Source organism: Anabaena sp. PCC 7108, from assembly GCF_000332135.1.
In the GTDB taxonomy this organism is placed as follows: domain Bacteria; phylum Cyanobacteriota; class Cyanobacteriia; order Cyanobacteriales; family Nostocaceae; genus Anabaena.
Genome location: NZ_KB235896.1, coordinates 4310713 through 4367385 on the forward strand (window position 1 = coordinate 4310713; position 56673 = coordinate 4367385).

59 protein-coding genes, 1 tRNA gene and 1 pseudogene (2 of these 61 cut by a window edge) are annotated in these 56673 nt (G+C 39.1%); 23 read left to right on the forward strand and 38 right to left on the reverse strand.

The window, feature by feature from the left end:
- A protein-coding gene (locus ANA7108_RS0120195) for a biopolymer transporter ExbD (protein WP_016952637.1) crosses the window boundary here: on the forward strand, positions 1-163 show its 3' portion. Its footprint begins 242 nt before the window's first position; 163 of the gene's 405 nt are visible here — the last part of the coding sequence; its start codon lies off the left edge, out of view; it ends in the stop codon at positions 161-163.
- Positions 164-366: 203 nt separating this feature from the next.
- On the opposite strand, the gene ccsB is transcribed toward ANA7108_RS0120195, so the two are convergent.
- The 5 genes from ccsB to ANA7108_RS0120220 all read right to left on the reverse strand — a co-directional run bounded on the left by ccsB (position 367) and on the right by ANA7108_RS0120220 (position 5382).
- A complete protein-coding gene (ccsB, locus tag ANA7108_RS0120200; RefSeq protein ID WP_026104331.1) occupies positions 367-1410 on the reverse strand; it encodes a c-type cytochrome biogenesis protein CcsB in 1044 nt (347 codons plus the stop codon).
- 425 nt (positions 1411-1835) lie between these two features.
- The gene (locus tag ANA7108_RS0120205) at positions 1836-3551 is read right to left on the reverse strand and encodes a DUF3352 domain-containing protein (RefSeq protein ID WP_016952639.1); all 1716 of its coding nucleotides are present in this window, start codon (positions 3549-3551) and stop codon (positions 1836-1838) included.
- Positions 3552-3585: 34 nt separating this feature from the next.
- The gene (locus ANA7108_RS0120210) at positions 3586-4326 is read right to left on the reverse strand and encodes a dienelactone hydrolase family protein (RefSeq protein ID WP_016952640.1); all 741 of its coding nucleotides are present in this window, start codon (positions 4324-4326) and stop codon (positions 3586-3588) included.
- A 150-nt stretch (positions 4327-4476) separates the two neighbouring features.
- Entirely contained in the window at positions 4477-5088 is a 612-nt protein-coding gene (locus tag ANA7108_RS0120215) for a chorismate lyase (RefSeq protein WP_016952641.1), read from the reverse strand.
- Positions 5089-5301: 213 nt separating this feature from the next.
- Positions 5302-5382: transfer RNA gene (locus tag ANA7108_RS0120220), tRNA-Leu, on the reverse strand.
- Positions 5383-5618: 236 nt separating this feature from the next.
- On the opposite strand from ANA7108_RS0120220, the gene ANA7108_RS31225 reads away from it, so the two are divergent.
- Both ANA7108_RS31225 and accC read left to right on the forward strand, forming a co-directional pair.
- Entirely contained in the window at positions 5619-5744 is a 126-nt protein-coding gene (locus ANA7108_RS31225; protein ID WP_255345005.1) for a hypothetical protein, read from the forward strand.
- Positions 5741-7087, forward strand: a complete 1347-nt coding sequence (accC, locus tag ANA7108_RS0120230; protein ID WP_016952643.1) for an acetyl-CoA carboxylase biotin carboxylase subunit — start codon at positions 5741-5743, stop codon at positions 7085-7087. The genes ANA7108_RS31225 and accC overlap by 4 nt, the downstream gene beginning before the upstream one ends.
- A 60-nt stretch (positions 7088-7147) precedes the next feature.
- Here accC and ANA7108_RS0120235 read toward each other — a convergent pair whose 3' ends face one another.
- On the reverse strand, positions 7148-7441 hold the full coding sequence (locus ANA7108_RS0120235; protein ID WP_016952644.1) for a YggT family protein: 294 nt from the start codon (positions 7439-7441) through the stop codon (positions 7148-7150).
- A gap of 244 nt (positions 7442-7685) precedes the next feature.
- On the opposite strand from ANA7108_RS0120235, the gene psbX reads away from it, so the two are divergent.
- The 4 genes from psbX to ANA7108_RS0120255 all read left to right on the forward strand — a co-directional run bounded on the left by psbX (position 7686) and on the right by ANA7108_RS0120255 (position 10088).
- Positions 7686-7805, forward strand: a complete 120-nt coding sequence (gene psbX, locus ANA7108_RS0120240) for a photosystem II reaction center X protein (protein WP_016952645.1) — start codon at positions 7686-7688, stop codon at positions 7803-7805.
- 214 nt (positions 7806-8019) lie between these two features.
- Positions 8020-8928, forward strand: coding sequence for a Ycf66 family protein (locus ANA7108_RS0120245; RefSeq protein WP_016952646.1), 909 nt, complete (start codon positions 8020-8022; stop codon positions 8926-8928).
- Between the two features lie 47 nt (positions 8929-8975).
- Positions 8976-9530 carry a TolB family protein gene (locus tag ANA7108_RS0120250; protein WP_016952647.1) on the forward strand — a complete coding sequence of 185 codons (555 nt, stop codon included), beginning with the start codon at positions 8976-8978 and terminating at the stop codon, positions 9528-9530.
- A gap of 30 nt (positions 9531-9560) precedes the next feature.
- The gene (locus ANA7108_RS0120255; RefSeq protein ID WP_016952648.1) at positions 9561-10088 is read left to right on the forward strand and encodes a TolB family protein; all 528 of its coding nucleotides are present in this window, start codon (positions 9561-9563) and stop codon (positions 10086-10088) included.
- 58 nt (positions 10089-10146) lie between these two features.
- Here ANA7108_RS0120255 and ANA7108_RS0120260 read toward each other — a convergent pair whose 3' ends face one another.
- Complete coding sequence (locus tag ANA7108_RS0120260) at positions 10147-11145, reverse strand: succinate dehydrogenase/fumarate reductase iron-sulfur subunit (protein ID WP_026104332.1); 999 nt, start codon at positions 11143-11145, stop codon at positions 10147-10149.
- A gap of 854 nt (positions 11146-11999) precedes the next feature.
- On the opposite strand from ANA7108_RS0120260, the gene ANA7108_RS31230 reads away from it, so the two are divergent.
- From ANA7108_RS31230 to ANA7108_RS0120275, 3 genes are all read left to right on the forward strand, one after another.
- Complete coding sequence (locus tag ANA7108_RS31230; protein WP_255345007.1) at positions 12000-12131, forward strand: hypothetical protein; 132 nt, start codon at positions 12000-12002, stop codon at positions 12129-12131.
- A gap of 439 nt (positions 12132-12570) precedes the next feature.
- Positions 12571-13008, forward strand: a complete 438-nt coding sequence (locus ANA7108_RS0120270; RefSeq protein WP_016952650.1) for an AbrB family transcriptional regulator — start codon at positions 12571-12573, stop codon at positions 13006-13008.
- Positions 13009-13415: 407 nt separating this feature from the next.
- Positions 13416-14276 (forward strand): CPBP family intramembrane glutamic endopeptidase, encoded by an 861-nt coding sequence (locus tag ANA7108_RS0120275; protein WP_016952651.1) that lies wholly within the window; start codon positions 13416-13418, stop codon positions 14274-14276.
- Positions 14277-14395: 119 nt separating this feature from the next.
- On the opposite strand, the gene ANA7108_RS0120280 is transcribed toward ANA7108_RS0120275, so the two are convergent.
- Positions 14396-15517, reverse strand: a complete 1122-nt coding sequence (locus tag ANA7108_RS0120280; RefSeq protein ID WP_016952652.1) for a geranylgeranyl reductase family protein — start codon at positions 15515-15517, stop codon at positions 14396-14398.
- A 253-nt stretch (positions 15518-15770) separates the two neighbouring features.
- On the opposite strand from ANA7108_RS0120280, the gene ANA7108_RS0120285 reads away from it, so the two are divergent.
- The gene (locus tag ANA7108_RS0120285; RefSeq protein WP_026104333.1) at positions 15771-16223 is read left to right on the forward strand and encodes a DUF29 domain-containing protein; all 453 of its coding nucleotides are present in this window, start codon (positions 15771-15773) and stop codon (positions 16221-16223) included.
- A 71-nt stretch (positions 16224-16294) separates the two neighbouring features.
- Here the strand turns inward: ANA7108_RS0120285 and frr are convergent, their stop codons facing one another.
- The 3 genes from frr to ANA7108_RS0120300 form a co-directional block, all read right to left on the reverse strand.
- Entirely contained in the window at positions 16295-16843 is a 549-nt protein-coding gene (gene frr / locus ANA7108_RS0120290; RefSeq protein WP_016952654.1) for a ribosome recycling factor, read from the reverse strand.
- Positions 16830-17558: a UMP kinase gene (gene pyrH, locus ANA7108_RS0120295; protein ID WP_016952655.1), complete on the reverse strand. Its 729-nt coding sequence runs from the start codon at positions 17556-17558 to the stop codon at positions 16830-16832. The genes frr and pyrH overlap by 14 nt, the downstream gene beginning before the upstream one ends.
- Before the next feature lie 81 nt (positions 17559-17639).
- Positions 17640-18221, reverse strand: coding sequence for a thioredoxin family protein (locus tag ANA7108_RS0120300; protein ID WP_026104334.1), 582 nt, complete (start codon positions 18219-18221; stop codon positions 17640-17642).
- 236 nt (positions 18222-18457) lie between these two features.
- Between ANA7108_RS0120300 and ANA7108_RS0120305 the strand changes: the two genes are divergently transcribed.
- Positions 18458-19351, forward strand: a complete 894-nt coding sequence (locus ANA7108_RS0120305; protein ID WP_016952657.1) for an alpha/beta fold hydrolase — start codon at positions 18458-18460, stop codon at positions 19349-19351.
- Between the two features lie 330 nt (positions 19352-19681).
- On the opposite strand, the gene ANA7108_RS0120310 is transcribed toward ANA7108_RS0120305, so the two are convergent.
- The 7 genes from ANA7108_RS0120310 to ANA7108_RS0120340 form a co-directional block, all read right to left on the reverse strand.
- Complete coding sequence (locus ANA7108_RS0120310) at positions 19682-19882, reverse strand: hypothetical protein (RefSeq protein ID WP_016952658.1); 201 nt, start codon at positions 19880-19882, stop codon at positions 19682-19684.
- Between the two features lie 250 nt (positions 19883-20132).
- Entirely contained in the window at positions 20133-20345 is a 213-nt protein-coding gene (locus ANA7108_RS29820) for a hypothetical protein (protein ID WP_144052407.1), read from the reverse strand.
- A 461-nt stretch (positions 20346-20806) separates the two neighbouring features.
- Positions 20807-21118 carry a hypothetical protein gene (locus ANA7108_RS0120320; protein ID WP_016952660.1) on the reverse strand — a complete coding sequence of 104 codons (312 nt, stop codon included), beginning with the start codon at positions 21116-21118 and terminating at the stop codon, positions 20807-20809.
- A 71-nt stretch (positions 21119-21189) separates the two neighbouring features.
- A complete protein-coding gene (locus tag ANA7108_RS0120325) occupies positions 21190-23352 on the reverse strand; it encodes a peptidase domain-containing ABC transporter (protein WP_016952661.1) in 2163 nt (720 codons plus the stop codon).
- A 68-nt stretch (positions 23353-23420) separates the two neighbouring features.
- Complete coding sequence (locus tag ANA7108_RS0120330) at positions 23421-24929, reverse strand: HlyD family efflux transporter periplasmic adaptor subunit (RefSeq protein WP_016952662.1); 1509 nt, start codon at positions 24927-24929, stop codon at positions 23421-23423.
- 704 nt (positions 24930-25633) lie between these two features.
- On the reverse strand, positions 25634-25975 hold the full coding sequence (locus tag ANA7108_RS0120335) for a CTB family bacteriocin (protein ID WP_016952663.1): 342 nt from the start codon (positions 25973-25975) through the stop codon (positions 25634-25636).
- Positions 25976-26318: 343 nt separating this feature from the next.
- The gene (locus tag ANA7108_RS0120340) at positions 26319-27011 is read right to left on the reverse strand and encodes a diacylglycerol/polyprenol kinase family protein (RefSeq protein WP_016952664.1); all 693 of its coding nucleotides are present in this window, start codon (positions 27009-27011) and stop codon (positions 26319-26321) included.
- Positions 27012-27058: 47 nt separating this feature from the next.
- On the opposite strand from ANA7108_RS0120340, the gene yidD reads away from it, so the two are divergent.
- The 8 genes and pseudogenes from yidD (at position 27059) to ANA7108_RS0120385 (ending at position 32706) form a co-directional block, all read left to right on the forward strand.
- Positions 27059-27304: a membrane protein insertion efficiency factor YidD gene (yidD, locus tag ANA7108_RS0120345; protein ID WP_016952665.1), complete on the forward strand. Its 246-nt coding sequence runs from the start codon at positions 27059-27061 to the stop codon at positions 27302-27304.
- A gap of 332 nt (positions 27305-27636) precedes the next feature.
- Positions 27637-30057 carry a BPSL0067 family protein gene (locus ANA7108_RS0120355; RefSeq protein ID WP_016952667.1) on the forward strand — a complete coding sequence of 807 codons (2421 nt, stop codon included), beginning with the start codon at positions 27637-27639 and terminating at the stop codon, positions 30055-30057.
- A gap of 185 nt (positions 30058-30242) precedes the next feature.
- The gene (locus ANA7108_RS27745) at positions 30243-30452 is read left to right on the forward strand and encodes a PIN domain-containing protein (RefSeq protein WP_052311098.1); all 210 of its coding nucleotides are present in this window, start codon (positions 30243-30245) and stop codon (positions 30450-30452) included.
- The gene (locus ANA7108_RS0120365) at positions 30442-30678 is read left to right on the forward strand and encodes a hypothetical protein (RefSeq protein ID WP_016952668.1); all 237 of its coding nucleotides are present in this window, start codon (positions 30442-30444) and stop codon (positions 30676-30678) included. The genes ANA7108_RS27745 and ANA7108_RS0120365 overlap by 11 nt, the downstream gene beginning before the upstream one ends.
- Positions 30679-30793: 115 nt before the next feature.
- Positions 30794-30928 (forward strand): annotated as a pseudogene (locus tag ANA7108_RS31070) (BrnA antitoxin family protein); the annotation flags it as partial.
- A 188-nt stretch (positions 30929-31116) separates the two neighbouring features.
- The gene (locus ANA7108_RS0120375) at positions 31117-31371 is read left to right on the forward strand and encodes a hypothetical protein (RefSeq protein WP_016952671.1); all 255 of its coding nucleotides are present in this window, start codon (positions 31117-31119) and stop codon (positions 31369-31371) included.
- Complete coding sequence (locus ANA7108_RS0120380) at positions 31365-31727, forward strand: type II toxin-antitoxin system PemK/MazF family toxin (protein ID WP_016952672.1); 363 nt, start codon at positions 31365-31367, stop codon at positions 31725-31727. Before ANA7108_RS0120375 ends, ANA7108_RS0120380 begins: the two co-directional genes overlap by 7 nt.
- A 301-nt stretch (positions 31728-32028) precedes the next feature.
- A complete protein-coding gene (locus ANA7108_RS0120385) occupies positions 32029-32706 on the forward strand; it encodes a M15 family metallopeptidase (RefSeq protein WP_016952673.1) in 678 nt (225 codons plus the stop codon).
- A 52-nt stretch (positions 32707-32758) separates the two neighbouring features.
- Here ANA7108_RS0120385 and ANA7108_RS0120390 read toward each other — a convergent pair whose 3' ends face one another.
- The 3 genes from ANA7108_RS0120390 to ANA7108_RS0120400 all read right to left on the reverse strand — a co-directional run bounded on the left by ANA7108_RS0120390 (position 32759) and on the right by ANA7108_RS0120400 (position 35297).
- Positions 32759-33232, reverse strand: coding sequence for a TspO/MBR family protein (locus ANA7108_RS0120390; RefSeq protein ID WP_016952674.1), 474 nt, complete (start codon positions 33230-33232; stop codon positions 32759-32761).
- A 177-nt stretch (positions 33233-33409) separates the two neighbouring features.
- The gene (gene era / locus ANA7108_RS0120395) at positions 33410-34384 is read right to left on the reverse strand and encodes a GTPase Era (RefSeq protein ID WP_016952675.1); all 975 of its coding nucleotides are present in this window, start codon (positions 34382-34384) and stop codon (positions 33410-33412) included.
- Positions 34385-34658: 274 nt separating this feature from the next.
- The gene (locus ANA7108_RS0120400) at positions 34659-35297 is read right to left on the reverse strand and encodes a histidine phosphatase family protein (RefSeq protein ID WP_026104335.1); all 639 of its coding nucleotides are present in this window, start codon (positions 35295-35297) and stop codon (positions 34659-34661) included.
- Positions 35298-35739: 442 nt separating this feature from the next.
- On the opposite strand from ANA7108_RS0120400, the gene ANA7108_RS0120410 reads away from it, so the two are divergent.
- Positions 35740-37134, forward strand: a complete 1395-nt coding sequence (locus ANA7108_RS0120410) for a carotenoid oxygenase family protein (protein WP_016952678.1) — start codon at positions 35740-35742, stop codon at positions 37132-37134.
- Between the two features lie 209 nt (positions 37135-37343).
- The gene (locus tag ANA7108_RS0120415; protein WP_016952679.1) at positions 37344-38399 is read left to right on the forward strand and encodes a J domain-containing protein; all 1056 of its coding nucleotides are present in this window, start codon (positions 37344-37346) and stop codon (positions 38397-38399) included.
- 27 nt (positions 38400-38426) lie between these two features.
- Here the strand turns inward: ANA7108_RS0120415 and ANA7108_RS0120420 are convergent, their stop codons facing one another.
- The 8 genes from ANA7108_RS0120420 to ANA7108_RS0120455 form a co-directional block, all read right to left on the reverse strand.
- Complete coding sequence (locus tag ANA7108_RS0120420) at positions 38427-39263, reverse strand: alpha/beta hydrolase (RefSeq protein WP_016952680.1); 837 nt, start codon at positions 39261-39263, stop codon at positions 38427-38429.
- Between the two features lie 298 nt (positions 39264-39561).
- Positions 39562-40155 carry a nucleoside triphosphate pyrophosphatase gene (locus ANA7108_RS0120425; RefSeq protein ID WP_016952681.1) on the reverse strand — a complete coding sequence of 198 codons (594 nt, stop codon included), beginning with the start codon at positions 40153-40155 and terminating at the stop codon, positions 39562-39564.
- Between the two features lie 74 nt (positions 40156-40229).
- Positions 40230-40775, reverse strand: a complete 546-nt coding sequence (gene psbP / locus ANA7108_RS0120430; protein WP_016952682.1) for a photosystem II reaction center PsbP — start codon at positions 40773-40775, stop codon at positions 40230-40232.
- 266 nt (positions 40776-41041) lie between these two features.
- The gene (locus tag ANA7108_RS0120435; protein ID WP_016952683.1) at positions 41042-41851 is read right to left on the reverse strand and encodes an Rpn family recombination-promoting nuclease/putative transposase; all 810 of its coding nucleotides are present in this window, start codon (positions 41849-41851) and stop codon (positions 41042-41044) included.
- A gap of 20 nt (positions 41852-41871) precedes the next feature.
- Positions 41872-42243, reverse strand: coding sequence for a type II toxin-antitoxin system PemK/MazF family toxin (locus ANA7108_RS0120440; protein ID WP_237741532.1), 372 nt, complete (start codon positions 42241-42243; stop codon positions 41872-41874).
- On the reverse strand, positions 42201-42422 hold the full coding sequence (locus ANA7108_RS0120445) for a ribbon-helix-helix domain-containing protein (protein ID WP_016952685.1): 222 nt from the start codon (positions 42420-42422) through the stop codon (positions 42201-42203). The genes ANA7108_RS0120440 and ANA7108_RS0120445 overlap by 43 nt, the downstream gene beginning before the upstream one ends.
- An 82-nt stretch (positions 42423-42504) precedes the next feature.
- Complete coding sequence (locus tag ANA7108_RS0120450; RefSeq protein WP_016952686.1) at positions 42505-42777, reverse strand: hypothetical protein; 273 nt, start codon at positions 42775-42777, stop codon at positions 42505-42507.
- A gap of 60 nt (positions 42778-42837) precedes the next feature.
- Positions 42838-45186 (reverse strand): dynamin family protein, encoded by a 2349-nt coding sequence (locus tag ANA7108_RS0120455; protein ID WP_016952687.1) that lies wholly within the window; start codon positions 45184-45186, stop codon positions 42838-42840.
- A 307-nt stretch (positions 45187-45493) separates the two neighbouring features.
- On the opposite strand from ANA7108_RS0120455, the gene ANA7108_RS0120460 reads away from it, so the two are divergent.
- Positions 45494-45943 (forward strand): DUF29 domain-containing protein, encoded by a 450-nt coding sequence (locus ANA7108_RS0120460; protein WP_016952688.1) that lies wholly within the window; start codon positions 45494-45496, stop codon positions 45941-45943.
- Between the two features lie 4 nt (positions 45944-45947).
- On the opposite strand, the gene ANA7108_RS0120465 is transcribed toward ANA7108_RS0120460, so the two are convergent.
- The 9 genes from ANA7108_RS0120465 to hpsE form a co-directional block, all read right to left on the reverse strand.
- Positions 45948-47339 carry a PP2C family protein-serine/threonine phosphatase gene (locus ANA7108_RS0120465; protein ID WP_026104337.1) on the reverse strand — a complete coding sequence of 464 codons (1392 nt, stop codon included), beginning with the start codon at positions 47337-47339 and terminating at the stop codon, positions 45948-45950.
- 1078 nt (positions 47340-48417) lie between these two features.
- On the reverse strand, positions 48418-50016 hold the full coding sequence (gene ftsY, locus ANA7108_RS0120470; protein WP_016952690.1) for a signal recognition particle-docking protein FtsY: 1599 nt from the start codon (positions 50014-50016) through the stop codon (positions 48418-48420).
- Positions 50017-50163: 147 nt separating this feature from the next.
- The gene (gene nusB / locus ANA7108_RS0120475; RefSeq protein WP_016952691.1) at positions 50164-50805 is read right to left on the reverse strand and encodes a transcription antitermination factor NusB; all 642 of its coding nucleotides are present in this window, start codon (positions 50803-50805) and stop codon (positions 50164-50166) included.
- A gap of 203 nt (positions 50806-51008) precedes the next feature.
- Entirely contained in the window at positions 51009-51770 is a 762-nt protein-coding gene (locus ANA7108_RS0120480; RefSeq protein WP_016952692.1) for a DUF502 domain-containing protein, read from the reverse strand.
- 282 nt (positions 51771-52052) lie between these two features.
- Positions 52053-52907 (reverse strand): glycosyltransferase family 2 protein, encoded by an 855-nt coding sequence (locus ANA7108_RS0120485; RefSeq protein WP_016952693.1) that lies wholly within the window; start codon positions 52905-52907, stop codon positions 52053-52055.
- 328 nt (positions 52908-53235) lie between these two features.
- On the reverse strand, positions 53236-54072 hold the full coding sequence (locus ANA7108_RS0120490) for an HpsJ family protein (RefSeq protein ID WP_016952694.1): 837 nt from the start codon (positions 54070-54072) through the stop codon (positions 53236-53238).
- 309 nt (positions 54073-54381) lie between these two features.
- Entirely contained in the window at positions 54382-55047 is a 666-nt protein-coding gene (locus ANA7108_RS0120495) for a TIGR04282 family arsenosugar biosynthesis glycosyltransferase (RefSeq protein WP_016952695.1), read from the reverse strand.
- 339 nt (positions 55048-55386) lie between these two features.
- The gene (locus tag ANA7108_RS0120500) at positions 55387-55953 is read right to left on the reverse strand and encodes a Tfp pilus assembly protein FimT/FimU (RefSeq protein ID WP_016952696.1); all 567 of its coding nucleotides are present in this window, start codon (positions 55951-55953) and stop codon (positions 55387-55389) included.
- Positions 55954-56192: 239 nt separating this feature from the next.
- Positions 56193-56673, reverse strand: partial view of a hormogonium polysaccharide biosynthesis glycosyltransferase HpsE gene (hpsE, locus tag ANA7108_RS0120505; protein ID WP_016952697.1) — the 3' end only. The gene runs 482 nt beyond the window's last position; only the last 481 of its 963 coding nucleotides appear in the window; its start codon lies beyond the right edge, outside the window — the gene reads right to left on this strand; its stop codon occupies positions 56193-56195.

The window sequence follows — 56673 nt, forward strand, 5'->3', positions numbered from 1 at the left end:
TGCTTTATCTGAGCAAATACGTGATTTGATGGGTTCAGATCCAGAATCGCTCGTAATCATTAATGCGGATGCTAAAGTTGAGCATGGTAATGTTATAGCAGTGATGGATAAAGTACGTCAGGTGAAAGGTGCAAGGTTAGCGATCGCTACTCAAGAGCCTTAGTTCTATATTTTTTTAAGGCGTTGCATACTTGCAGAATAATTTGAGAATCTGCATCAATATAGAATCACCGCGTCTGAGCGTCCCCATGTCCCCGCGTCCCCGCGTCAGCCTCAATCATCCCCTTATTCAGCAACGCCTTTTTTAATTTTGTCTGATCCGAATTATTTTCCCTCTCTACCGAGAGGGAGTGAGAGGATGAGGTTCTAGAAAAACCAACCGTAAGAATGTAAACCCTTACCTAAAAGATTGACACCGAGATAGCAAATCCAAACGACAACAAAGCCAGTAGCGGCTAAAATTGCTGGTTTGCGTCCTTGCCAACCGCGAGTGATTCGAGAATGTAGATAAGCTGCAAAAACCAACCAAGTGATTAACGCCCAAGTTTCTTTTGGGTCCCAACTCCAATAAGAACCCCAGGCTTCATTTGCCCACACACCACCAGCAATAATACCGATTGTCAGTAGGGGAAATCCCAAACCGATAATGCGATAACTGATATTGTCGAGAGTTTCCGCTAAAGTGAGGCGTTGAGGTGAAAGAATTTCAGCAGTTGGAATCGGAGTAGTTTGGACTACATCTAAAACAGCAGTACCATTACCATTGTTGTTGCTTTCATAACGAGAAAAGCCATTATTTTCAGATGGAGGTGTTGGCGGTTGAGTAACTAACTCACCAGCTTTGAGCAGTTTGTAACCGTTGCTGCGATAACCACCATTACCAACAGAACTACCTTGTAATTGGATATTTTGTCCGCGAGTTACGATTAAAAATGCGATCGCTAACAACGCACCCACCATCAAAGCCGAATAACTCAACATCATCACGCTGACGTGCATCATCAGCCAATTCGACTTTAATGCAGGAACTAAAGGTTCTGATACCTGCATAGTTGATGGTAGGGTTAAAGTAGCAAAAGCAGCAATTCCCATAGCTACAGGTGCAGTGACAACCCCAACTAACCGACTACGGCTGTTATTCTCTGCAATTAAATGAACAGCGGTAATTCCCCAAGTTAAGAAAAATAGAGACTCGTAGAGATTACTAAGAGGAAAATAACCAGCTTCTATCCATCTTGCTCCTAATAGGGTAGCAATACACAAATTAGCGATCGCCATTCCAGCTGTCCCCAAAGCCGCAGTCACCGATAAACTCGGAAAAGCCGCCCCCACCCAATACACCAACATGGTGCAGAATAAGATGGCAAAGGACGCATTATCTAGCCAGTTCTGGAGTACAACCAGATTCATAAACTTTTCTCTCCAGTGAATGCTTGAATCAATTATCAGTTCTCAGTTCTCAGTTCTCAGAGAGAGTGAAAGAATCAACCTAACTCAAACTTTGATCACCTACAGCAGAATGGAGTAGGGGTTTAGCAGTCCTAAACCCGTATTAGAAGTAAAATCCCCTTGCTACCTGATTTTTGGTGGAAATTTTATACTTCCTATAACCCGCAATCTGCTGTATCACTGATTTAATTCCGACTATTCTGATCCTATCTATTTTTGGTCATTGCTAATTAGGTGATATCAAGTCCCGCTAATTGCTGTTCCAAAAAACTCTCCTCATCCACCTTTCTCCGTCTCTCTGTGTCACCGCGTCACCGCGTCACCGCGTCCCCACATCCCCGTGTCCCGGCGTCCCCACATCCCCGCGTCACCGCGTCCCTGCATCCCTATTTACCCACTTTCTTAAGTTCTAAAAAAATGTCATAGCGCTGACTACGACGATCATTAACCGCAGTCGTCACCCCAATATTCCGTGTTGCAGCGAGAAATTTTCGTTGATTGGGAAACAAAGAATTGAGAGTAAAACTTTTAACAGTCCTATCCACATCCAGAAAAAATTGACCCTTGGGTGGATTAAGTTCTGTAGGGACTGTCTGTTGAAACGAGAGATTACTGGCTAAAGAGTTATTAGGTTTGGGAAGAATTTTATCGGTAATAGGAGCGCCGAAGACAAAGAAAGCGACATCATCATCTAACCAGCCATGAGTAGCCGTTAAAGTTCCAAAAGGTGAAATCCAGTTAACAACAGGCTTACCCGCCACCTTAGCCCCTTGAATCTTAAATTGGTATTGATTTTGCATCGCCTCATCTAGCTGTTTTAGGGAATTTTCCGCAGCTTGGCGTAGGCTTTGCCCATTGTAGGCATTGCTTGCCTGTACCATAAACACTAAACCTGACCGAAAATTATCTGGTGAACCATCTTTTGGGGTGTTAGGAATCACCGCCACTGAAAATTCTCCTTTCATCCAAGTCAGCAAATCTCGCTCTAAATCCAGACTTGTCAAAGATTTTACACCCTGTCTCAGTTGTTCTGGCAAGACGGGTGATAACGGATTTCTTTGAGAAGTAGAAACATAGTCTCCCCACAGCCGCTGTAAGTTACTCCCAGACAGCATCATTAAAGTTTCACTGGGGAGACGATTTTGCATTTTCCCAGCTTTATTCTCTACCACCAACACCCGCTGACTATTAGGATTTAACCAAGAAATACCCTTTAAGCCTATTCCTTTGTCCTCTAAAATGACACTTCCCGCTAAACCTTGGTTATTTTGAAGTTGAGCTAAAACCTGAGCAGGTAAAGGCTGATTCGTATCCGTAGCAGCTATCCTTGCGGCAGTAGGAATATTGACGTAAAACTGAGCAAAAGGTTCATAGCTAGAAGCTTTTGGAAAATTTTCCACAAAACCGCTACTTGTAGCTAAAGATACTTTATTTTTGTAGGCATCAATTGTTCTTTCTGCGGCTTGAGGATTATCTGTGATGACAAGAAACCGCTTATCTATTACCGCTGCTGAGAAATTTTCTCCAGCTTTTCCCTCAGTTTGTTTAATGGAGATTCCTTCATAAATTCGCTCAATCCATTTACCTTGTTTGAGCGGTTTAGGTTTTGCCAAAATCTGATTAGCAATTTCTGGATTTTTGATTGGTAGCACCATTAGCACTGATTGCTCAGAAGCAGCTTCGGTATTAGTCGCTACTGGTTTAGGTACTGGCTTGGACACAGGGGGAGCCAAAATTGCAATAGTGACTTCATCACCTACCCAAGGTTGAATATCTTTTTGAAAATTGTAACCATTATTGACCAAAAACCGTTGTTGTAGCTGTACTAAATTCTTATCCAGTTCCGCTTGGGTTTCTGATGTCCCAAACTCCCGCAACTTCTGCCATTGTTTAGTGTCCGTCGTCAAGGAAACTGCTAATAAGGCATCTTGAGGAATAATATTGGCACCCGCAGGCAAATCTCTAGACAATGGTTGTCCTCTGGTTAAAAACCAATATGCTAGACTCCCGGCACTAATCAATAACCAAGCCACTGAGAGTGTCAGCACCAAAGATGGTTTCTTTTTTTTCATCATTAAACTAGACACAATAGGTGGTGCCATTGCAACTTACTACCTAACCCAACTTGCTAGTTATCTAGTTTAGTTCCTTTTTTTGCAAATGATTGCGGAAGAACTGCTTCAGCTCATGCCATGAATCTTCTGCTGCCAAACGGTTATAGGAAGAACGCTCATGGCAGAAAAAACCATGATCTGCATCAGGATAAAGCTTTAACGTATATTCCTTACCAAGCTCCTTAAAGCGAGACTCAATTTGTTGAATACGTTCCAATGGGATAAATGGATCAACACCACCGTGAAATAAATATATAGGCACCGTAATGTCTGTCATTGCCGCAACCCACTCGTCCAAGACCATGCCGTAGAAGGGAGCCACTGCCGCAATTTCGTCTGAAAACTTGCAAGCAGTGAAAAAACTCAACCCCCCGCCTAAACAGAATCCAGTCACCCCAACATGATCTGGAAACACATCAACTCTTGATTTCAGATAACCCAATGCTGCTCGCATATCGTTCTCCATCCCTGCACCGAAATCGAGACGGTACATCATTGCCATTGCTGTTTCGACTTCGTCGTAACTAAACTTGTTATTCGGCAATTCTCGATAATATAAATCAGGTGTCAGAACGACATATCCTTCCCTTGCAATTCGAGCTGCTACATCTTGAATATGTGATGTTAAGCCAAACGCCTCCATTAGCACAAGAATGGCTGGCTTGCGTTGAGGATTAGCATGGGTATGCAAGATTCCAGGCATTTTTCCGTTAGGCGTAGGAATTAGCACCTCTTCAACTTGAAGTTTCTCATTTGCTTTCATCACTAACCTCAACCTTGGTTATTTGCTCTTGAACTCTGATACTGCATTAAATTGAGATTGAGAATTGTCTAGTTTGAATGTTCGCTAGAATAGCACAGCTGAGTCTTTCCTCTAAACCTCACTCAAGCTCAAGGGTTTTTAGCCTTTTTTCTAATCACCTTGTTGTTGACCCAAATATTTAGTTAAATAAGGGGAAAAAACCTCATAAATCAAGGTTAGAGGCTGTCCATGATGCCAAAACAAATAATGGCGACCCCAAAAAGGTCCCACTTGATCAAAGCCTGACTCCAGCGCAGCTGAGTAACCACAGTAAATTCCTCGAATATCTCGATATAACTCGGTGCGAATCTGAGCTAAACTCGCCCAAATCGGTAAGGAACGGTTTTGCAGATACTCATCTACATGACTCGCTTCCCACCAGGAAGTAGCATATCCTAATCGCTGTCCAGAGGCAGTACGTAGCCACACTTGTCGGCGCAGTCGGGGACTGGGAACAACTTGAATTAAATCGGGAGCATTATCTGGGTTTGTGCCAATTAAAGACATATCGATAACATCCACTTCTATCCGCTCACAAGTGAGTAATTGTAAGTGTCTGGTAGGGGAGCCATCGCCCAAAAGTAGCAATTGCCATGCTGGTGCTAACTGAGTGTGAGACAAACCTTTTTGAATATCTTCCTCTTTACCTTGCCAAATTGGATTTAGGCAATGCCAAGCGGTTGGCAGTGTTGAGTTATTTGTTTGTGTAACAGTATTAGTCAATTTTATTTACAAAACTTCACCTATATCTATGAAAGCACAAAAAACCCAGATTCCTATGGGGACACTGGGTTAGATCGGCTGAGAAAAATATTATCAGCACTTTTGATATACCTCCTCGTCCTAAAGGAGCGAGGATTCCTTGACACTTCGCTGGGTTGCGCCACAAGTGGTCTTACCATCCCTCCATGTCCGTGTCAATTAAAATCCGAAAAATGCGGATGGCGAGACTCGAACTCGCAAGGCAAAGCCACACGCACCTCAAGCGTGCGCGTATACCAATTCCGCCACATCCGCACGGGTTGCCTAGAATTAGAATATAGCATAAAAAAGAGAATATTGTAAATATTTCCCAAATTTTTTGCAAAAATTTTCTGAATGCGGGTGTTGGGCTGACAGAAATATAGTAACTAAACAGGAGATATTAAAGTTGATGGTGATCTGCTAAAAAGCCAAGTGCGGGAAACTGGCAAAGACTAACAGCCCCAATATTGTTAGTCTAGTTAAGATTCGTGGAGGCAAGCAACCCCATCTTGAACTCTGGTGAGAATGAAGCTTGGGAATCTCCTGTCAGAATTTGCAGTAATGCGACAGCTTTATTTCAACGGGATGGGAGAGAATGTCAATCTACTGGTACTAATATCGAAGCTAGAAAATGAAGTTTGACAAAATTTTAATTGCTAATCGCGGAGAAATAGCTCTTCGCATTCTCCGTGCTTGTGAAGAAATGGGAATTGCGACGGTTGCCATTCACTCCACTGTTGACCGGAACGCTCTCCACGTCCAACTTGCCGATGAGGCAGTTTGCATTGGCGAACCAGCCAGCAGTAAAAGTTATTTGAATATTCCCAATATTATTGCCGCCGCCTTGACGCGCAATGCCACAGCCATTCATCCTGGTTATGGCTTTTTAGCTGAAAATGCTCGGTTTGCAGAAATTTGTGCTGACCATCATATTGCCTTTATTGGCCCTAGCCCTGAATCCATCCGGTTGATGGGAGATAAGGCCACAGCCAAAGAAACCATGCAAAGAGCAGGAGTACCAACTGTACCAGGTAGTGATGGTTTGGTTGAATCTGAGCAAGAAGGTAAGAAAATTGCTGAAGATATTGGCTACCCTGTGATGATCAAAGCTACCGCAGGTGGTGGTGGACGCGGTATGCGCCTTGTTCGTTCAGAAGACGAATTTGTCAAACTTTTTTTAGCAGCCCAAGGAGAAGCAGGAGCCGCTTTTGGTAATGCTGGCGTTTATATAGAAAAATTTATCGAACGTCCCCGGCACATTGAATTTCAAATCTTGGCAGATAACTTTGGTAATGTCATCCATTTAGGGGAGAGAGATTGTTCAATTCAGCGTCGCAATCAAAAGTTACTGGAAGAAGCTCCTAGTCCGGCTCTTGACTCAGCCCTTCGGGAAAAAATGGGAGATGCAGCCGTGAAAGCAGCCCAATTCATTAACTACTCTGGGGCTGGAACTATTGAGTTTCTTCTGGATAAATCCGGTAAGTTCTATTTTATGGAAATGAACACCCGAATACAGGTTGAGCATCCTGTCACAGAGATGATTACTGGTATTGATTTAGTTGTTGAACAAATCCGCATTGCCCAAGGTGAAAGACTGCAATTGACTCAAGACCAAGTAATTCTCAGGGGTCATTCTATTGAATGCCGGATTAACGCTGAAGATCCTGATCATGATTTTCGTCCCTCTCCTGGAAAGATTAGCGGCTATCTACCACCGGGAGGACCTGGCGTGCGGATTGATTCTCATGTGTACACAGATTACCAAATTCCCCCTTATTATGACTCCCTGATTGGGAAGCTAATTGTTTGGGGTCCAGACCGTCCTACTGCCATTAACCGGATGAAACGCGCTTTGCGGGAATGTGCCATTACTGGACTACCCACGACCATTGGGTTTCATCAAAAAATCATGGAAACCCCACAGTTTTTGGCAGGTAATATTTACACCGATTTTGTCCAGGAAATGAAATTGCAGTAATTGCCAAGATGGGGCGGAGATTGGAATGCATCCCCGCGTCTCCCCCTCTCCTTCAATCACTTAATTCACACGAGACATCATGGTCAGTAATCCTTGCTGACCTAGTAAAATTTCTCGAATGAGGCTCAAAATAGCAACCCAAATAATGGGGGTAATATCCACTCCGCCAATAGGTTGTACTAGCTTTCGCAATGGCACTAAAAAGGGTTCCGTTGGCCAAGCTATGAGATTAAAAGGCAAACGATTGAGATTCACTTGTGGATACCAAGTGAGAACGATACGGAAAATAAACAAAAATGTCATCACTCCCAAAACGGGTCCGAGAGTCCAAGAAGTCAGGTTAACACCAGTCATCACTTTCAGCTACTATCTGTGAAGAAATCAAAAACTTGGGGTCTGCCAAAAAAAGTTTAAGCTTTGTAAAGCATTCTCTCTCATTTTAACCAAATGCTGTCGTTTCATCGAAGATTGCTATCCTATTTTGTCAAGCGATGAAGCTGATAATTGGTAATTGATAACTGATAACTGATAATTGCTTCTCAAGAAAGTGATACAAGATTAAAATTAGGATGAACAGTGTAAAAAAAGGTTGAGAACTATGACACCCTCTTTAGCAAATTTTCTTTGGAGTCTGGTTTGGGGTACTGCAATTGTGGTTATCCCTGCAACAGTTGGGCTGATTTTCATTAGCCAAAAAGATAAAATCGAACGTTTTTAATGCTTGGTGACTAGGGACTGGGGACTGGGGACTCGGAAATTAATATTTTGGATCTGCTCCCCAGCACCTATGCCCTAATGGTGCTAAAAAGCTTCAGAGCTTCTTTGCCAGATGCTTTGAAGCTTAATTTGAAGCTTAAATATATGGTCAATAGTTTAGAGTAGTGATTTTAATTGTGACTCGCTAACATAGATTTGATATTGGGAAAACAGAAATGATAAATTTTGGGCTGAATTCAGCTGGTGTTTTGGCTCAGGTTAATTTTGGGACGAACTCAGCCAGTATTCTAGGAATTTTCCTGGCTGTGGCTGGAGCAGCACTGTATTTTCTTCGCACTGTGCGTCCAGAACTTTCACGAGATCAAGATATCTTTTTTGCAGCAGTAGGCTTGCTGTGTGGTTTTATTCTCATCTTCCAAGGATGGCGGCTAGACCCAATTCTACAATTTGGTCAGTTGCTTTTAGTTGGTACTACTGTATTTTTTGCAGTTGAAAGTATTCGTCTACGGAGTATAGCAACCCAACAAGCTAAACGGAATACGCCAATTGTGGACGATGAGCGCGAGGTCAGCCGAAAATATTCTTACTCTGAGCGGCGGAATTATCAAGCTGAGATGGATGCAGATTTGGAACCACTGCCTTATGAGGAGGAAGAACGTCCTCAACGTGCTAGGATTCGCGGTAGCAGAGATGAAGAATCAGGGCGTGATGATTATTATGAGGAGCAACCTCCCCGCCGTTCAGAACGCCGCAATAATCGGGAAAAACCAGAAACAGGAGAGACGAACCGTCGTCCTAGTTCTAGGCGTTCAGTGAGTCGCCCTACTGAAAGTTATGAAGAAGAAAATTGGGGTTCTGTTTCTAGGGGAGTTGATGATTGGGAAAGTCCACCAGAGGACGTAAAAAAAACACCCCGTCGTCCTAATAACCGACCCCAGCGCCCAGAAAGTCGTGAGGATGATGTTGCTCCCAGACCAAGAAAACGTCGTCCACCTTCTGATTCTACTCCCCGCAGACAGAGGGATGATGATGAGGCTATTCCCACTGATTATGTTCCATACAACCCAATCGAAAAGCCAAGTGAGCGCCCAGATAATTCCAACGATTTTGATGACGATATTTAAAATGTTTGGGGAGGTGGTTATCTCGGAGGAGAGGGAAAAAGTTTGGTGTGAAAACATTTATATCTAGATTTTGGCTCCAACCACCAATTCATTGGAGCCTAGTTTTTGGTTTGACAAGTTTACTTATATCTTGTGGTGCTAATGAGATTTCTTTGGGGCCTACTTCTCTGAATAGTCGCTATAAGGAGGAGCAACCTGCATTCAGTGGAAATGGTCGGTTTTTAGCTTTTGTATCTAATCGAAATGGTAGTCAGCAGTTGTTAGTGTACGACTTAGAAACTCAAGCTTTTATTCCTACACCAGGTTTAAATAGACGGGAAACAATTGCTGAAAGTCCTAGCCTGAGCTATACAGGCCGTTATATCTGTTACATCACTAGCGACCAAGGTAGACCAGTTGTGGCATTTTACGATCGCTCTATACAACAGTCACAAATCCTCACTCCCACCTATCGGGGTTGGATCAGAAATCCTTACATCAGTCCTGATGGGCGTTATGTTGTGTTTGAATCTGCTAGTCGTGGACAGTGGGATATTGAGGTTTTAGATCGAGGTCCGACTGTGGAGTTAGATATTCCCAATGGTGCAACTGTGAATAATTAAAAATTAAAAATGAAGAATAATTAATAACCAATGACCAATGATAAATTACTTATTTTTTTATTTTTATGCTCTAGTTTGTTGACTGGGTGTTTTGGCTACCCGCGCTTGATGAGTTATCCATTTGATGCCGGTGGTCGGAGTCTCAATAGTCTGGCTTCAGAAGTAAATCCCCAAATTTCTGGGAGATATATTGTGTTTACGACTGACCGCAGGGGTAGTCAAGATGTTTATATGTTTGATACGGTGACTCGGAATTTGGTGGATTTACCGGATTTGAATTCCTTTGATAGCATTGCGTCTCATCCTTCAGTGACTCAAGATGGTCGTTATATTGTGTTTGTGGGGAGTCGTCAGGGACGATCTGCGATTTTTCTCTATGACAGGGAAACTCGTCAATCACGAAATTTAACTACTAATCTGCAAGCAGAAGTTCGCAATCCTAGAATTAGTGCTGATGGGAGTAGGATTGCTTTTGAGTTTAGTAATAATGGGCAATGGGATATTTTACTGTATGACCGTTCTGGACGACAGTTGAATATCCCACAAGAACCGAGGTGAATACAATTAAAAATTAAAAATTAAGAATTAAAAATTAATTGTACTCACAACTCAGGATTCATGATTCGGTTTTTTGAATGGATTCGATGAGCGATCGCACTTGTTGTGTGCCTTCTGATGGTTCAAAGGAGAGGGGGAATTTACCTCGGACGAGCATTCGCAAGCCTAAAGGTGCAAGGCTGAGTAATCCTTTTAAATCGCGGAAGTAGTTACCAACTACTTGGATACCAAATTGACGTTCATCAATCCAACCACCTGCTTTCACTAAATCGATTAAGACTTTGCGGTGACGAATTGAACGGCTATCGCTGGCTTGTTTGCGGTCAAGAATTTCTTGTTTAACTTTGGTGATTTGTTCTAATGGTGCAACTTCCATGGGACAAACTGAATCGCAGTAAAAACAGCGAGTACAACCCCAAACTCCTTTAGTACCTTCGTTGTAGTTTTCTAACCGATTTTCAGTATCACTATCGCGGGAATCTGCCACCATGCGATATGCTTTGGCCAGAGCATGGGGTCCAACAAAGTCTGGATTTACTTCGCGGGCGTTGCATTCAGAGTAGCAAGCACCGCACATAATACAATTGCCGGTTTGATCGAGGAGCGATCGCTCTTGTGGTGTTTGCAAAAACTCTTTTTCTGGTACTTGTCGCGCTGCTGTACTCACATAAGGAGCAACAGCTTCTAAGTTATCCCAAAAACTGCTCATATCCACTACCAAATCCTTAATCACGGGCATATTACCCAAAGGAGCAATGGTGATTTGGTAAACGGTATTATCTGGGGTTTTCGATGATGAAATTTGTGCTAATCTAGCTAGTTCACTACCAATATTTTCCTTACAAGCTAAAGCCGAACGTCCATTGATTCGCATCGCACAGCTGCCACAAATAGTATTGCGGCAATTTTTACGAAATGCTAAAGTTCCATCTTGTTCCCACTTAATCTGATTAAGGCAATCTAGGATTGTATTACCTGGTTCTACCTGCAAAGGATAAGTTTGCATAACAGGGACGGAATTTTGTTGTTGCCGAATAATCTTAAAAATAACTTCCATTCTTACCCACCCAATTATTAAAATTGCCTCACCTGGCTCCGAAATCATGAGTACAACCAGGTTGTTGTGAAAAATCAGCAGCTAAGAGGCTGACATTTAAGGATCTGATGATTTCAATTCCAGGATAACCATGAAAATTTTTAGTTGTAGAAGTGCCGTCAGGGGCATTTATCTTCAAAAAGCATCTGGTTGGATTTCATTTACTTGTTGGACATACAAGGTAGCGGTGTTTAACCGTACAGATGGAAGTTTACTCAAGGCTGAAGGCTAAATAACTGGGCTTTTCTACCCTCATAGGTATGAAGCATAAATTTTGAAAAATCTTTTTTGATTTTCGCCTACAAGCGACGATGATTTACTTATAACTACTTTAACCTTGATCCTTGACACTTCACACTTCTTTAGTCAAGTATTAGTTATAAAAATTCTTTAACCAGTAGGGAATAAGCAGATTTTAAATATGTAGAAGTGTTAAAGCGGATGATAATTATCTGGTCTTGACTATCAAGCAGCGGATAGATGTGGTAAATTGATTCTTCCCCTAGACAGACGTACAGAATAATCTCAGAGATATTGCCTGATGCTAATAAAAGGTGGGAAAATCGAGGCGGCTTTTTGTCTCATCTCTATCAAGAAAACTGTAGATTTAACTCACTCACTCAAAATTGCTCATCTCAATTAGATAAATTTTTATAAAAGCCATGACCCAATACTTATGAGAGCATAAAGCCAGAGGAAAATCCAAACTGCTTTTTCTCTCCCCAACTTCAGCGATTAAAAAAAAAGTTGTGTCGCAAGTTGAATTTTAAATTAAACAAATATTTTGCTATTATTAGTCCATGCTAGTATTTAATATGAAATTACGAAGAAACAAAACCAGTGCCAATAACCGCATAAGTGCGGCTAATGCCAAGTTCTTTCTTCGTAATGTAGAGATAGGAAAATTCATGTCTCTGCTGGCTGGACAAACGGGTGTATGTCCATAAGACCATAAGCAAATACTATGCTGTCTTCAGCTTGAGATGAGGAGTAGGGACTACCCTATAAGTCAAGGTCAAGAAAAGCAAGCACTAAAAGTGGAAAACCTGCAATTTATTGTTTCTACCACTTTTTTGTAGTAGAACTAACCTGATTTGTAAAGGTGGCTTAAAATTACACCGCTACAGTAGCGCCAAAAAATAAAATACTTTTATTTCTGATGGCGAATGATGGTTAAAAGTGCTGTAAAATCACCTAAATAAATGTCTGTGACGACCATGACCTCTAATTCATTGTAGATAGAGGTGCTTGGACTGCTCATATCAGCAGGAATTCACTCCTCACCCTAGAGTCTTCAGTAGCTCTATGCAGTGGCTCAGAAGCCAAATACTGGGATAAAACGACATTGTTGATCAGCTTGGAGAGATTAAGGAAATTTTGAAAATAATGACTGAAACTGCAACCGCCGCATTAACTGGAAAAGCACTACTTTCTAAAGTAAAAGAGCTTTCTAATTTACCACGTCGAGAAAGAGCAAAGCAGTGCGGCTATTACACCGTCACTAAAAATAACCAAGTTCGTGTTAATCTCACCGACTTTTATGATGCTTTGCTGTCTGCTAGAGGTATTCCTCTCAGTCCAGAAGCACCTAAAGATGGACGTGGACGCGAACCGACATACCGTGTTAGTGTTCACCAAAATCGTCAAATTGTCATTGGTGCTACCTACACCAAAGCCATGGGCTTAAAACCTGGTGATGAGTTTGAAATTAGGCTCGGTTACAAGCATATTCACTTGATTCAGTTAGGTGAAAGTGATAAGAAATTAACATCTCAGGATGTAGACTCTGACGAAGCAGAGTTGGAAGATGAAGAGGAGAATTAAATTTTTCTGATAGTAGGGGTAAGTTTTGGGTAAATGCTTGATAACTTGTCCCTACTGCTACAGTTAACTAGTACGGCAGGGCGGAATTAAAAATTAAAAATTAAAAATTAAAAAAGCAGATTAAACAAGCTTTTTATAAGTTTTTAATTGTCAGTTATTTCTGCAAACCTCCACTAGCTTTTGTAGTGTAAAAACTCTGTTACACAAAAAAATCTGATTTTAGTAACCATTTGAGATTTTTTGTTTTAGGTTGATGGGGGATTAATGTACCTCTAGGTCAACACTTGCTGTGGGTGACATTAATTTTGCATCCAAAATCTAAAATTGGTTGACCTCTGGCATGAGTCGCATATCCTAGTAGAGTTTTGATAAATAAGCAAGAACTCTATTTTAGGAAGAGGTATATCGTGTTTTTTTTGTCTGTTTCAATAGCATTTTTAGAGCCATTGGTCAACACCTTACTGACATTTCTTAAAGATTCGCCAGTAATGTTACTTGTCATGGCTTTTTTTATTATTTGGGTAGGGTGTTGGTTGCCATTAGCAGCGATAATTGGGATGGCTATAAATTGGCAACTTAACAAACCTTTACAACCAGAGCAAAAAATACCTTTATTGGTGTCTCTCTATTTATTAGCACCATTGATTATTTTGGGAATAAATAAGCTAGGACTGGGGTCTTTTGCTGATTATGGTTTGGTGGGGAAGCTTTCTATTTTAGGTTCTTTACTACTAGGTTTTGGTTTAGGTGTGTTGGGACTAGTTCTAGTCTTCACCTGCCAATTTTGGCTAGGTTGGTGCTATTTAGAAAAATCAAATATCAAGTTAATACCATCAATTTTGTTACCAATTTCTTTGGTGGCTTTGTTTGTTGGTGGAGTAGAAGAATTAGTTTTTCGGGGTTTTTTGTTAACTCAGTTAGAGAAGGATTATGCAATTTGGGTAGCGGCAATTATTTCTAGTTTGATTTTTGCTTTACTACATTTAGTTTGGGAACAAAGGGAAACTGTACCGCAAATCCCTGGATTGTGGTTAATGGGAATGGTTTTGGTAGTAGCTAGATTCGCTGATAGTAATAATTTAGGAATAGCTTGGGGACTTCATACCGGATGGGTATGGGCGATCGCTACCATAGATACAGCAGAACTCATTACCTACACAGGAAAAGTCTCAGAATGGCTAACAGGTAAAAACAAAAAACCCCTAGCCGGCTTGACTGGGGTTCTGTGCGTTCTGCTAACAGGAGCAATTCTTTGGTGTTTTTCTTAAAATAAGTTATGAAAAACAAGATCCCGGACTTATTGGAGAAGTCCGGGACATGAGAGTAATTACGAATTACGTTAGCGTAGCTCTCCCGAAGGGAGCATTACGAATTACGAAATTATTACCTAACCGCCAAAACCAGGGATTAAACGTTTCAATGCGCGACCGGCAACATCACCATAGCGCAATTCACCACAAAGGATTTTACCCATGATTTGAGCGCCGGAGGGACGTTTAACACCCACTTTGTAACCAATACCAGGGAAACGATAAAATGCTCCGGCTAACTTTTGCGCCCAAGCCATTTCTGAACCCCATTGCTCGTTAACGGCGTTACTGTAGTTTTCTAAAGCATTGATATCGCCACTAAGAGCATCGTTGATGGATGCTGCTGCTAGGACACCACTAAAAATAGAGGGACGAATACCTTCGGCGGTAAAGGGATCAACTACACAAGCGGCTTCACCTGCTAAAACGGCGTTTTGGGTATGCAGCTTTTGGTTTCCATCCCAAATACACAGAGGATGACCATACTGCTTGCTATTTGTGACATTAACATTAAAAGATTTGGCGTATTCATCTAAAATTTTCTTAAAATCCTGGGGTTCGCCACCAATAAATGTACCAACGCCGATAGAATAACCGTCAGCTTTGGGGAAGTTCCAGATATAGCCGTTTTTAACTAAGCCAAACTCAAAGTGAATTGTGGATTTTTTCTCTACATTGGCGGGAATTTCTGCTTCTAATGCTCCGGCTAATCGGCGTTTACGGTCTTTGAAGCCGAGCCATTTTGCCATTGATCCCTTTGCGCCATCAGCAGCGATTAAGTAGCGACCTGTGACGGATCCGTTAGCTGTATTAACTTGCCAATGATCGGTTTTAAATTCGATGCCTGTAACTTCTGTATTATCTCGTAGTTCAGCCCCTTGGCTTTGAGCTTGCTGTACTAAGAAATGGTCGAAAACATCCCGTCGCACCATCCAGACTGGTTCTTTAGTGGCAATTTTGGCTTCTACGGGATCGCCTAATTTCCAAGTGAAGCGGAGAGAGTCAGCTTTGACAGAAATTGCGGGGCTAAAGTCAAAGTCAAACCATTGTGCGATCGCTGGTGACACACCACCACCACAAGGTTTATATCGGGGCAGGGATTCTTTTTCCAGAACTAAGACTGAGCGTCCCCGCTTGGCTAAATGATATGCTGCTGTTCCACCCGCAGGGCCAGCACCGATGATGATGCAGTCGTACATAATGGCTGAATTTTTGCTTTCTATTTTAATTAGTTGATTTTCCAGTATAGATAAGCATTTAGGTTTTTTGATGAATTTTTAGTGAATAAAAATTTCTTACCTTGTTCTTTACAATAAGCGATGCCTTCGGCGTATCTCTTCGGGGAAGCAAGCGGAGCGCAGCATCTCAGAGAGAGCGCAGCTATCGCGTAGCGTCCTAGAGGCATTTGCATTTAGAAAAACTATAATCAAAGTAAAAGCTATGGAAACAGCCATGTCTTTGTTAAAGACTCATTCCCCAACCCCATATGAAACCGACTACTTGCAATGGATAGAAACAACTGTGGCAAAATTGCAAAGTCAGGACTACGCAAATGTAGACTGGGAAAACCTCATTGAAGAAATTGGCGACATGGGAAGGAGTGAGCGCAAAAGTCTGAAAAGTAATCTGATTGTCATTCTACTGCATTTGCTTAAATGGCAATTTCAGCCTGACAAGAGAAGCGGTAGCTGGGAAGGAAGTATCATTGAACATCGTAGACGTGTTCAAGAATCTCTCCAGGATTCTCCTAGCCTCAAACCCTATCTGGAGAGCATTTTTACAGAATGTTATACACAAGCAGTTAAGCAAGCAAAAGCTGAAACGGGTTTACCAGTGGAATCTTTTCCTGTGATATGTCCATATCATTTAACAGAAGTAACAGAGGATGATTTTTTACCTCAATAAAACAGGGAAAAGGCAGGGAGGAGACTAACTTCTATCCTGGAGTAAATCAGTAGTTCCCCCCACCTAAGAATTTAGACGGTGGTGATGTCTTTTTCTTTGTCTGCCAATAATTCATCAATTCTGGCAGTGTACTTGTTTGTCAGTTTTTGCAGTTTGTCTTGCTGATCTCGTGATTCGTCTTCGGAAACTTCCGCAGCTTTTTCCTGTTTACGAATCGAGTCGAGGGCATCACGGCGGATATTGCGAATGCCTACCCGACCTTCTTCAGCATACTTAGCAGCCATTTTGACAAATTCTTTCCGGCGATCGCTTGTCAAAGGCGGAATATTCAGCCGAATTACAGAACCGTCATTACTGGGGGTTATACCTATATCTGACAAAGAAATTGCTTTTTCAACTATGTTGAGACTGCTCTTATCGTAAGGCTGAATCAGGATTGTTGAAGCATCAGGGGTGCTGATATTTGCTAGAGATTTCAAAGCCGTGGGTGTACCGTAATATTCCACCTGTACCTTATCTAGTAGACTCGCATTGGCGCGACCAGTGCGAATGGTATTAAAAGCTCGTTGAGTTGCCTCAACGGTATGTTGCATCTTACTTTCAGCTTCAGCTAATTTCACAAGAACCTCCCACAAGGGTACCGATAGATTCTCCCATTACTGCTCGGTGGATGTTACCTCGCACCGTTAAGTCAAATACAAGAATGGGAATATTATTTTCTTTACACAAGGCAATTGCGGTGCTATCCATGACTCGCAAATCTTTAGTCAAAACATGGGCATAGGTGAGGGTTTTATAACGCTTGGCATCAGGATAAATTTCGGGATCAGCGTCGTAGATTCCGTCTACTTTGGTGGCTTTAAAAATCACTTCTGCATCAATTTCAGCTGCTCTTAAAGCGGCAGTAGTATCTGTAGTAAAAAATGGATTTCCCGAACCTGCACCAAAAATTACCACCCGCCCTTTTTCGAGATGACGGATGGCACGACGACGAATATACGGTTCTGCTAATTCTTGCATAGCGATCGCAGTTTGTACCCGCGTCTGTATCCCTATTCGTTCTAGCGAGTCTTGGAGCGTCATGGCATTCATTACCGTGGCAATCATTCCTATGTAGTCAGCGGCTGCCCTGTCCATACCTGCTGATGCCGCTTTGACACCTCGAAAAATATTGCCGCCGCCAACGACTATAGCGATTTGAACGCCTGTGGCTACCACCTCTCCTACCTCTGCAGCTATTTCTTTGACCACTTCTGGATCAATACCATAGCCCATGTTGCCCATCAAGGCTTCACCACTCAGTTTAAGTAAAACCCGTCGGTAATTCGTTCCCATGAAGTTTCGCTTTATCAAAAAAGTTGCAATTGCCTCCAATTTAAGATAGCAGTACAATGACTATCTGTGTCTAGTTCTGGTTTATTTCCGCCAGACTAATGGCGTACCAACTGGTTGTGTTTGTACTGGCTGAATTTCCTGACCTTGAAATAAAGCTGCGATCGCATTTCTTAAATAATCTGTTCCCTCTGCTAATGGATCTTGCGGATGATTATCAATTTGACCTTTATAACGCAAAATTCCATTGTGATCGATTAAAAAAGCTGTTGGTGTGATGATAGCACCTAAGCTACAAGTCACATCCTGGGTTGAGTCCCATAGGTAAGGGAAGTTTAACTCATGGTGCTGGGCAAAAGCTTTCATCTTCTCAAAGTTTGACCCAGAGCTAAAGTCTTCCCCATTTTTAACATCATTATTATGGGCATGACTACCATTTAATCCGATCAATGTGAATTCATTAGGGGAAAATTCCGCTTGAATACTCTTCAGTCTACTTACGTACAACTCTACATAAGGACAGTAGTTACACATCGAGATGACACATACTGACCGTAAATTTTCTAAATAACGGCTGAGATGGTGTACACGCTCATCAACTCCTGGTAACTCAAAATCTGGTGAATAGCTGCCGATGGGTGTATCAATTGTTTCTAGTAAACTCATCTTCTCTTGCCCGAAGGAACTAGGAACAAAAACTTTTTCAAAATTAGCGTTAGTTTCTAACTGTAAAACCACGCTTTAGCATTTGTTTTATATCCAATTAATTTTATATACTAATTTAGCAGGCGTAAATTGTAAAACTACTCAATCTAGTACTAGTGCTATTTTCATCATCCAAGAGTATATTTTTTATGTAAATCTTCCTTAAAAATAGTGTAAAAGCACCACATAAATTTTCTATGACAAATTCTACAGACGCACTTACATCCACCAAAACCTGGAGTTGGCAAGGTTTTCCCATCTGTTACCAAACCCAAGGAATTAGTGGACCTGCGGTGATTTTGGTACATGGCTTTGGTGCGTCCTGGGGACACTGGCGCAAAAATATACCAATTTTGGCAAAAACTTGTCGGATTTATGCTATTGATTTGATTGGCTTTGGTGGTTCAGCTAAACCTGTACCTGGCCAGACAATTACCTATACATTAGAAACTTGGGGACAACAAGTAGCTGATTTTTGTCGAGAAGTGGTGGGTGAACCTGCTTTTTTAGTAGGTAATTCTATTGGTTGTATTGTCGCAATGCAAGCTGCGGTAATTAACCCAGATATGGCTTTAGGAACTGCGTTACTTAACTGTTCTTTGCGGTTATTGCATGATCGTAAACGCGCTACTTTACCGTGGACAAAAAGGTTTGGTGCGCCGATTTTACAAAAGTTTTTATCTATTAAAGCAGTAGGTGATTTCTTTTTTAGTCAATTAGCTCAACCAAAAACAGTCAAAAAAATTCTTTTACAGGCTTATGCTAACGGAGAAACGGTAACAGATGAATTAATAGATATTTTGATGACACCGGCAAAAGATCCTGGTGCTGCTGCTGTATTTTTAGCTTTTACTGCTTATTCTAGTGGACCTTTAGCGGAAGAATTATTACCTATAATATCTTGTCCAGTAATTATTTTATGGGGAACGGCTGACCCGTGGGAACCTATTAATTTAGGTAGAGAGTTAGCCAATTTTCCCCAAGTACAAAAGTTTATTCCTTTAGAAGGTGTGGGACATTGCCCTCAAGACGAAGCTCCTGAGTTAGTAAATCCGATTTTACAACATTGGATTACTGAGCAACTCCAATAATCTATGCTCAGACTTAACAAACCATAACTAAAATGTCGAAAAACTCAATACCTTGTCCAAATCGAAAAAAGTCTTTATTTGTAGGTTGGTTTGTTCGCATGAAACCCAACAAATGCGTCGGGTTGCGTTGTCGCTTAACCCAACCTACAAAAAATGGACAAGATATTGAAAAATAATACCGTTTTTTTATGAAGATGCAATTTATCCGTTGTTGTAAAGACGTTTCATGGAACGTCTCTACTAAATAAATTTGGCGCAGCTTCACATAGAATTGGGATAAGACTATCAAAGATAGCTTAGTTTGTAGACTTTAACTACTAAAAAAGATTTTTAATCGCCGTAGTTAGAGTTACTTTGAAAACGTTTATTACAACTGTTATAGGGTTTAGGTTGATCATATTGTTGGTAGTCTTCAGAACATTTCTTAGGTTGATAACAAGAGGGCATCTGGTAACATCCTCCAGATAAAAGCTGCTGTTCTTCAGCAGATAGTTCTACAATTAAGTTAGATAGATTCTGTTGAACTGACATAATTATGTGCCTCAGTTTAGGGAATTGTTTTCTTTTTAATTAAGTAGGAAAAAGGAAAAATGTAAGGGTTATCTCTAGTAGTTTTATTGGTAGTATTTGGAAGTTTAATTTCATCCTGTAATAAAACATCTGCGATAACCCAACTTTCTCAAAAGTTAATTTTTTTGAGGTAGTTATATCAGCTTCCTCTTCCCCCTAGAAAATACTAGATTGAAATTAAATGGCTACCCCATTTGCGGGTTTTATCCACTTAAAATCTCCCCTGTCTATCTCTCTCAAAATCAAAATCACGTCCTCTATCACCTCTATCGCCTCTATCGCCTCTATCAGAATAGTTTTCATAGGGTCCATAGGTATAGCAGATTATTGGTCTTGAACTATACCTTTGTCCTCCAGAAAGAAGTTGTTGCTGATCTGCGGATAACTCCACAAGTAAATCAGCTTGAATATTTTGATTTGACATGATTGTTAGCCTCAATTTATGCAAGAGGTGAATGACCTCTATACTTCTTTTATAAAGATTTTTTCTGGGAAATAAATGATTCCTTAGTTATAAATTAATATGATTTAAAATTGTCCTTAGGTCATATATTTACTTAGACCAAGTTATTGCTTCTAACTCATGTTTGATTTACCTAATTAAAGCAAAATAATTATATACTTTTTTGTATTTACAAAAATATTTATTAATTAATTAGGCAATAAGAAATGTAGAGAATAGTTCATCTCTACAAAAAGATGTTAAAGTTTAAAATAGCTATTTTATGAAAATAGGTTATTGACAGGACTTACGCAACTGCCACATTGGTAGGGTGCGTCAGATATCAACAATTTGTTTATTTGCAGGATTTATGCAATCTGACGCACCCTACAACAGATTTTTAGTGTGACTACAAAAAGATGTTAAAGTTTAAAATAGCTATTTTATGAAAATAGGTTACTGAGAAAACTAGGTAATAGATTACTCAATCTATCACCACTAGAACTAATTGTTAGAAACCCAAACGTGAAAGAAAATGCTAAAGTGATTTGGGATAATTTATATTTGGTAGTTTGTGAAGTAGAATCACCTGAAGCGAGAGTTAAATCACTTTTTCCTTCAGTTTCAATATCGGTTTTTTGGAAGAATAAATTACCTTCACCGAATATACCTAATCTAGGAGATATTTGTCCACCAATGAGAGATTCTTGTTCTTTATCAGAAAGATATCTAAATAACTGAGTATTCTTAGGCATATTATTACTCCTTGCATAAGTAAGTAGTTTGGGTTAAGCGATAGGGCAATAAAAACTTTGATAATATTAGTTTATACAGTTAAAAACTGTAAATGCTCTCCGGGTTTTGATAAAAATGTCTCAGGAGTTCCCTGAATTTGTATTTGCCCTTTTTCGATGAGAACAATCCAATTGGCGCGATTGATAACGCTGGGACGATGAGTAATTAAAATTGTAGTTTTACCTGTCCGATATTCCAAAAGACGATTGAGAACATCTGCTTCACTCATAGGATCTAGTCCAGCGGTAGCTTCATCTAAAATGAGTATAGGTGGATTTGTAAGAATTCCGCGAGCTATTGCTAATCTTTGTCTTTGTCCACCGGAAAGATTGGCTCCAAATTCCCCTAATACGGTCTGATATTTATTAGGTAATTGACTGATAAAACCATCTGCATCAGCAATATCACAAGCTTGAACAATTTCTTCAAAAGGAATATTAGGTGTGCCTAAACGGAAGTTTTCCAAAATTGTCCGACTCCAAAAATGAGGTTCTTGGGGTACATAAACTACTTGCTGTCGGTAACAATCTAAAGCAATATCTTGGATATTAAAAAAACCAATGCGGATATTACCTGAATCTGGTACATACAAACCAGCTAATAATTTAGCTAAAGTACTTTTACCACAACCTGATTTACCAATTAAAGCAATTACTTTTCCTCCAGGAATCTGAATAGAAAAATCATCTAACAAGTCAACTCTACCGGGGTGATGAAATTTAAGATGGGAACAACTAATATCTGCATGAGCAGAAATTTTGGCAATGGGCTTTTGACTTCCTCCTACTACTTCTGGTGTGGCATCAATAACTTCTAATAATCGAGAAACTGCGGTTTGGGAGCGAAAATATTCATCAACAAAGCCAACTAATGAGTTAATTAACGCTAAAACATTAATTTGTAAAGCATTAAAAGCTAACATTTGACCGATGCTTAAATTGCCTTTAATTACTAAAAGACTCCCACATCCTAGTAAAATAATACCACCAATTGTAGATATAATTCTAGCAACAGTACCATTGATAATTGCTATTTGAACTGTACTAAAAGCTAGATTAGCCAGACGACCAAAACGACTTTGAAATTCATCCCAAAATTGAGGAGCAGCATTTGTAGTTTTGATTACTTGTGCGCCTTTAAATGTTTCTACTAAAACACCTTGATTTTCTGCACCTAAGACTAAGAGACTTCTGGTTTTTTGTTGAAGGATGGGTAAGAAAGGCAAGGTAGATAAGGTCATACAAGCAGCAACTAATAAAACTGCTATTGTTAATTGCCAACTGTAAAATAACATTAAACAAAAAGAAATTACAGCGATAAAAAACTGGCTAGGTAAAACAATGACGATTTGTGATACTAATTGGTTGATTTCACTAATATCTCTAAGTCTGCTAGTGATTTCACCACTGCGACGAGATTCATAATAATTTAAGGGTAATTGCAGCAGTTTTTGTCCAAATTCTAGGACTAACCCCAATTGTAATCTTTGTCCAAAATGAGAAATCATTAAGGCTTGAAAGGCTTGCAAACCTCCACTAAATAAGCTCATAACGATAACTGCGGAAACGACAACAGTAAGTAACTGTACATCTCCACGTACTAGGACATCATCTGTTAATAATTGAATTAAAATAGGAGTTCCCAGAGCTAATAAACCCAGGACGATATTAATCATTAAAACCTGAGTTAGTAAGCCACGATAGGGTGAAATGCGCCGAAAAAAGCGTGTTATTCCACCTTTTGATTCTTCTTGAGGTTGCTCAGAAAAGCGATTTTGATCTGGCTCTAATAAGAGCATTACACCATTCCATGCAGTGGTTAATTCTTCTTTTGTGAGATAACGAAGTCCGACAGCAGGATCAGCAATAACATATTTTTTTCCTTTTTTACCATATAAAATCACCCAATGGTAGCCTTGCCAATGAATAATTGCAGGTAATGTAATTTCCGTGATTCTATCTATAATTTCTGGGGAAGCTTTCACGGCTCTAGCATTAAATCCAAGATTTTCTGAGCCACGTTTTAAACCTAATAAAGTTGTTCCTAACTGTCCAGTACCAACTGCTTCTCGGCTTTTATTCATACTTAAGAAGTGGCCATAATGCTTAGTAATAGAAACTAGACAAGCGGCTCCACAGTCTTCTTCACTCAGTTGTAAAGTACATTGGTATTTTTTTTGTTGATGTTTGAACATAAATAATTGATCATCCCAAATTAATAGAAGATTTTGGCTGGTGCTGTCGCTTAAACCAAGCTACGATATTATGAGTCTGTGATTAATCTGCCTTTTCTAAGAATGAACTGCATAACAGTTTCTCGGCGGGAAATAATATCAGCACGGCCTTCCATACCAGATTTGAGGTGACATAAATGATCATCTTTACCTAAATATATGTTTTCTGGCTCAATATTTACTTCATAGATAGATACTTGGGGTGTACTAATAATGGAATTATTTTGTGTAGTTGCTATAGTATCTGGTGCAACTACTTTCACAGTTCCTTTGAGAGTTCCATACTCGGGATAGGGACAAGCTGAAACTTGCATTTGCACTAATTGACCTGGTTTTACTTTATCAATATCTTTGGCGGAAACATGAGCTTTAATAATTAAAGGAGCGTTAAGGGGGGCAATTTCGGCAATCTCTTCACTTATTTGCAGTACCTGTCCAGAGTTACGAAGTTTTAGTTGCATGATTGTACCATTCGTTGGGGAGCGAATCACACTTTTACTCAAGTCATTTTCTAGTTGTTGTAGTTCTTGACGAGTGCGAATTTGTTGTTTTTGTATTTCTAAACGTTGTTGAAGTAATATTTCTCGTTCTTTTTTTAAAGCTGCTAAAATAGCTGCCCCTCTAGACTGTTCTTGTTTAATTTTTTCCAATGCTATGGTTACATTAGCATTACTAGGATCGATAGAAATTTTGGCTTTTTGTAAGTTTATTTGTGCTAATTTTACAGCTTGTTCTTTTTCTTCTTGGAGATTTTTAGCACTAGATTTAGCTTGTTCTAATTTGGCTTGAGCAGATTTGACGGCTTGGTCTTTTTCTTCAACTAAATTCCGCGATACTGCTCCTGATTTAACTATATCTTGCAAACGATCTCGCTGTAATTTAGCCAACTTTAAGCCGGCTTCTGCCTCTTGGACTGTTGCTATTAATACCTTTTCTGTTTGTAGTCTTTTGAGTTGAGCCTGCGCTAATTTGACAGCATTTTTTGCCTGTATCATTTCTGCATTAGCTGCTATTTGCTGATCACTATAGTTGCGTTTAGTGCCATTTAATTCAGCTTGTGCAGCTATAACTGTGCGTTTATTTAAATTGGTTTGAGCAATTATTTGATTATTAATTTGATGGATTTGAGCATCAATTTGAATAAGTTGTAATTGATTTTGCTCAATAGTATTTTGCAGTTGTTTTTTTTGAGATTGCAGTTGAGAGTCATTCAGGTAAGCAATTATTTCTCCCTTATTTACTACCTGATTTTCTTTAGCTTGAATCTTTTTGACAGTTCCTGTCATAGCAGACTGAATTACCCGCAATTCTCCCAATGGTCGGATAGTTGCCGGAACTTTGATGGTGACATTGTAATACAAAACCGTCGTCAGGCTCACAGCTACGACAAACATAGTAATCATCACTCCCCCACCGATATTAATCCATGAACCAATATGGGGAAGAAACTCATTAGCTTCTAAGATATGGAGATTTTCTGAATTTTGTTCGTTTAAGTTATAGGAATAATTGTTTTCTGTAGATTTCAATGAATTCACGATATTACACCTTTGGTCAAAATATCTAAATTGAAAATTACTAACACCATTAAACAAAAAAGACACTATCTAAGGTGATATTCCTAAAGGAATAAACCCAGTAAATTACTATATTCACATAGTGCAAATTAGTTAGATGATGATCTATAATTATGAAAGGGGGGAGAGAAAGTTAATTATCTTTCTTAAAGTTTCAAGGCAGATAATGCGTTGAAAAAATGGGGGAGAATACTCAAACTCTCTCAAAGTCCTCACTTACGTTGAGCGAGTTATTATCATCTCCTCTAACCCCCTTCCTATATCTCAAAAAGGAATGCTCAACATTCAATTGTGGCTTTAAGCGATTAGATGATTATTTGATCAGACCTGATTGTTAGCCTCATTTCTATTTCCATAAAGCAAAGATTCCAGAGATTGATTCACTCATGAAGTTGTCCCCTAATCATCTCTAGCCAGATGAATTTGGTTCTGCATTCATTGAAAATGGTAGAAAATCTCTGGAATCTACTTTTTTATTGTCCAATCAAAATAAATTGCAAGTGAATAGTACACAACAGGGAAAGAAAATAATTAAACCATTAAAAATTTCTAAAAAGCCTGTTAAGTGTGCTTTTTTAATTTTTAATTTTTAACTATGCTTTCCTTTTGGTACTAGTTCAATCCTGCTTTGACATTGGGCAAAATATAGGCTGACTAGCCCATATTTACGGAAGGATTCCTCCAGTCTGAGTCTGATTTCCAGTTTCAACTGGATTTAAGTTTACTCCTTCAGTTGGTAGTATTGCTGGACCCAAAGCTCCAACACCAGTAGGAGGTTCTGCACCTAAACCTAGGAAATCTTGTCCCGCTGTCAGTATGGTATTCGTCTTACCTGCGGAAGTAGCACTGCTACCTTGAGGACCTGAGAAACTTGTCCCTATTAAACCTGATAATTTGTTAGCGTAGTTACTAGCAGCTAGTTCAAAGTCAGCCCCACCAGTTAAAAGCTCTTGTTGCTGCTCAGATAAAGCAACAAACAAATTCGATGCGTTGATTTGATTTGACACAATTATTAGCCTCACTTACGTAATTAGGTGTTTCATCACCTAACAACTCAACTATAAGCATTGTTGCCTAATAATTCATAAATCTACGGGTAGAAAGTAAAGTTTGCAAGTTTACCTCTCAAAGTAGAGACAAAATAGTTTTTTATTACTAGAATAGTCTTATTAAAAGATTAATTGTATTAGAGAAAATCTAGATAATATTTATTTTTTGTTTTTCCAAAAATCGGCTGAATCTCCTCAGGCATTCACTTTTTTCACTCCATCAAAAAATAGATATCTATATTTTTAGATATCTCTAATTATAAAAAAAATCATTTACCTATATTTCTATATCAAGAATTATTCAGTATCCAGAGAGTAGCTGAGTTAACATATAAGCACAGAATGCACTGCCGATAGGAACTGTTAAATTATCAATTCCCAAAAAAGAAAAGGCTTCTAAAACCGTAGCAATTACCGCTACAATTAACGAGACTATCCAAGTTTGCCAAATGTTACCTTGGGTAATCAATAAAATAGTCAAACAAATAAAGTAACTGATTAAAGTAACTGTTAAAGAACCTTCCCAGCTTTTTTGAGAACCAAAAACTGTATATTTGTGTTTGCCAAAGCGTTTGCCAATTAAAGCTGCTAATCCATCTCCCCAAGCCATAATCATAATTCCTAAAACAGCATATTGGGGTTGGTGTAAATCCCAAAAACTAGCAACTAAAACACCTATACTCACAGCATAGAAAAATGTTCCCAAACTTTGACGACCGACGCTATTAATACCCGGAAGAATTGGGAATATATAAGATATTAAGGTGATAAAACTCGCAAAAATTGAAGCTATAATTCCCACAAATGGGGGAATATTTAACCACCAGGCAATTAAAATAACGTTACCTGTGCCAATATGCACGATTTTACGGATGATTTCGGGTTCGCTATCAGTAAAACGACTAACTACCCAAGCAATGCAAATAATTAATCCCACCCAAGCCGCAGCGGGGGCAATTTGCAGCGATAATGGGGTAATGGATTCTAAACTCATGGAATAAAGGTATTTCTAACTTTAATTCTACTTTATTAGATTTGGGTATGAAAATATTATTGATTTGGCTAATTAAAGGTTATCGTTCATTTATTTCTCCCTTGTTTCCCCCCACTTGTCGCTTTCAACCTACTTGTTCTATGTATGCTATTCAAGCTATTGAACGGTTTGGGGTGTTCCGTGGTGGTTGGATGAGTATTATGCGGATTTTACGCTGTCATCCTTTTCATCCAGGGGGTTATGATCCTGTTCCAGAGGTGAAGTCAAAGTCTTGTTGTGAACATGAGAAGTGATTTAATGTTGAGTATTTTTGTCTGAATCAGGATTTTCTGGATTTGAGGATTTGCAGGATTATTTGTCTGAATCAGGATTTCCAGGATTTGAGGATTTGCAGGATTATTTGTCAGAATCAGGATTTTCTGGATTTGAGGATTTGCAGGATGATGGATAAAATTCATTCTTAATCCTGATTCAGATAGTTGAGGATAAAAACGCAACTTTATCAATAATTCATATATTCAAATAAAATTTACTAACTCTTTAATACAAAGTAAACATACATTTATACTTGCTCACATAGAATGATATGTAACAAGTAAATGGATATTTACATAAAGGAGCATCTATGTTTGAGCTATCTTTAGACTCTCAACAATCAGCGACTATATCTACCCCAACTTATAACCATACAGGTTTGAGCGATTATCAAGATCCTTTATATGCTCTAAATTCTTCTAATTCTTCTCAACTACTTCCTGATACACAATCGGTTATTGATACAGTTATTCAGTCAATTGATGCAACTGGAGATATCCTGACTGGACTAAGTAGTAATTCCCAAATTGATGAAATTATGGAAATTGCTTTTGGTCAAGATTATCAAAAGGATTTGGCTGATCAAATATTGATACATTTAGCTCAAAATGATTTTACTAATACACCAGATATAAAGTTGGTATCTGGTCAAAGTTTTAATGGAGCGTATGCGAAGGATAATAATACTATTTATTTATCGCAGGAATTTGTAGGGGCTAATTTGGGTAATGTTGATGTTGTTAAAGGAGTCTTGTTAGAGGAGTTTGGGCATTATATAGATGGTCAAATTAATGTAAAAGATGCTGCTGGAGATGAAGGGGATATTTTCTCGCGGTTGGTTCAGGGTCAGAGTATTAGTGATGGGGAATTGGTATTATTGAAAGCTGAGGATGATTCTTCTGTTTTCACAATTAATGAGCAATCTGTGGCTGTAGAACTAGCTTCTGCTAGAACAGAAATAGTTTTGGGAAATAGAGTTGACTTTAATGGTGATGGAAAAACTGATTTTATTCGCCAAGAAAAAGGTAGCTTTGCTAGTGATACAGCCAGAATGCTTGAAACCTATCTCTCCAATGGTGATGGTTCTTTTAGAAAGGCTTGGGTGAGTCAAGATGCGAATCGTGCTATGCATGGGGATCTCACTAATCTATTTATGGGAGATTTCAATGGGGATGGAAAAACGGATTTCTTAAAACAAGAAAAAGGATCTTTTGCTACTGATAATTGGTTGATGTTAGAAACCTTTATATCTAATGGTGATGGTTCTTTTACCAGTCGCTCTGCTATGCACGATGGAGCTATGAATGGTGATTTAACCAATTTGTTTATTGGTGATTTCAATGGAGATGGTAAATCAGACTTTATCCGTCAAGAAAAAGGTAGCTTTGCTAGTGATACAGCCAGAATGCTTGAAACCTATCTTTCCAATGGTGATGGTTCTTTTAGAAAGGCTTGGGTGAGTCAAGATGCGAATCGTGCTATGCATGGGGATCTCACTAATCTATTTATGGGAGATTTCAATGGGGATGGAAAAACGGATTTCCTGAGACAAGAAAAAGGATCTTTTGCTACTGATAATTGGTTGATGTTAGAAACCTTTATATCTAATGGTGATGGTTCTTTTACCAGTCGCTCTGCTATGCACGATGGAGCAATGAATGGTGATTTAACTAATTTGTTTGTTGGTGATTTCAACGGAGATGGTAAATCAGACTTTATCCGTCAAGAAAAAGGTGCTTTTGCTAATGATGCAGCCAGAATGTTTGAAACTTATCTCTCTAATGGTGATGGTTCATTTAGAAAAGCTTGGGTAAGTGAAAGTTCCAGCCGTGGTATGCACGGTGATTTCACCAATTTATTTATGGGAGATTTCAATGGAGATGGTAGAACTGATTTCTTAAAACAAGAAAAAGGTGCCTTTGCTACCGATAATTGGTGGATGTTAGAAACCTTTATCTCTAATGGTAATGGTTCTTTCACAAGTCGCTCTGTTATGCATGATGGAGCAATGAATGGTGATTTAACTAAGTTATTTGTTGGTGATTTTGACGGTAATAGTCGTACTGATTTTCTAAGACAAGAAAAAGGAGTTTGGGCTTCTGATAACTTCCGAATGTTGGAAACTTATACATCTAATTCGGATGGATCTTTTACCAAACGATGGCAGTCTGATGATGGGGCAATGAATGGCGATTTAACTAATTTGTTCACTAATAATGAATCACGTTATCAACTGAACAGAATGGGGACTATTCTAAATACTGTTATACAGCCACCCACTGTTACAAAGCCACCCTCTGGTTTAATGACTACTTCTAGCTATTTAACACAGCTTAGTAATGGATCTTTAATCGGTAAATATAGTAGAGATGTTGATAATGCTTATGGTTATCAATGTTGGGATTTAGTTGCTGATGCAGCAGGAATTTCTGTATCAAGTCCTTATTGGAATGCAGGTACTTGGAAACGAGGAGTTAGTGTAATAGGTAATGGAAACGTTGCGGTAGGTACTGCGATCGCAACTTTTGCTGGTACAAATAACAGTTATTATGGTACATATAACCATACCGGAATTTTTGCTGGATACCGACGTAATAGTGCAGGTGCAATAGATGGTTTTTGGATGTGGGAACAAAATGCTCCATTGGGGTCTGCTATTCGCAAAGGATTTTATTCAATTAGCAGCTCTGGTGTTTCTGATGCCGATAATTATTATTTAGTTGGTGTTTAAAGAGTTGTAAGGGTTTAGCAATGCTAAACCCCTACGTTTTGTGTACTTGTTATGGGAATTATAAAGAGCATTACCGTAGATATGGAGAGCGATCGCTTTTCTGTGATTATGTCGTAATCCTTTTACTATTAATCAACAATCAATGGAGCGATATTTACAAATAGCTACATTAAAAGTATTAGTAAATGAAAATATTAGAGCCAGAGCAAAACAACTGGAAAAACAAGGAATTAAACATTAAACCTATTGATGCACTTCATATAGCTTGTGCAGAAACATCTAAAAGTGATTATTTTATAACTTGTGACAAAAGATTAATCAATCGGTGTCAAGATTTATCACTGAAAGTAATTAACCCAACAGATTTGATTTTGGAGATAGAAGATGACAATTAAAGTTATTGACGAACAACAAAATTTACAAGAAGTAATGCAGGTTTTACTCACTCACTTAGAACCAGCAAAAGTAATGAAATTTTGGGCTACTTGTAAACTAGGTGAAGGAGATTATTTACAACTTAAAGAAAGGCTATTTTCTGAAGAAACAGTTGATAGTTTATATGCCAAAATTACAGAATATCAAGAGTCTTGGGAGCGTCAACAATATGAAGAAGAAAGCTGAATTTCCTTTTGCTCATGCTAGAAGAATTAGTCCATCAGAAGTAATAGCTGCTGAACAAGCTATTCAAGAACAGTTTGGTATCAATTATACTCGATGAGGAAGACCAGTTAAAAGTGAAACAGAAAAATATCAATCAGTTTCTATTAGATTACATCCTCAAGTGATTGCTTGGGCAAAATCTGAAGCAGAAAAACAGGGAGTTGGATATCAAACAATTATTAATGAAGCATTACTAACATTTGTTTCATAACTTTTTGTACTGGAAACAAAAGCGATAGCGTCTCGTAGAGAATCGTGACCTAGTAATCGCTCATATATCGTCAATGATTGTAAGGGTTTAGCAATGCTAAACCCCTACATTTTGTATAATTGTTGTAGAAATGATGAAGATAGAATAAAATTAAGTTATACCGTTAGTCAGAAAGGAGGTATAACTCAATGACAAGCATCAAAACGGCTATTTCAATTGAAGAATCACTGTATGAAGAAGTAACAGCTTTAGCAAATGCAATGAAAATACCGCGCAGTAAATTATTTGCTATAGCAATGGCAGAATTTCTGCGTCGTCAAAAAAATCGCCAATTAGTAGAAAGTGTAAATGAAGCTTATGCAGATGGTTTGGATGAATCTGAACAAATCATATTAGCAGCAATGCGACACCATCAAGGACAATTAAAAGAAAAAGAATGGTAATTAAGCAAGGTGATATTTATTGGATTGATTTGGGAGAACCAATAGGATCAGAACCAGCTTATATCCGTCCTTATGTGGTGATCCAAAATGATTTGCTCAACGGTTCTCAAATCAGAACAGTAATAGTTTGTGCATTAACTTCTAATTTGAGAAGAGCTAAGGCAATGGGTAATGTTTTACTAGAGTTAGGAGAAGCTAATCTTGATCGGCAAAGTGTGGTAAATATTTCGCAAATTTTTACAGTAGATAAAGCTTTATTAACTGAAAAAATCGGTACGCTATCGAAAGAAAGAGTTAGACAAATTTTAGCAGGATTAGCAATGGTAACAGAACCACAGGAAATAAATTTGGATTAAGATTTAACTTTGGAGATGGAAGATGAAGAGCGATCGCTCATACAGCACTTCCCGGTGTTATGAAGTACAAGAACCCCACCCCCAACCCCCTCCCCGCAAGCGATGAGGGGACTAAGATGTACCTCATAAGAGCAGAAACCGCTGTATATCGTCAATGATTATAAGGGTTTAGCATTGCTAAACCCCTACGTTTTGCTTGTTGTAGGAATTATAAAGAGTGTTAGCGTAGATATCGCTATATCAATTAAAATGAATTAAAGGAAAAGTGTAAAATAATTTAAATACAAAATATCAAATTAAAATGCGACCTTATCATCAAATCCCGATTATCGAATGTGGTGAACATTTAGTAAAAATTCCCCTAGAATTGTTTGCGGTAGAATCTCCCCATCCTTATGAAAAGTTAGGTGCTAACTATGGTGTACACTCACCTTATTATTTGCGCGAAAGTGTAATTCAAAAGTTGATTCAAGCGCAAAATTATTTACAATTACTACATCCTCATTGGTATATTCAAATATTCGATGCTTATCGACCTGTGGCTGTCCAGCAGTTTATGGTAGATTACAGTTTTGGGGAAGCTTTGCGAGAAAGGGGTTTAACAGAAGCGCAATTATCACCTCAGCAACGAGAAGAAGTTTGGGAAGCGGTTTATGAAATTTGGGCTGTACCGAGTTTGGAGATGAAAACCCCTCCTCCTCATAGTACTGGGGCTGCGGTAGATGTTACCCTGGTTGATGAAAATGGGCAAGTTGTCGATATGGGTTCACCGATTGATGAAATGTCAGAGCGATCGCACCCAGAATATTATGCTAAGAGTAATCAACCGTATGATGCTAACCGTCAATTATTGCGAGATGTGATGTTAAAAGCAGAATTTCAACGCAATCCTAGAGAGTGGTGGCATTTTTCTTTTGGTGATCAAATGTGGGCTTGGTTGCAGAATCAAGGAACTGCTTGTTATGGTAGGTTGGTTTAATTAAACGCAGAGGTTCGCCGAGGTTAGCGCAGAGATTCGCTGAGGTTATTGTTTACGCATCTTGAGGATTAAGTTTAACCATTTCCCAAGTTGTGTATGTGCCTATGGGACTCCACAGCAGATAAGGCATGAGTAATAATGCTGCCCAAACGGAAACTGATAAGACGGCAAAGGTGACTAAAAGGCAGATAATGAAACCTGTGCCACCGATAATTGTACCTACCCTAAGACTACGAAAACGTAACATGACGGGTGTGTAAGCAATGGTAAATACTTCTAGAAGTAGGTATAAACCCATCATTAACCAGGTTGTGTTGGTTCCTGGGTTGTTTTCCCAGACAATATCAGCTGACCAAGCACCACTGATAAATATTGTAGTCCAAATCAGCGGAATTGCTCTTTCAAAGGTTAGCCATCTGGGTCTTCTTAAATGCTTGAACCATTGGCGTTCACTAGGTGTAATGAAGTTACTAGCAAAGGCAACTAAAAAAGCCACACCTCCAATTACCATCCAAGATTTAATCATAGTTTTGTATCCTTGGTGCTGACTTTAATAATGACTGATACAGTAATATTAACAGTCAAGGATGTGTTAATTATGCATAATATTAATTTATGATTGGGTGTTCGATTTTGGATTTTGGATGGTATTTAATTAACTCCAATCTAAAATCTAAAATCTAACTTCCCATCTTCTCGTCCCCTACTCTTCGACTCGATACCCTAATTCTGCTAACCTGGTTCTTGATTGTCGCCATTTGGGTTGAACTTTGACAAATAATTCTAGGTAAACTTTACCAGCAATTAGTTTTTGGATTTGTTCACGAGCTTCGCTACCAATTGCTTTGAGCATTAATCCACCTTTACCAATCAGAATTCCTTTTTGGGAATCGCGTTCAACGTTGATGGTAGCGAGTACACGGGTAATGCTTGGGGTTTCTTCAACCAGATCAATTGCGATCGCCACTGAGTGGGGTACTTCTTCTCGCGTCAGTAGCAAAATCTGTTCGCGGATTAGTTCTCCCATAATAAATCGTTCTGGTTGGTCTGTCACCAAATCTGGTGGATAATAGAATGGACCTGGTTCTAAATGTCCAATTAATAATTCTTGCAGATTTACTAATTCTGCACCTGTTTGGGCAGAAAATTTAACACTTTGCCATTGATGGGAATTGGCTAATTCTATGTAACTTTCATCTATTTTCTGAGCATCTGCTGGTTGTTCGTCGCTTTTGTTGATACCTAAAATTACTGGTGTTTGACTACGACTGAGTAACTCAGCAATATAGCGATCGCCTGAACCACAAGCTACTGTACCATCAACTACAAACAGTACTACATCTACCGACTCAATGGCAATTTTGGCATTTTTTACCAGCACTTCCCCCAATTGATGATGAGGTTTATGAATTCCTGGGGTATCTACAAAAATTAGTTGGGCTTTTTCAGTAGTTAAAATTCCTCGCAAGCGATTTCGCGTAGTTTGAGCTATCGGTGAAGTGATGGCTATTTTTTGCCCTACTAATTGATTCATTAAAGTAGATTTACCGACATTGGGACGACCAATAATGCCGATAAAACCTGATTTAAAGTCAGGAGGAGCCTGGGGAATTGTGACTTCTCCAGCGAAAGAGAAGGTATAATTATCAATACTACTCACTTTTGACTCCACCTTCATATTTCACACTGGGGATAAATTGGTTTATTGTTATAGTCTAAATTAGGCATAAAATCACCCTGATAGTTCCAGATATTACCTTGGCTTAAATTGACCTTACTATTAAATATACTTCTTTCAAACTTCAAAAATAGAAAAGGGAATAACTATCATATCGTATAACTTCAGTGAAGAGTAAAAATTTATAAAGCGTTAGCAGGAGATTAACAAGTGCTACCAACGCATTACAATAATTGTTGGGGAACTTAAACCCGATTCATAAAACTGATAACTGTTAAGTTCCTGGTAAATTCCGCAATCTATCATCTAAATGATTCCGGTTTGCTAAAGCCTGTAAAAGGGGTCCATGTTCCGTAAATTCGATAATGCTTAAAGAGCTAACAGGACATCCCCAACGATAACGAAAGCGTCCGACATCAATTCCTAATAAACTACAAAGAATAATTCTGATAGTTGCCTTATGAGCAACAACTAAAACATTACCATCATCGTGAAGATGCTTAATTTCTTCAATTACTTGCATAGCGCGAGCAGCAATTGTGATTGCTCTTTCCCCACCAGTTGGAGCATACCAAGCAGGATCAGCTGACCAACGGATATAATCATCATGGTATTCACGACTGATGACTTCCGGGGTTTTTCCTTCCCATTCACCATAGTTAATTTCCTTTAAACCATCTCGCAGTTCTGGTTGCATTCCTATAGCTGTACATAAAGGTTTGGCTGTGGCTATGGTTCGTTTCATGGGACTAGAAAAAATCGCTTGCCAAGGGGTAGAACTGTATGCAGCAGCGAAAGCATTTGCCATTTCTAAGCCGTCAGGGGTGAGTTCTGAGTCTATTGCACCGCAATAGGCATTCATTCGGCTAGATTCTGTTTGTCCATGACGGAGTAGATAAAGAGTTAGGCTCACGGTATTATTCTCACTCAGGTTGAATTTGCCATTTTGAAGAAGACACGGGGAAAGAGGACATGGGGACATGGGGACATGGGGACATGGGGACATGGGGACATGGGGACATGGGGACACGGGGACACGGGGACACGGGGACATGGGGACATGGGGACACGGGGACACGGGGACACGGAGAAAGAGGGACATGGGGATAATCTCTCCGCGTCACCGCGTCTCCCACTCTCCGCGTCCTCTTCTTCCGCGTCACCGCGTCTCCCACTCTCCGCGTCCTCTTCTTCCGCGTCACCGCGTCTCCCACTCTCCGCGTCCTCTTCTTCCGCGTCACCGCGTCTCCCACTCTCCGCGTCCTCTTCTTCCGAGAATAACCTGATTGTTGCCCAGCAAAATCAGCGATCGCTCATTATATTAAATAAAGTGCCAATCAAATTTAATATTGACAATGTTAACAACCGCTGTAAATCCCTATCTGGATGGCAACTTTGCCCCTGTTGGTCAAGAACTCACCACTGATACACTGCAAGTCATAGGTGAATTACCCGCTGATCTTTCTGGGATGTTTGTGCGGAATGGACCCAATCCTCAACACTCACCCATTGGACAATATCACTGGTTTGATGGCGATGGAATGTTACATGGCGTACAAATTACCAACGGTAAAGCCACTTATCGCAATCGATATGTCCGCACCAGAGGCTGGAAAATCGAAAATGAAGCAGGTAAAGCCGTTTGGAGTGGATTTATGGAACCACCCCAACAGGATAACCCTCATGGCATCGGCAAAAATACTGCTAATACTGCCTTAGTATGGCACGCAGGTCAATTTTTGACATTGTGGGAAGGAGGTGCGCCGCACAATATCCAACTTCCTGAATTAGAAACTATTGGTGAATACACTTACAATAACCAGCTGGTTTCTCCTTTTACTGCTCACCCAAAAGTAGATCCAGTCACTGGGGAAATGATGTTCTTTGGTTACTCGTTTGCACCACCATACTTACAATATGGCGTAGTTTCCGCACAAGGGGAATTATTGCGAACAGTACCAATTGATATCCCAACGGGGGTAATGATGCATGATTTTGCCATTACTGAAAACTATAGTATTTTCATGGATTTACCCCTGACTTTCAGCCCAGAAAGAATGCAGCGGGGAGAACCAATGATGATGTTTGAGAGCGATCGCCCCAGTCGCTTTGGCATTGTCCCACGTCACGGAGACAACAGCAACATCCGCTGGTTTGAAAGTTCCCCCTGCTACGTTTTCCACACCCTCAACGCCTATGAAGAAGGAGACGAAGTAGTACTTATTGCTTGTCGGATGAGTTCTACCTCCATTCTCATGGGTGATTCACAAACAGATCCCACCGCAGATATACCCTTCTTCCACTGTTGGCGGTTTAACCTGAGTACAGGTGCAGTCAAAGAAGAACAGCTAGATGATATACCAGCAGAATTTCCTCGTGTTAACGAAAACCTCCTGGGGAGAAAAACCAAATATGGCTACGCTGGTAAAATGGCAAAAAGTCCTGTACCTTTATTTGAAGGAGTAATTAAGTACAATTTCAGTCATGGCCAATCCCAAACCCATGAATTTGGAAAGGGACGCTATGGTGGTGAATCAGTATTTGCACCCAGTCTTAATGCCACCACAGAAGATGATGGTTGGCTAATCACTTTTGTTTATGATCAAAATTCAGAAACTTCGGAATTAGTAGTCATCAATGCTCAAGATATAACCAGTGAACCTGTCGCGCGGGTAATTATTCCCCAACGAGTACCTTACGGTTTCCACGGTGCTTGGATTTCAGAAGCACAATTGAGTCATTCTCTGTAATTCAAGTTCAAGTAAATTCTAGGAATACGGCATCTCAAATATTCCAAGTCAGCAGATAATATTATAGATGTCGTATCAATACTGTTCGGTTAAGAGTTTTTGTAGGTTGGGTTAAGCGACAGCGCAACCCAACAAATGCTTACAAGTGTTGGGTACTTTTAACCTTGACTGAATTTATCTATTAACCTTGAAACTTACCTACTTTTTTTATGCCTCGAAAAACTAAATCTGCATCCCCAGCTACCCCAGCAATACCACTGGCTCTCTCTGAATTGCATATCTATTTAGAGGGTTTAGAAAAAGAACACCAATCAATATTGAAACAAATTAAAAAAAAGCGGACAGAATTAAATAATTTTGTGGAAAGAATGCGTTCTTTAGCCACAGATATATTTCATCAAGCTACTCCCAGTTTCAAGAAAATGGCAGAACTTGATCAAGAAATTCATGCGCTGTTTAATGAGATTTTGACTACGAGAAAATTTGGTAAACAAACAGAAAAACATATCAAAGAACTTTACCTTAATCTCCAAATGGCAGGAATAATTAGTCCTAAATCTGTTGGTGAAGATAATGATGAAGAATTAAATGAATTGTTTGAAAATTCAGAAGAAAGGGACAACGATGAAACTAATCAAAACCGCCGTCAATATTGGGAATCACAACAGGAAGTAGAATCTGCTTCTGCAAGCAGAACCGAAGAATCCAGAAAAGTTCGGCAGACATTTCTGAAGTTAGCGGAAATCTTTCACCCAGATAAGGTAAAAGACAGCGAAACGCAAATGTCACACACAGAAATCATGAAGGAAATTAATAAAGCTTACCAAGAAGGAGATTTAGCGCGACTTTTAGAAATTGAACGTCAGCACCAATTAGGTGAATCTATTGATAGCAATAGTGAGGATGATTTGACGCGCAGGTGCAAGAATCTAGAACAACAAAATGAAATTCTGAAAAATCAATATGAAAAATTAAAACAGGAACTACGTTTAGCTAAAAATACTCCTGAAGGAGCAATGGTTTCAGATGCTCGCAAAGCTGCTAAACAAGGAATTAATTCTATTGATTTAATGGTGAAAACTCTAGAATCTCAAATTAGTATTGTTGCTGATATTCGTGATTTTGTGAAGAAATTTAGAGAACAAAAAATTACTATTAAAGAATTTCTCGATGGACCTCCAAGTTTGCGTTCCTCAAAGCAAGAAATGATGGAGGAACTTCTAGAACAAATGATGGAAGAATTAGGTGGTATTATTATCTTTTAAAATCTGAATCTTTTTAGCTGCAATTTATCACTTTGGTGAATTCTGGTTTTTTGAGACTAAATCAGCAAAGTCGCGCAAAGTCTTTCCATACTTGTCTCCTGCAACCGAGTAAACATCATTATGATTTGCTGTTTCTACCCACAAAGAAAGTTTGGGTGAGGTTACAGAAGCAAACAATTTTTGTCCATGAGTAAAAGGGATAACGTTATCTGACTTACCATGCATCACTAATACGGGAATTTGTACTTTTTTGATTTTATCGAGATTTCTAAATTTATCAAAAGGCAAAATTGGCAAAGGTACAACTACTCGAAAAGCTGAAGTAAATGTACTTTCAAGAATTAATCCTGCAACAGGTTTTCGTGCTGCTAAATCTACCGCTGAACCACCTCCAACTGAACGTCCAAAAACGATAATCTGCTGCGGTGGAATTTTTAAATCTTGAGTCAAATAATTATAAGCAGCATTAATATCTTGATAAGCATGATTTTCTGTAGGTTTTCCCTGACTCGTACCGTATCCTCGATAGTCATAAGCAAAAATATTGAAACCAAAATTGCGGATTTTTTGCAATATTTCTTGAATATCTCCTAAATCTTCGGCATTACCATGAGCATAAAGAAATGTGTATTTAGCTTGCGGATTTTGTAAATAAATGGCTGAAATTTGCGTATTTTCTGCACTGGTGATTTTGATAATTTTCTGTGTATCTTTATAGCTAGATGGTTGCGGCAGAAAAATCATACTATCTGCACGAAAATAGACATATCCAGCAAAAAATATATAGATAAAAATGAATGATTTAAACATTCTTTTCCAGCTTAAATCACCTATTAGGAGTTTTTTTAGACGCTGTTTATCCATTACAGCACTTCCCAGTTTTATGAAGTACAAGAACCCCACCCCCAACCCCCTCCCCGCAAGCGATGAGGGGGCTAAGATGTACCTCATAAGAGCGGAAACATCTGTATTTACAGCACATTTTATCTGAGTGAAGTATACAAATTATTTGTCTTTTCAAGAGATGACACCTAACTTATTAGTCTGAAAAATCTCTTCTTCCTTCGCGCTCTTTGCGTCTTTGCGGTTCGTTTATTTCATGCCTTATATTAAGTTGGAAGCTTAGATAAAACATCAACTTACACATTTGGAATACTCCCACTTATTGCCAGAAATCAGTCACCTCATAACCCAATTCCGTGATCATGTGGCGTAACAGAGGTAAACTCAGTCCAATTACATTGGTGTGACAACCCTCGATTTTTTCTACAAACAAACTACCAAATCCTTCAATAGCAAAGGCTCCAGCACATTTGAGGGGTTCACCTGTGGCCACATAGGCAAGAATTGCGCGATCGCTCATTTGAGCAAAGTATACTCTCGTCACTTGACACTTGACAACACTCTGGTTTTTGGTTGTGTCTATCAAAATATGACCAGTATACAAGTCACCAAAGTTACCTTGCATTCTTTGCCAACGTGCGATCGCTTCCTCTGCATCCCCAGGTTTACCATAAATCTCACCATTCATTGCTAAAACTGAATCACAACCCATAATCAAGGCTGATGGAAACTGAGAAATGACAGTTTCTGCTTTACACTGAGCCAGTGTTTTCACTAATTGTGCAGGATCACGATGTTGAATTTGCGACTCATCAAAATCACTAGGATAAACTATCGGTTCAATACCCACAGTTTGCAGTAAACGACGACGCGCTGGAGAAGCAGATGCAAGTACAAATTGAGGAATTACCATAGTCAAGAATATGGGAAGAATCGGTAATGGCTGATTAGAAAAACTCTGCTCCCTATCACCTGTCACCTGATTAATTAATACACCGTAAAAGAACTGACAACTTCATCAATCATGCGTTGTAGTCTTTTCCACCGCTGTTCAGGAACTGAGGCATTAAAGGTAAAAAGCTTGCCACGACTCACAGCTACACTAGAGATATTGTGTCGTTTTTGCTGATTAGGAAGTTGAACTTCATACTCTAAAAAGTAGTATATTTTACCATCAGATTCTTTCTGCACCGCATTGACTAATTCTGCGGAACGGCCAGAATCAGTCGGAGCAAGAGCAGCTTTTCCTAACTTATATCCAACTTCTGTAGGTGTCCCCAATTCTGGTAAAGTTTTTCCATCAGGAACAGGACTAATTACCACAGAGACATTTTCTGAGACTTCAATTAAATCATGAAAAACTACATCGGGACCGTTGGCAACTTTAACTTGCAACCACCCATTAGGATATAAGAACTGATAACCATCCGCACTATCTACAAAGCTTTTGAGTCCAGCAGCAGACGCTACACCAGTGTTACTGAGACTGACGCTAAATACTAATAACAAAATTAACGCAAATTTTTTCCACATTTATCAAAATTCCTTTGGGTCTGAAGCAATATAAGGCAAGCGTTATTGCACCATCCCATTTTCCCATAAAGGTTACGCTTTAGATTAGGAAAAGGATCTTGATTGTCCAGCGATTTCAATACCTAAGTAAATGTGTTGGTGTTGGGTTTCCTTGCGTTAAACGCCACTTCCACTCAACAGGGGAACCTCCTGACGTGAGTGGCTCCCCAATCTACTTCTTAATTTCTTGCTAAAGTCGCAGAAAATTCTTCAGCAATTAGTTAAAATTAGGATTCTTGAATCTCCTTTTGTAAAGCCTGAACTTGCTCAAGAGATAATTCAGTAACTTGAGAAATTTGTTCTAAACTCATACCAATTCTTAACAAGTTTAAAGCCACATTTCTTGTGGTTTCAGCTTTACCTTCTACTTTACCTTCTGCTTTCCCTTCTGCCTTACCTTCTGCCTTACCTTCTTCTAGGATTTCTTGATAAATGACTGATTCGCGCATAATCTCACTCCTGAATATTTTCCTAATTACATCTTGCTTTAACACTAGACCTGCTAAAATGCCACTAGCAGCAGCTATATTTTTTTGTAGCCTTTGATTGGTAATTGCTTCAACTGCTTGGGCAACTTGAGTTAATACCATTGTAGGATCTTTTGTCTGAGTCAGCACGGCAAAGGGTAATAAACCAGGAACAGTCAGAAATTTCTCTGTCGGTTGTTCCCACAAGCGGATGACATCAAACTCATGGTAAGTTTTCTCTAATCTAAAGTTGTTTTCATTAACTAATTCTGACCCTGTTTTTCGCAAATAGATGACTATTTGGCGCATTCTTTTGTTAGGAAAGCGTCGATACACCCTGACTCGATAATCTAACATCCTAAAGGGCATATCTTCATCTGTGTCGGTTTGAAATTCGCTATGTAGAACTAATTCATCAGATTGTAATAAGATTAATGAATCGGCGCGAATTGGTTCGTTTGATAATTCTGTGGGGCTAAGTTCTGTTAATTTAATTGGTGAACCTAGTAACCATGTTGCTAAGTCGTCTTTGAAGTTTTCGGCTAGGAATTTGCAGATGTTGTCATACATGAGACTTTGAAAAAATGTGCTTAGTTGTTGTTTAAACTCAGGTATCGCCGCAGAATATTTTGCGCCTGTTCTAGTAATTCTGCTTCTAATTCACCTAATTGTTGAGTTAAACGAATTTTGTCAAATGTCATTGGTTCAACGCATATTAAAAGACTATCTACAGAAAGTCCATTTTGTGCTGATGAAGTTACTTCAACTACCGCAGGTGACATACGAGGATTATTAGGTTTGGCGGAAGTAAAAGGTAAAACTGTGACTTTGCTGCGTTGGTTGTTAAACAAAGTCCCAGAAATTATGAGTGCTGGACGAGTTTTTTGAATTTCTGTACCGACAGATGGATCAAATGTAACTATCCAGATGCTTCCCATTCGGTAATCGCTATATTTTGCCATTCACTTTCCCAACCTAATTCTAATTCATCAACCAAAGCGCAAGCTGCCGCTAGTGCTTCATCTTGTTGTTTTTCTTGCCATTGTTTCAAGAGACTTTCAATCAGCGCACTACGGTTTTCAACTTTTTGATCAATGTAATTTACTAATTCATCTGGCAATGAAATTGAGATTTTAGCCATATATTACCCAAAGTCACACTATAAGTAGTATAGCTCAGTTTTAATGTCGTATGTTGTAGCCTATTGTCAAATAATACCTGTTTCAACTATATTTATCTTCTAGGTAATTAACATAACTTTCCTCTGGATTTTCTGATTCTAAGCGAATTACACCTATTAGGCTTTGTGTCCAGGGTTCAAGTTCAGATAAGGTTTCTAGAGTGGGTTGAGGAGGAATAGAAGATAGTGTTTCTTGTTGAATTGATGCTAGTAAGGTTTGCACAAGAGTCCAGCGTTCTTTGATTGGTAATTCTAATACCTGTTCTTGCAATTCTTGTAATTTAATCATTACTTTGCTGCTAACTTGATTATTCATTATCCTAACAGATAAAAAACGATGTTGGGTTTCCTCATGTCAACCCAACCTACATAAAATCTATGGTTTCCAAGTGTTGAGAGATTGACGAATTGATTTTAATTCCTGTAGATATTCATTCAGTTTCTCTTTTTGGAGATTCAAGGTATTAATTATTTTGTCTGATTCTACTTCTTTTGTCTCCCGTTCTTTTAGCAAAATATTAAAATCGTCTTGGAATTTCTTGATGTAGTCATTGATTTGTTGTTCTGCACGTCTAAAGTCTTCTGCAATTTGTTTTTCGATGACTCTTTGTAGCAACTCTCTATTTCTCGAAACCTGTTCATCTATCTTCAAATCAATTAACTGTGCAGTGTTGCGTAAATCTATTTCATAAAATTCTTGTTTGTCTTCATATTCAACAGGAACATAATAAGATTTACTAGAACAACAATTCTTCTCTGTTTTTAATTCTTGTTTTGTCCGTTTAAATATTTCTTGCTGCTGTCTAATATTTGCATCAATCCCCTTAAATTCAAAGATAGGAAACTGAATGGGGTTAACGTTTAATTCAACTTGCAAAGCTTCACCCAAATAATCAGATAGTTCATTCGATATCTGTTGGATATCATTTTGGATTTTGAGAGCCAATTTTTCACGAATATTAGTACCATCTCTAACCAATCTATCTTGAGTGTCTAGCCAAAAACTTTGAATTAGAGGACTACAAAATTCGTTGATAGTTTTGCTAATGTTTTGAGCATCCTTTTTATTCTTGACTTTGATCACATATGGATCAGAATTTGTCTGAATTTCATTAGAATCATCAGAGAAATCAAAGATTTCAGGTGCAGATTTAGAAAGGGATTTGATTAAAGATGTACTTCCTTTGACACCTACCCTGAATATGTTTCCCAAGCCTTTACCAAAAAAGTCTAGAATACCGCCACCAAAATCGGCTATAACATCGCTAATATCCCCCCAATCAACATTTTTATCTGATTTTATGACTCGTGAAGTATTAGCTTTCACTTGTTTTGCACCAGAGAATTTTGTAGATTTAGATTGAGCGATTTGGTCAATTTGATATTGAATTTCCGCTTTAGTTCCTTCAGCAAATATATCAATACCTTGGCTAAAACCTCTTACAAGTATTTGTTTTTGTCTATCTACTGACTTTTTTACATCTTCTACCTTAATCTTGGCATTATAAGAACGTTTTCTGTACTCTTCTATTTTTTGCTTTAAGGCTGTAACATCCATTTCCCAACCACTAATTTTTGTGTTGAGAGTGTCTTCAAGTGATTTAGCAGCTTTATCAATTTTCGCTAAAGCATCATTTAAAAGGTTCCAACCTGCATTTTTAGTGATAGTTTCAATTACTGTTTCTTGAATAGTAGGAATACCACTATCTATTAAAGCTTGTCCAGCAATTTTCCGAGGTGCTGGTATAATCTGATTGCCTTCTTCATCTTCAGTTGCATATCTAGCACTAAAAAATTTCTTGAAATCCTTTATTTGACTGTCTGTTGCTTTTTCTTGTTTAATTAACTTTGCTAAAAGTCCTTGTCTAGAACTGGCAGGATAAATAATGGGATTAGGAAAACCAAAATCAGATAATTCTCGTTGTAAATCTTGAATTACTTCTTCAATTTCTCTATCTCTTTCAGTTTTTTGGTCTACTTTATTGAGAATAAAGTAAATTTTACCTTTTTCAGATTCTAAAATCTCTTTGCGATTCTCTACTACATCCTTAAATAATTCAGCAACAGCATTATCTTTGTAGGAAGCGTAATTTAAAACAAACAAAATTGCATTGCAGGTTCTTAACGCTTCTAGCGCAGTTTGCTTGAGTGCTACTGTGTTAAATTGAGCAGATTCCCATTCATTCGGTCCAGGTGTGTCAACTAGGGTAAAACCCGCAAGCGAAGAAAGTCCGCTAATTGCTTCAATGGGATGTTCTATTTCAAAACGTATAGTATTATCAGGATTTCCCGTTTCTCTAATTTCACGGGTTCTCACTAAAAACTTCTGCTGAATTTCTCCTTCGTCACCTTCCGCAATAACAACAGGTTTTCTTTCTCCTTGTCGGTATTCTAACAGTCTGGGAACTTGATCAGCAGGAATATGGAGTACATCTGTACGGCAGATGGTACAAGCTGCGGTTTCACTAGCTAAAACATCTACACCAATGATGGAATTAAGAAAGGTACTCTTACCGGCTTTCATAGCTGCAATAACCGCAACCTGATATTTCTGTTTTTCCAATGCGGTTAAAGCTGTGGTGATGTCATTCTCAACACTCTGCAAACCTTTAGTATCATCACCTTCACTGAGACGACTTTGGCGAATTTCCTGAAGATACTGTAATAGGTGTGTACCCAGGTTGTAAATATTGCTGTGTGCGGCTTGGAATTGTTCTGAAGACATAGTTTGTTGATGCTGCTAAGAAAAGTTGCTGATTTAGATGCGTTTATTTCTATCTATAATACTGAAAATAAATTATCCCACGCAAGATGGACACCGTATTATTACGGTGAAATCACTGATTATTGTTTCTCGTGATCTTGTTTATAACCTTCCTGAAATGGAATCATACCCAAATACCCGACTTCTCAAAAAAATAGAGGATCTATCTTCTAGTACCTTGTATTTCCAGTCCTATACAAATTCTTTTACTGACTCAGAGTTAAAATAGTAAATTAATAACCCATCCAAACAAGATTGCAAAAACATCATGGTTTCTATTTCCAAGAAAGCAATCCAGTTGTATGATACTGATTTTGTAGCATGGACACAGCAAACGGCTGAATTAATCCGTGCAGGAAAATGGGATGGTGTAGATTGGGAAGCGGTGGTTGAGGAGATTGAAAGCTTGGGAAGGTCAGACCGAAGAGAGTTGAAAAGCCGATTGGAGGTATTGTTACAGCATTTGCTAAAATGGCAATATCAGCCCAGTTTGCGAAGTGGCTCTTGGCAAAATACAATCGCAGAACAACGAAACCGCATTGAAGATTTACTGCAAGATAGTCCCAGTCTTAACCCTTATCTAGAAGAAGTTTTAGCTGATTGCTACCGCAGAGGAAAAAAACTAGCAAGCAACGAAACTGGAATCTCCCAAGATATCTTTCCAGCAGATTTACCTTACACAGTGACTCAAATTCTGGACATCGAATTCTTACCTTAACCCATCACAAAATCTGTAAAACCACCATTGTCATATCATCAGTATTTTGCTTATCTGGTCCGATGAATTCCTGAACTTTATCAAACAAATAATCAACAATTTCCTGTGGATTATTGCAATAACGGCAAGCAAAGTTAAAAGAAGTGATAAAATTTTCTTCATCAAAGCGATCGCCCCCAGCCGCTGCTGCATCAGTCAAACCATCTGTATAATAAATAACTGTATCTCCTGGCTCTAACTGCGCTTGGGCATCTTCATATTGGCTATTAGCATCCAAACCAATCAGCATCCCTATAGTATCCAACCGGCTAACAGTTTTCGTCGCTGCGTGCCACCAAAAAGGAGGATTATGTGCTGCATTACTGTAGGATAAAACCCGCGTTACAGGGTTATATTCCGAGTAAAACATCGTGATAAAGCGGTGAGAATTTTCCAAATCTGCATACATAACTCGATTCAAATTTTGGAGAATTCCAGCAGGAGAATTGCCATGTAATACTTCCCCCCGTAGCATTCCCCGCATCATCGTCATAATCAATCCTGCGGGAACACCTTTACCCATCACATCCCCAATTACCAAACCCCAACAAGCTTCTTCGGCACTAATGTATTTATGTGGTTGTAACTGTTTGTGATTTGTGGGAATAAAATCATAATAATCTCCACCCACACGATTAGCCGGTTTACAACGTGCAGCCAAAACTACACCGGGAATACTAGGACATTGACGCGGTAAAAGTCGCCGTTGAATTTCTGCCCCAATTTCTAATTCTTGATCTAGACGTTCTTTTTTTCTCAGTTCTACCGCTAGTTCATCATTTTCAATTGCTACGGCTGTTTGATCTGCAACTAACCTAACTAACTTTTGTCTAGTTTCTGTCCAACTATATTGTGGATCACGGCTCAATACATAGAGCCATCCCCTTTCTGTATGCTTAACTAAAATAGCTGTGCCAAAAATTTGCACATCTGGCCCCAAATAGCGATGCATCTCATCATCCAAAATCCCTGTGGTTGCTGTTAGCGGCACAGAATTTGGTAAAAGTGTAATTTGACTGCTGGCAGTTTCCAGAGCTTTTCTAATATTTTTTCGTTGCTGAGTATCTTGCCAATGCAGTTGTTCTAACCTAATTTGACCATTAGGTTTATAAAGAAATAAAGCGCTACCTTCTGCGTCGGTAACTCTTGTGGCCATGAGTGGAATCAATTCCAAAAACTGATTCAGATTATTAAAACTTCTGAGGGCAAATCCTAAAGAACTGAGCAAATCTTGAATTTTGTTTTGTTCTCGGTGTAACCTGGCCACAAGTTCTTTCAGTGCCACGACTGGAGTGACATCTGTCGCGGCACTACTATTACTTTCAGTTGGGTGAGAAGGAACTTGAGACACAGGCAGATATGCTATTGCTTTTTAGATCAGCAGATTTATGATTTCTTATAAATCCTTGGTTTTTGGCATTGCTAAATCATATTGGACAAAATTATTGATTTTAGCAAGAGTAGAAAGACTTAGTAAATAATGTTTGTCAGTATTGCATTCGCTTATTACATTTTTGGTAATTTATGACCATTTTACAGAAATATATTTATTTGTCAAAAATAAAACAGTCACAAACTGTAATTTTGATGATATGCTAAACGGCTTTTCATTTTTTCATAACTAAATTAGCAATTCATATACCTTGAGAAATAAAAGTTTATTGTTAGCAAAATTGTCTTTTCATCTTACAGAGTAAATATCGACAATCAGGGATTAAGGAACAGGATGTATTTTTAGTGAGTTTCTTGATGAGTTCGTTGACAATTTAAATTGCTAAATAACTCAAAAAAAGTATTTGCGCGTCAATTGGCAAACAAAATCAGTGAGTAAAGTTTAGAGTGTTAATCTAGCTTACTGACACCACTTTATTTTTTGAGGATACCTTCTGTGATAGCCAAGCAACAGTATAGATGCATTTAAGAAACCACTTGGTAACTTAAAAATAGAGCTTTAGTGTGCAATTCTAACAGAAGTTAGCGATTAATTGTAAAAAACAATTATTTTAGAAATTCGGGCGTTCCCATTGCCAAAATGTCCAATAATTAGGGCTTGCTGATAGCGTAGCGTGGCGTAAGCCATAAAAGTCTTTTGGTTAGGGCTAGAAGTCAGGAGTCAGGAGTCAGGAGTCAGGAGTCAGGAGTCAGGAGTCAGGAGTCAGGAGTCAGGAGTCAGCACTTCGACTACGCTCAGTGACCAGAGGAAGAATTAGAAGAAGAGAAGAATAGTCTTGAATCTGGTTAAGTGATAGGTTTTTGCTAGTTTCAACGCTTATTCCTTGCACCTGATTTACCTTTTTCACCTTCAAACTCTTGATATATCTAAGTTTTAGCTTTATTAAGCAAGCCCTAATTACGAATTACGAATTACGAATTACGAATTACGAATTACGAATTACGAATTACGAATTACGAATTACGAATTACGCAAAGCAGTACTAGCCATTTAATAACGCTTCTACAAATTCATAGCTAGAGAATGGGCGCAGGTCTTCAATTCCTTCTCCTGCACCGATAAAACGAATCGGTAAACCCAATTGCTTAACAACGGCCAGAGCCACACCTCCTTTGGCTGTGCCATCTAGCTTAGTTAAGACTACACCGCTCAGTTGGGCTGCTTGGGAAAAGACTTCAGCTTGTCGGAGTCCGTTTTGTCCTAAGGTAGAATCTAGAACCAAGAGAGATTCTACATGAGCATTGGGGGCTTTTTTGTCAATAATTCTGCGGATTTTACTCAATTCGTCCATTAAGTTTTTCTTGTTTTGCAGTCGCCCAGCGGTATCTATTAATAGCAATTCGGTTTCCCGTGATTGGGCTGCGGCGATCGCATCAAAGACAACTGCGGCGGGGTCTGTGTTCTTCCCCGGATTGGCAATTACTTCTACACCACTTCTGCTTCCCCAGACTTTTACTTGTTCTACAGCAGCCGCGCGGAAGGTGTCAGCCGCACCAATCAAGCATTTATAACCAGATTTTTGGGCTAAATGGGCAATTTTACCGATTGTGGTGGTTTTACCTGCACCATTCACCCCTGTAATTAACCAAATGGTGAGGTTGTCTTTTTCTGGGGCAAAGCTAGATTTTGGCAATGTTTGAGTTGGTGTATCTAGCATATCTCGAAGGATTTGTTTCAAGTATGCGATCGCTTGTTCTGGTGGGGTGATTTCGTCCCGCAGTTTTTTCTGTAAAGCATCAATAATAAAATCTGTCGCCTCTACACCTACATCTGCTTGCAGAAGTAACGCCTCAATTTCTGCAACAGCAGCTTGATTTAAAGGACCCTGACCAACAATTGACTTGAGTTGGTTAAGGATATTGCGCCTAGTTTTATCTAAACTTTGGCGAAGCTTTTTCAGCCAGGTAATTTCTTCTATAGAAACATCTTCCGCCCGTCTACCTTGGGCTGCTAAAACTTCCACTGACCAGACAAACCCATCATCAAATTCTATTTCCGGAATTTCTGCTTCTATTTCTGGTGTAGTTGATGCCGGAGTTGGTGTGATTACTGGTTCTTCAACTTCAATCGCGTTGGCTATCAATCTTTCCTGTTTGGCTTGTCTTTCGGCGGCTGCCCGTTCTAAAAAGGATAAGGTAGCTGGTTGTGCCTCGCTGACTGTGGCTTCCGGGCTGGAAATTTCTGTTGTTTCTAGAATTGCCGCGACTGGGGCTGATTCTTCAATAACAGATATCTCTTCATCTGCGGTTGATGGGGTAACTTCCTCTGCTGGGGTTGCTGTTGTTTCGGCAATTACCGCGACTGGGGCTGATTCTTCAATAACCGATGTATCTTCCGCTATGGTTGATTGGGTGACTTCCGCCGCTGGGGTTTCTGTTGTTTCTTCTATTTGAGATTGTTGTTTTTGCTGAATATTTTTGTATGCAGCTTTAGCAAACGCCAACAAGTCCGCCGTGTCTGGCGTAGCTGCTGCGGATGGTTCTGGTGGTATTTCTTCTGTAGGCTGAGTTTCCCCCTGTGGCTGTTGTTCGGGGGTATCGGGAGTATCGTTATGTTGACGGCGGAACCAATTAAAAACCATTGCAGCAGTACTATATTATTTAGTAAATTAGGAAATTATCAGTTATTAGTTCTTAGTTTAATTTAATTTCCCACCTTTTCCTGGCCAGAAAGTGGGTTATCCTCACTTGGAACCTATACATGAAACTGGTGAAGTGAGGACAACACCCTAGGCCGTCTGTTTATGTTCTGTGACTCGGCGCAGCACACCATTAATAAAACGATGTCCTTCATCTCCACTGTAGCGCTTGGCTAATTCTACAGCTTCGTTGATGGCAATACTGGCGGGAACTCCCATCAATTTCATTTCTGCTACAGCTATTTGCAAGATATCGCGGTCAATTTGCGCGAGGCGACTGACTTGCCAATCTACTAAGGCTTCAGAAACAAGTGTATCGATGAGACTCCGGTTTTCGTAGACGGTGATGATAATTTGTTTGGCGTAATTACGAACGTCTTTGTCTTGATTCGCTAATTGAATTAATTCAGGAAAATCAACGGCTGTACCCAATTGATTAATGGCTGTTTGGGTGTAAGTGATCGCTTCTTGGAGCATGGTTCTAGCTGTATTTAGGTCTGAAGCCCTAGTTTGGCTAGTTAAAAGGCGATCATTGCTGCGTTGCAGTTCACCAGCTGCATTATTTAGAGTATCTTGCACTTCTGTTGTCAGAGTGCGTACTGCGCCAAGTACCAATTTGGCTACTAATTGTTCATCTGGTAGTTTATCTAATTTTTTGGGGTTGATTGGTAACTGGCTGAGGCTTAATAAGGCCAATTCCCGTGCTATTTGCTGAGGTTTACGAGGTTGCATAATGGGGGGAGTGATTAACTAAAAGGAGCAAACTCATAATTATATCAAGTTTTGCATCTTTATATCGTTTCCTAATCACATGAGATACATCACAGCCCCTTCCATGCTGGGGGTGAGGTGTGGGGTTTTTGTACCTCACTCAACCGAGAACCGCCATAAATCACAATTTACTGAATTTGACTAGGAAGTTTAGATTGTTGATTTTAGGGTTTTTCCACAGGAATCACATGATTTTCGGTTCCTAGAGGTAATACTGATTTTGGTGAAATTGCAGGTGATAGGGGTGTATTGGCGGAAACAATCCCACCAGAGACTACTATTTTAAAAGCATCTTCCACAGATAGTGAAAGGTTGACTACTTCGTTTTCTGGGACTACTGCATACCATCCAGTGGTAGGGTTGGGGGTGGTAGGAACAAAAACGCTCAACATGGGAGTGGGCATTTGAGCTTGGATATCACTGCTAATTGCACCGGTGACAAATGCGATCGCCCAAATTCCTCGTCTGGGATATTCTAGTAAAACCACACGCCGAAATTTGCCATTGGAATCTTTAAGTATTGTTTCCAATAGTTGCTTGAGGGTTTTGTATACCTGACCAGCTAAGGGAATCGCTTGCAATAAACGCTCACCAAAGTCTAGCAACCATTTACCAGCTATATTCCGAGCCATCAAACCAATGAGCAGGATACTCAGTAGTGGTACAGCCAATCCCACTACCAAATTCAGTACATTCACTAATATAGGATGTAAGCCATCAAAGGGATTTAGCTGTTTCGGGATTTGGGTGAGGAAGTTAACTACCCAACTGGCAATAGTAATAGTCAGCCAGATGGTAGTTGCTAGAGGAATCACCACTAACAAACCAGCAATCAGGTCATTCTTTAAGTCCTGTTTTAGGCGTTCAATTACCAAGCCCCTGTTCTCCTTTTTTTGGCTATTACAATTTTTGTGATTGGTATTCATAATCCCTAAAAGCTGTCAGGACTAATTCACCTAGAATATTCAACCTATCTTCCGCAGGAAAGCATCAGTGCTGGATTCTTCACTAGTGTTACTTTTCTTTGTAATACTTGTAAATGATTGTTGCAAGTTTCTTAGATAATACTAATCCTAACGTGCTATATCATCAGATGCTCATAATTATAAACAGCAATAGATAGACTCAGGATATCTGGTGACTGATGAATTAGGTCACAACTTCCCAGGCGCAGGTTGCAAAAATTAAGTTTTGTTAAAAAAATTAATTTAGTCGTCATTTTTAGCTTTGTCAGCTACTAAGCTCGGTGTGGGCAAATATTTCATTTCCCAGACTTTGAGCAAAATTAGGTATTCATAAAATGCTTGCAAGGTACACCAAGCTAAACCAGGGTTTCCGTCTAAACAGCCACCCAAGAAAAAATACATATACACAAAACGGATTAATGGTCTAGCGGGTACACGCAACGATAAATCTTTGAGGGCGCGTCGTCTTTCTACTTCTGATTTACCAAAAAATAAATCTCGCCAGATCACTTCTCCATTTTCTAATTGATACAAAGTTTCTTTCGCTTCATCTGTAGAATAACGGTTATGCTTTTCTATCCAGCGGCTCAAGCCTTTACTAGAAGTGTAATGAGGATATGTTTGTTTTAAAAAGCTTGTTGCACCATTACACACTTCCCGTTCCGTATGACCATAGTCTGTAAACCAGACTTTACCATGGCGAAAAAGTCGCAATTGGTAACGGGGATATTGGGTGCTGTAGCGAATCCAACGATTCATAAACATTACCCTTTCCGCAACGTAGTAGGCGATATAGTCGGGATTTTCAGTGGCGGCGACACATTCAGCAAAAAGTTCTGGTGTCATGCGTTCGTCGGCTTCGAGAATGTACACCCATTCATGTTTAGGGAGGACAGATTCTAACATCCAGGTGCGTTGTTTCCCGTGGCTTTCAAAAGGATGTTGGATGACTCGAATAGGATAACGACTGGCGATTTCTATGGTGCGATCGCTACTGCAAGAGTCTACAACAATTATGTCATCTGATAAAAGTGCTGACTCGATACAAGCAGCAATATCTAATTCTTCGTTATATGTGAGTATGTAAATTGAGAACATTCCGGTTTTTTAGCGATTTGAAGTGATTCCTAATCAGCCACTAATGCTCAGTCACAAAGAGACGCAGGGACGGGAGGATACAGGGACGCGGAGATGCAGGGACGCAGGGACGCGGTGATGAATTTGTAGCTTTAATTAAGTGATTAAGTAGAATTATTTAGACATTTTTGAACAGGAATGAAATTGCTGTTCCCTGTTTCCTACCATAAATTACTTATACAAGCAAAGCGTACTGGTTTAGGGTATATGTATGATTCCGCTTAGGCATACTTGGTTTGTATAGCCCCTGACTTATAGTCAGAGGGCAATTTACTTAACGCCTAGTAGATTAACGCGCTGGAGCCTTACGTTTTGCACCTTGTAAAGAACCCATACCCCTTAATCCTGTCCAACCGATAACGATATAACCAATGGACAAAAGTAAGCTGCTGAAACCAATTCTGAGTCCAGATTTCCAAGCATTGTCTTTAGCTTGTTTTTCTACTTCTTCTTTGCGCTGGCGAATTTGACTACGTCTTTGATTAGCGACTTCTTGAGGATCTGTTCGTTGAGCAATCAATTTATCAAGTTCTTGGGGATTTGCTTTGGCTTTCTGAAGTAAATCCTTTTGGTCTGCCGGAAGTTGAGGGTTATTAAGTGCTTGTTTATATTTCTGTTCGTCTTTGAGTAGTTCAGTAATTTGAGTTTTCAACTGAGTTCGTGCTTGTTCTAACTGAGCTTTGGCCTGAGCGTTGTTTAGTTGCTCTTGAATTTGGGATAACTGGTTATCCAGTTGAGTTTCTGCTTGCTGGGCTTCTTGAGAAATCTGAGTTACTGTTTGGGTGCTGGCTTGACGCACGTTGTTAAGGTGCAGGGGAAAAATTAGTAAGAACATTAAACCTAATAAGCTGGAAATGATCAGGACAGGAAATCTTAAATCAATACCTTGGGGACGGTCACTTGTTGATTCATCTATCCAATATCCAGCCAATAAAACCCCTAACCCCACTAAGGGAACGATTCCTCGGTCAACTAAGGCTGTTACCAAGGTAATTTGTGATTGCTTATTAGTGGGACTAAAACCTAATAAAAGAATTAGGAAATCAACAAAAAAAGACAAAATACAAACTATCCCCACCACCTTAAGTGTGAGTGAAGTATTTGATGCAGCAACTCGGTTAACCATATTTTTGTAAATTCGTTGTGAATAAAACTGTTTGCTATTTATAAAGTTACAACTCTTGGTGCAGAAAACCCATCTAATGGGTACTTACTGTGGTCTTAACCACCTTTTTGATATAAGTATCAGATTGCCTATCCAAAGAGCGGCTTGATTATATCTTGCCAGATTTTTGGTTTTAAACTATACCATAATACTAACTATAATCTGTGTTATGGCAACCGCCAAGGTGGTTATTGATGCTGCTTCACTAATATTATTTCTATTTCTATCTATTTTGAGATGTAATAACAGAATAAATGGTAAGTCCTGATTTCAAGCCCCCCGCTGCTTGTCTTCTTCCCTGACATCACTCACTAGTGTTTGTTCCCAAATAGCTAAATCTTCTGGACGGTCAATATCGGCCAAAGCAGGTAAGTGAAAAGATGATAAGTTCAGCTTTAAAGCGATTTCTATAGTCTGTTGGTATACTTGAGCCGTTCCCCAGGCGATATCAGAAAATAACTCTGGGATGACTCGTTGTAACCCAATTAAGTAATATCCACCGTCAATTGCAGGGCCAACCACCATGTCAAAAACCTGTAGTTTCTCAAAGGCGGTTGCTAAAATTTGTGAATTTACTCCAGGACAGTCAGTGCCAATGATAATTACATATTCTGCACTATTTTGAAAAGCATCCTCAAGCGATCGCACCAAACGTTGACCTAAATCTCCATCTCCTTGAGTCTGGTAAACCAAATCTAACCCCAGCCAATCTTGCATAAGTTGCAAATTACCCCCCGCAAACCGCACTTGTGCAGATACCGCAGCTACTTTTTGCAATTCCTGTACCTGCAAAATTGTATGTTCGGTCATCTGCTTTTGCAGATTAGCAGCACCAACCCTACCTAAAACAGGTATGAGTCTTGTTTTTGTCGTCCCTGGTTCTGGATAGCGGCTGAAAATAATTAGGTGTTGTTGAGCGTTTAGCAATGATTTCATATAGGACTACTATTTGATTTTTGATAGCTTGCTACAAATTCCGTAAAAGAACAGCCTTTATGGGTAGGGGTTTAGCAGTGCTAAACCCTTACATAAATCAAACTGCTATATCTTTATAATTGACCATAATAAAACACTATAAAGAATCTAGAGACATTGCATACAAAATCTCTAAATTATTCCCATACCTTCGCCATTTTTTTGTAGGTTGGGTTAAGCGATAGCGCAACCCAACAAATGGTTATAAATGTTGGTTTGCGTTCCTTAACCCAACCTACTTAATTCTATTTTTTGAGCTTAACCGACAAGTATTGAGTTAGGTTGAGCAAAGCAAAATTTTTAATAGCAAAAATCTCCATCTCCGTTGGCTTTAGGTTGCTCTTTTGCAGTTCGCATAGCTCCTAAAATAGTAGAAACAAATACACATCTTTTGGCTTTTCCACCAGACTTATGAGACAGCGTAATTCTTCCTAATGGTGGCTTTCTTACACTACCCAGATAATCAAATTGGATTTGTCGAACGCCCTGAGATAGTTGTAAGGTTGTTTCATTATCTAAACGGATATTAGAATCTAAGTTATTCCAGTTAGCCTTTGATGGACTTACACTAGCAAGATGAACAGCCCATTGAACTATATTATCTTGTTCTCTAAAACTCACTTGCCAAGTCAATTTTTCCTTTTTGGCTTCACTTTGAGCTTGTCGCATTGCATTATATACCTGATTTTGGGCAATGTTCAACCGGCGAGTGTTCATAAAACTCACCCAACCGGGTGCTACTATCGCCGATAATATGCCGATTAATAAAACCACGGTTATCATTTCTAGCAAAGTAAATCCACTATTATAGTTATTACTTAAAGTTTGTTTATTCTTTGCTAAATATATTTTTATGTATGCATTCATCTTTGAATACTTTTGAATATTGGTGTAGAGACAATCTTTCTATTTGCAGTCCAAGAAATCCAAACAATAAATTATCCAATTTATTGAATCAAAACAACTTACCCTTTGCTACTGTAAAGCATAAAAAATCCTACAAGCAAAGTCTGTCTTGGCTTGTGTAGCTACAGAAGTTAGGTTGCTGGGGTTTATTTACTAATTTAATTAAATATTCTGAAAATAGCTTCTGAGTTAAAACGTCATTAAAACTCCTTTAAATAGCCATTTAACCAAAGATAAAATGGGCTAATTAAGCTACCTAAAAACAGTTCTAACTCACAAGCAGCTACTAAATCAGTTTTTAATTTGGTTCGATATTTAAGCCAGTGTAAAGAAATTTTACGAAAGTCATTGATCATGTAAGCTACAACAGCAAACGGTTTTAAGTAAGGCTTTATATTTACTGTTCTAGTCACATAACGGCTAAGTCCAATACCTCTAAAAAATGGGATTAGATACTCTCTTTTTAAGCGTGAACTGGGAATTTGATGATAAATTTCCATCTCCGGGTTGTACCAAATTTCCCAGCCACTTTTTTGGATATAAGATAACATTTCTAAATCTTCACCAGTTAGCATATTACCTTTGACTCTACCAGTTAAAATAGGGTCAATTGGTACGTTATCTATCCAAGCCTCTTTGCGGACAACAAGTCCTGCTGAAGGTGGTAGTAATTTTTTTGTT

What these genes read in the sequence shown, in the direction of transcription:
- ANA7108_RS0120205 (WP_016952639.1), bottom strand. Translation starts at nt 3,551, where the DNA reads ATGGCACCACCTATTGTGTCTAGTTTAATGATGAAAAAAAAGAAACCA.
- ANA7108_RS0120365 (WP_016952668.1), top strand. Translation starts at nt 30,442, where the DNA reads ATGACAATTAAAGTTATTGACGAACAACAAAATTTACAAGAAGTAATG.
- ANA7108_RS0120490 (WP_016952694.1), bottom strand. Translation starts at nt 54,072, where the DNA reads ATGGTTAACCGAGTTGCTGCATCAAATACTTCACTCACACTTAAGGTG.
- ANA7108_RS0120355 (WP_016952667.1), top strand. Translation starts at nt 27,637, where the DNA reads ATGTTTGAGCTATCTTTAGACTCTCAACAATCAGCGACTATATCTACC.
- ANA7108_RS0120500 (WP_016952696.1), bottom strand. Translation starts at nt 55,953, where the DNA reads ATGAATGCATACATAAAAATATATTTAGCAAAGAATAAACAAACTTTA.
- ANA7108_RS0120455 (WP_016952687.1), bottom strand. Translation starts at nt 45,186, where the DNA reads ATGTCTTCAGAACAATTCCAAGCCGCACACAGCAATATTTACAACCTG.
- ANA7108_RS29820 (WP_144052407.1), bottom strand. Translation starts at nt 20,345, where the DNA reads ATGTCAAATCAAAATATTCAAGCTGATTTACTTGTGGAGTTATCCGCA.
- ANA7108_RS0120310 (WP_016952658.1), bottom strand. Translation starts at nt 19,882, where the DNA reads ATGTCAGTTCAACAGAATCTATCTAACTTAATTGTAGAACTATCTGCT.
- accC (WP_016952643.1), top strand. Translation starts at nt 5,741, where the DNA reads ATGAAGTTTGACAAAATTTTAATTGCTAATCGCGGAGAAATAGCTCTT.
- ANA7108_RS0120410 (WP_016952678.1), top strand. Translation starts at nt 35,740, where the DNA reads ATGTTAACAACCGCTGTAAATCCCTATCTGGATGGCAACTTTGCCCCT.
- ANA7108_RS31230 (WP_255345007.1), top strand. Translation starts at nt 12,000, where the DNA reads ATGAAATTACGAAGAAACAAAACCAGTGCCAATAACCGCATAAGTGCG.
- ANA7108_RS0120325 (WP_016952661.1), bottom strand. Translation starts at nt 23,352, where the DNA reads ATGTTCAAACATCAACAAAAAAAATACCAATGTACTTTACAACTGAGT.
- ANA7108_RS0120425 (WP_016952681.1), bottom strand. Translation starts at nt 40,155, where the DNA reads ATGGTAATTCCTCAATTTGTACTTGCATCTGCTTCTCCAGCGCGTCGT.
- ftsY (WP_016952690.1), bottom strand. Translation starts at nt 50,016, where the DNA reads ATGGTTTTTAATTGGTTCCGCCGTCAACATAACGATACTCCCGATACC.
- era (WP_016952675.1), bottom strand. Translation starts at nt 34,384, where the DNA reads ATGAAGGTGGAGTCAAAAGTGAGTAGTATTGATAATTATACCTTCTCT.
- ANA7108_RS0120285 (WP_026104333.1), top strand. Translation starts at nt 15,771, where the DNA reads ATGTCTTTGTTAAAGACTCATTCCCCAACCCCATATGAAACCGACTAC.
- ANA7108_RS0120390 (WP_016952674.1), bottom strand. Translation starts at nt 33,232, where the DNA reads ATGATTAAATCTTGGATGGTAATTGGAGGTGTGGCTTTTTTAGTTGCC.
- psbP (WP_016952682.1), bottom strand. Translation starts at nt 40,775, where the DNA reads ATGTGGAAAAAATTTGCGTTAATTTTGTTATTAGTATTTAGCGTCAGT.
- ANA7108_RS0120440 (WP_237741532.1), bottom strand. Translation starts at nt 42,243, where the DNA reads ATGGCAAAATATAGCGATTACCGAATGGGAAGCATCTGGATAGTTACA.
- ANA7108_RS0120450 (WP_016952686.1), bottom strand. Translation starts at nt 42,777, where the DNA reads ATGAATAATCAAGTTAGCAGCAAAGTAATGATTAAATTACAAGAATTG.
- ccsB (WP_026104331.1), bottom strand. Translation starts at nt 1,410, where the DNA reads ATGAATCTGGTTGTACTCCAGAACTGGCTAGATAATGCGTCCTTTGCC.
- psbX (WP_016952645.1), top strand. Translation starts at nt 7,686, where the DNA reads ATGACACCCTCTTTAGCAAATTTTCTTTGGAGTCTGGTTTGGGGTACT.
- ANA7108_RS0120300 (WP_026104334.1), bottom strand. Translation starts at nt 18,221, where the DNA reads ATGAGTTTACTAGAAACAATTGATACACCCATCGGCAGCTATTCACCA.
- nusB (WP_016952691.1), bottom strand. Translation starts at nt 50,805, where the DNA reads ATGCAACCTCGTAAACCTCAGCAAATAGCACGGGAATTGGCCTTATTA.
- ANA7108_RS0120320 (WP_016952660.1), bottom strand. Translation starts at nt 21,118, where the DNA reads ATGCCTAAGAATACTCAGTTATTTAGATATCTTTCTGATAAAGAACAA.
- ANA7108_RS0120435 (WP_016952683.1), bottom strand. Translation starts at nt 41,851, where the DNA reads ATGTATGACAACATCTGCAAATTCCTAGCCGAAAACTTCAAAGACGAC.
- ANA7108_RS0120245 (WP_016952646.1), top strand. Translation starts at nt 8,020, where the DNA reads ATGATAAATTTTGGGCTGAATTCAGCTGGTGTTTTGGCTCAGGTTAAT.
- ANA7108_RS0120485 (WP_016952693.1), bottom strand. Translation starts at nt 52,907, where the DNA reads ATGTTCTCAATTTACATACTCACATATAACGAAGAATTAGATATTGCT.
- ANA7108_RS27745 (WP_052311098.1), top strand. Translation starts at nt 30,243, where the DNA reads ATGAAAATATTAGAGCCAGAGCAAAACAACTGGAAAAACAAGGAATTA.
- ANA7108_RS0120235 (WP_016952644.1), bottom strand. Translation starts at nt 7,441, where the DNA reads ATGACTGGTGTTAACCTGACTTCTTGGACTCTCGGACCCGTTTTGGGA.
- ANA7108_RS0120260 (WP_026104332.1), bottom strand. Translation starts at nt 11,145, where the DNA reads ATGGAAGTTATTTTTAAGATTATTCGGCAACAACAAAATTCCGTCCCT.
- ANA7108_RS0120210 (WP_016952640.1), bottom strand. Translation starts at nt 4,326, where the DNA reads ATGAAAGCAAATGAGAAACTTCAAGTTGAAGAGGTGCTAATTCCTACG.
- ANA7108_RS0120270 (WP_016952650.1), top strand. Translation starts at nt 12,571, where the DNA reads ATGACTGAAACTGCAACCGCCGCATTAACTGGAAAAGCACTACTTTCT.
- ANA7108_RS0120460 (WP_016952688.1), top strand. Translation starts at nt 45,494, where the DNA reads ATGGTTTCTATTTCCAAGAAAGCAATCCAGTTGTATGATACTGATTTT.
- ANA7108_RS0120385 (WP_016952673.1), top strand. Translation starts at nt 32,029, where the DNA reads ATGCGACCTTATCATCAAATCCCGATTATCGAATGTGGTGAACATTTA.
- ANA7108_RS0120420 (WP_016952680.1), bottom strand. Translation starts at nt 39,263, where the DNA reads ATGGATAAACAGCGTCTAAAAAAACTCCTAATAGGTGATTTAAGCTGG.
- ANA7108_RS0120495 (WP_016952695.1), bottom strand. Translation starts at nt 55,047, where the DNA reads ATGAAATCATTGCTAAACGCTCAACAACACCTAATTATTTTCAGCCGC.
- ANA7108_RS0120480 (WP_016952692.1), bottom strand. Translation starts at nt 51,770, where the DNA reads ATGAATACCAATCACAAAAATTGTAATAGCCAAAAAAAGGAGAACAGG.
- ANA7108_RS0120445 (WP_016952685.1), bottom strand. Translation starts at nt 42,422, where the DNA reads ATGGCTAAAATCTCAATTTCATTGCCAGATGAATTAGTAAATTACATT.
- pyrH (WP_016952655.1), bottom strand. Translation starts at nt 17,558, where the DNA reads ATGGGAACGAATTACCGACGGGTTTTACTTAAACTGAGTGGTGAAGCC.
- ANA7108_RS0120280 (WP_016952652.1), bottom strand. Translation starts at nt 15,517, where the DNA reads ATGTACGACTGCATCATCATCGGTGCTGGCCCTGCGGGTGGAACAGCA.
- ANA7108_RS0120255 (WP_016952648.1), top strand. Translation starts at nt 9,561, where the DNA reads ATGACCAATGATAAATTACTTATTTTTTTATTTTTATGCTCTAGTTTG.
- ANA7108_RS0120375 (WP_016952671.1), top strand. Translation starts at nt 31,117, where the DNA reads ATGACAAGCATCAAAACGGCTATTTCAATTGAAGAATCACTGTATGAA.
- ANA7108_RS0120305 (WP_016952657.1), top strand. Translation starts at nt 18,458, where the DNA reads ATGACAAATTCTACAGACGCACTTACATCCACCAAAACCTGGAGTTGG.
- ANA7108_RS0120415 (WP_016952679.1), top strand. Translation starts at nt 37,344, where the DNA reads ATGCCTCGAAAAACTAAATCTGCATCCCCAGCTACCCCAGCAATACCA.
- ANA7108_RS0120380 (WP_016952672.1), top strand. Translation starts at nt 31,365, where the DNA reads ATGGTAATTAAGCAAGGTGATATTTATTGGATTGATTTGGGAGAACCA.
- ANA7108_RS0120340 (WP_016952664.1), bottom strand. Translation starts at nt 27,011, where the DNA reads ATGAGTTTAGAATCCATTACCCCATTATCGCTGCAAATTGCCCCCGCT.
- yidD (WP_016952665.1), top strand. Translation starts at nt 27,059, where the DNA reads ATGAAAATATTATTGATTTGGCTAATTAAAGGTTATCGTTCATTTATT.